Origin of the sequence: Paenibacillus sp. Root444D2, assembly GCF_001426375.1 — a bacterium.
Classification (GTDB): domain Bacteria; phylum Bacillota; class Bacilli; order Paenibacillales; family NBRC-103111; genus Paenibacillus_E.
In genome coordinates, this window is sequence record NZ_LMEO01000050.1 from 340,100 (window position 1) to 397,770 (window position 57,671).

The window sequence follows — 57,671 nt, forward strand, 5'->3', positions numbered from 1 at the left end:
CGGAGAATAACATGATATCTTGGCACCTAATGGATGCCTTGGGTAGGTGACTGTTTTTGAATGCGCTATAAGTCCTTATGTAGCAAGAGGTTTGAATTATGAAATTGACTCATTTCTGCAACAATTCACATGCCAAAAGGCTATTTTGTAAGCTCAAGTTGTAGATTGCGGCTAGGCCCCCGAATTCTGGAGTCTTCCCGTTAAAAAAGCCAATTTTCGTAAGATTGCTTCTTTGTGCTAACAGTTACATTGCTTTATAGAATATCGATCGGTCTTCCAGTGTCATCACCCATTGGGAGAATTGAATTGGCGCCATCTTTTTTAAACTACCGTGCATTTTACGGTTATTGTAGAAGTCCATGTAATGATCAAGGGCTTCATAGGCTTCATCGAATGTCATGAAATCCCTTCTACCGAACACATCACGCTCAAGCAGGCTATGGAAAGATTCAATGTAGGCATTAGCATTAGGTGAGCGCGGCGGTATCCGTTCATGAACCATACTGAGGCTCTCGCACGTGTCGCCAAATAGTTGGCTGATGAACTGAGGACCATTATCTGTACGAATAGCAGGGAGCTCTTCCCCAGGCTTTACCCGGCTTTCTAACGCCCGCCATAGCGTCTGTACGGCGTGCTTGGCTTCACAAACCGGTCCTCTGTACTGCTGAACGACGACACGATCAAACACATCAATAATACTAAGCATAAAAAAGAAACGTCTGCATCCCGTCACGTAACCATATTTGATATCCATCTGCCAAAGTTCGTTGGGCCCCGTCACGATTCGGTTTTTCGGTAATCTGCATGGATGTTTCGTCTTACGTTCACGTTGTTTCTGAAGAATTCCTTGTTCTTTACAAAGGCGATAGGATTTCTTTTTGTTCAATATTAAACCTCGTTCATTACGGAGACATTGAGCAAGAAGCTTGTATCCATAGACATGTTCTTCACCTTCAAGAAGCTCTAGCAGCCACTCTGTTATTTGTTCGTCACTTACTTTTTCACCTGTTACCGTTCGAGAAAAGCCAGGCAGAGGGCGTCCTTTTTGGTTATCTGCCTTAGGCGCTGTAGTGTTTGAAATGCGTTTTCTCCGGTCGTAATAAGTGGACATAGAAAGCCCTGTGATGCGCAGAACCAGCGCTGCTACTTCTCCCCGCTTAATGAACTGGTCAGCTACTTCGTACTTTTCGGATAAGCGGGGTTCCTCTTTTTTATAAGTTCTCTTAGAATCTCATTCTCAAGTTCTTTTTCACCAAGTATCTTCATTGCTTTCTCGTACTTCGCTTCAATTTCTTGAAGCCGCTGAAGCTCTTGCAGGTGCTCATCTGTCATTGGAATCTCTTCCGGAGCCACCTCATCTCGATGATCTCTAATCCATCCGCGAATCGTTTCTGGGTGCACATCATACATGCGGGCCAATGCCCCCACCTTAATCCCAGCTAACGCTTCTCGCACAGCTTTCAAACGTATTTCTTCTCCTAATCTTTTTCCCATTCCGGATCATCCCCTTTGTAAATAAGTTTAATTTATTTGAAAGGAGGACTCCAGTTTATTTAGGGGGCCTAGGAGATTGTACAACATTTCAAGCCCATTTTTGTTGCGAAATGGCCTATATGGGGCCCAATTGTTGTACATTATGCAACAACGAAGGGAAATAAGCAGGATCTAGGTAGAATTGTTGCACTAAATACAACATCATTCAACCGAGAAGATCGATTCATTCAAACCCCCTACTCCAACTACTTCCCCCGCGTAATCCTCAACCTTTCTTATTCATTGATTATTAACGTAAAAAGACCCGAGAGAGGTCACTTCTTTCAAAGTGTCCATCATTCGGGTCACTGTTCAAAAACCTCTTGGGAGAGCCCCATTTATTTGGTATTCCCTTCACTTTCAATCGACAAAATGGACATGGCTTGTTGGATCGTTTCAGCCACGATATGCCCCGCTTTTTGTCCGGATGTTAGCATTCTTGTACCTTGTCCTGCCCACAAGGACATATAGTCAGCATTGCTTTGACTAGCTGCAGCATTCCTAATATCGCGTGTAGCGGTATTTTGCGTAGGAAAAGGAAGTGGCTCTACGCCGTTCGCATCCCATTGTCTAATAAATTGGTTGAGAACCCCTCTTGCTGGTCGACCTGAGAACACCTTGGTAATGACTGTACTCTCTTCGGTACTTTTTAATAGTGCCTCCTGGTAGGAGACGTGAGCGCCGGATTCAATCACAGTCAAAAAACGCGTTCCCATCTGTACACCTTGCGCTCCAAGAACGAGAGCGGCGACAAGTCCACGACCATCCATGATGCCTCCAGCGGCAACGACTGGGATTTGAACACAATCAACAATTTGCGGAACCAGCGCTAACGTGCCGATGTTTGCACCCATTGGATGATTCGAAATGTCGAATGTTCCCCGATGACCGCCCGCTTCGCTTCCTTGTGCAACTATGGCATCGCAACCGGACTGCTCAGCCAAAATAGCTTCATTAACCGTAGTCACCATGGTGACTATACGCATGCCAGCCGATTTGGCTTGTCGCATCAGGATTTCAGGAAGGACACCAAATGCCGTACTAATGACAGGCACTTTTTCTTCTAACACTACTGCAAACTGTTCCTCAAAATAGTCCGGAGTTACCACGAGCTCCTCCGCTGCTTGCATTATTCCAAGATCATTTCTTACCTGGTTAAGCTCTCGCTGAACTTCCTTCATTCTTTCATTATTGTCCGTCATTTGAATTGAAAATAAATTCACCCCAAACGGCGCATCCGTTAGCTGTCGGATCTCCCGAATTGCCTTGCGGATTGCACTAGGCGTCATGTAGGCTGCCCCCAGCGTCCCAAGTCCGCCTGCGTTAGAGACAGCTGCCACCAACTCAACGGTTCCAGGGCCTCCCGCCATTCCCGCGAGAAAGATCGGATAACGAATATTAAAAATTTTACAAAGGTCTGTTTCAAGTTGAATTCTCATCGTATCCCCCAGAGAGATCTGATTTAAATGCGCTGAAAGCGTTGCGGCCATTCCATCTTCGGATGGAAATTGTACAGCAGCCCCTCTGTATATATAATAGCATTTACCCATAGTGATTTGAAAAGCAGTGGCTTTTGATTAAGAAATTGCAGCGGGTCGACCGGAACCGAGAAGTTGGTAAAATCTTCAAAGCCACCTTCGAATCCTTTCGGCCAATGCCGCTTCAAGGGATGATCGGGAACACGCCCGCCAGCTTTCACCTGCTCAAAAGTCTCCTGCAACCACTCCATGGCAGTGACTTCCTTCATCGGGATCACTAAGTTCTTCCAACCTTTGAGAAGCGAACCGTGTTTCCCCCACTCAATGCGCACGATTGGGCGCCCGTCATTTTCATGCGCCTCCTGTACGGCGGCCTGTGATTCGATGACACTACTATGAAAAAAGGTCAGCACATTCGTAACGGCTTCCGTGTGTGGATCGTACTCTACCCAAATCTCTTCATGATCACATGGCTCATAATCGTCCGGGAAATCGTAATCGTCTTCCCAAAACAAATGGTAGCCAATAAGCGGAAGTGTCGGATGATGAACAGCCGCCACATCCTTTAGAGGAAAACACTCAAGCGGCGTTGTAAGTAACATCGGGCAAAATTTGCGGATAAAACGAATTTCGCGCTCTTCCAGCGGCTCAGGTGGCGCCAGCTCCAGTGTTCGCTTATACTGCTCGCCCGCGCGCCGTAAATTTCCATCCAGATGGAAATATTCCGCCCGCCAGGCCGAATATTCGGATTGCTCAGGGCAAACCTGCTGGAGCAGCTCCAATAAAGGAAGGATGGCTTGATAATAGGCGCTTCCCGCTTTAACTTCACCGCTCAGCATTTTGGCCGCAAGTGTCTCACTAGCAAGTTTGAATTCATGGGCGTAGATTTCAATCATAAACGCTCACCACGCATCTTTTGCTTCATTTGCACCAGAGCTGCAACATTTCGTGTGGTTATAGATGCAACACCCAAATCTGCATACTGCATCATTAAGTCTTCTTCATTCACAGTCCATACATAAACCGGAAGCCCTAGGGATGTTGCATAATCCATTAACTCTTGGCTCACGATGCTGTAATGGATGTTGATGCCAAAACAGGAGGCTGCAAGCGCATCCTCGCAGGTTTGTACCATAGCATCTCTATACGGAAGTGTTCTAAACAAGTCGTGGTCGGTATTGAGCAGTTTGCGTATTTCTGGGTTCAATCGCTCTGCTAGCATCGCGCGATCCATCCCACAACCGGATAGAAAAGCCTGCTCTGACATCCCATATTGCTTCACCAATGAAGCAACAGGTTCGATACTCTCGTCCACTTTCAAATCCAAATTCACAACTTTACCCGAAGCTTGGATAAGCGGAAGCATATCTTCCAGTCTGCAGATTTGAATCGTTTCACGGTGTTCCCCATGAGTGACCTCAAACTGAAGCTCTCTTAATTCTTCAAAAAGCATTTGCGAAATGGACATTTTCAAGCCATCAACGGTAACCCATTCATCATCATGAGCCAAAATCGGGATGCCGTCCTTCGTCACTCTAACGTCTTCCTCAACCACGTCTGCACCGAGCCTAATTCCCATTTGCACGGAATCGAGCGTATGATCAATCGTGTTCATGCTGCCGCAGTGAGCGGTTATGAGTGGAAATCGATAACCCATGCCACAAAACACTCCCTTTCATCGATCTACATATATAGCATTCGTAAAGGCAATCAATGTGCGAACTCCACGAACGTTACCTTTGAGCTCAGCCCGAATCCATAGAAGTTCATCACCAGGAATTTCGATCTCGTAATTCGGCTGATCCATAGTAACGAATTGCTCGCTTAGAACACCGGTATTCCCAATCAAGTTTAGCGTATAATGGGGTTCCTGAAAATCCCAAATCTCTTTCCGTACATGAAAATCTATGTTTACTTGGAGCTTATAACTGTGGGAGTGATCCTGCGAAAAAACGACGGCGCCGATACCGTAGCACGCAGTATCTGTCCCAATTTCTAGCGTTACCAAAGGTCCCATGGTTACCGATACTTTACCAGCCGCGAGTGCACGCACCGCTCGGTTCGTCACAGTCCCTTCCCCGTTATCGATGTCGAGATATGTCACCGATACCGGTTCATCCGTTTGCTCTTGGGCGTGCCAATCACGCCCTGACGTGGCCGCAATCCGGTAGCCTTCATTCAGCTTGTCGGTCCATAATCGGTAAGCGCGGTCATTGTCTGTTTTAATCGAAGGGAACGTGCCAGACCAAACCTCGATATAATCAATATCGTTCCAATCCTCGATGTTGAATTCCCAGAAACAACCCGTACAAATTGGACTTCCTATGCGATAAGGATGTGCCATACCGACAATTCCCCCGCTCCTATGAACATCGGCAATCCCTTTATGGATATCGTCTGGACCTGCCGGACGCCAGTCAACAAAATTGGTCAGTCCGATTGTCACCATATGCCCGTAAAAGGTCGTCCATTCCATCCCGGAAATGATCGAAATTCCGGTTTCTTGCTCCACGGCATCTTTATCATGCAAACCCGTCATGGTATTGTGGTCGGTCAACGCAATACACTCGAAACCAAGCGCCTTTGCACCATTAGCCAACTCCATGAGCGTTTGTCTTCCGTCGCTGTGGAAAGTATGACTGTGTAATTCGCAAGCAATCCAGGGCATGCCGCTATTCCTCCTCTTGATGAATTTGTAAGGTGTAACGGCAGCTTTCTGTAACAATCGCATGCAAACTTAACGTAACGTGCCACATACCTGCAAGCATTTTACCACTGACAAAGCCTGGCGAAGCTTCCAGCTCACTAATAACCAACAGCTGCTCAGGATCATGCCGATGCCCCGAACCGCGGTGCCGTTCAGGGTCGTCAACGGACACCGTTATTAAGTTTTTCAGCGGCAGGAAGGATTCCCATTTCGCCTGAACCCGCTCACGCTGATTGGGTTCCGTGTACTTGTCGATACTCTCGTAAATCATCGTTTTTGATTGTTCCCAATCATCCAAGTTTTTAGGTTCATAAGCAAAATGGATCCTTAGCTTGCCACCTTGAGTTCCTAAGTGAAACCGATACGAAATATGTGTTTTGGAGGAATTGGGATGTACAATTCCTTGTACATCCAGAATAAGTTGATTCATCGTGACCTCGCGCTCTCTTCCGTGATCATACTGCGGATATAAAAGTATCCCATTACTGAACATAGCAGGAACGTAAAGAAAGCGATAGCCGCTGCTAGTTGTTTTTCTTGGAAAACACCGAAAACTTGTTCCATGGATACCCCTAGCATTTGTGGAGCATTGGGTCCAATCAGAAATGGAGCCGTAAACGAACCGATCACGCCCATGAATACAAAAGTAATCGCAACGAGCAAAGTTTTATACGTAAGCGGCAAAATGAAACGGACGAAGATTTGCAATCTCCGTGCCCCTACATCCTTCGCGCTTTCAATGACAGAATTGGGGACAGCGGATAAGGCTGATCCAAGCAGCATCGTTGTGAACGGAATGTTAAACCACAAATTGGCGATAATAATCCCCTTCATGTCGAAAATAATACGCGGCATTTCCCCACCGGTAACCAGAAGTAACATGCGGGACACCCAACCGTGGTTGCCAAGCAATTGAATTAAACCGTACGTAGCGATAACAGATGGGATAAAGATTGGAATCATATACATATTGCGAATCCATTTCACCATCGTACCGTTATTAAACCTCATATAAGCTGCCAGCGCGTAGCTGATAATTAACACGAGAATGACCGAAATAATCGTCACTTCCAGTGTAAAAATGATGTTGGAGCGCATCAGCTTATCCGTAAATAAATACGTATAATTGGACAAATCGTAACCGCCAGACTTATTGGTAAAGCTTTCTTTAAAGGAAATGATGATCGGAATGACGACAGTGACGAAGAGCAATAAAAAAGAGGGGATGACCAGAAGTAATCCCAGTATCCCCATTTTCATTTGTTTACTCATTGGGCAGCAACTTCACTTTGCCAGCGTTTGGTCATATCTTTATCTAGTTCGCCGATATTGAAGGAGCGGAATCCTTCGGATGCACCTTTGAATGAATCTTGAATTTCTTTCGACATATTGGAAAGCTTGATCCCAGGGAAACCATGCATTTTGTCTACAACCACAGCTTGTGCCTCAGAAGAAAGAACGAAGTCCAGGAATTTGTAAACCGCATCCTTCTTTTCAGAAAGCTTAGGAACCATTAAGTAGGTTGGTCCGCCGTTAAAGCCTGGCTTGATTTGCGCCATTTTTGTTGTTTTTGGAAGCTGACCTTTCGCCAATTGCTCCAGAACCATATCCGACCATGCCGGTATCATATCAACTTCACCGCTCGTCAGTAAATCTAAAGTTCCTTGGTTTTTCTTTGGATAAATACCTTTGCCGTATACGGATTTCCCTACATCCTTGAGCAGCGAAAAGCCTTGATCCCACCCTTTTTCAACACTTGGATCGGAATTATGGATGGCTTCTTCTGGCAGGAATTTATATAGAGTTGTCGCTACAAAAGAATTACCAGAACCCCCTGTGGATGGATCATTGTAAGCGAATTTGGCTGGATTTTTCTTGATCCAATCGTACAATTCATCCAAAGTAGTTGGAGGTGTCTTTACTTTGTCACTGTTATAAGCTAATACAACCGCTGATGAACGATAAGGAATAGCGAGATTGGAGATATCTTTTAACGTTTTCTCATCAACATTTGCCAAGTTTTTAATTTTGTCGCCTGGTAACGTGTCCCATAAACCATCTTTTTGCCCCCGAGTTACATAAGACAAGCCATCTTCATATAAATCGATATCGCCTGAGCCTTTGTTAGCTTGCTTGGCAGCCGTAATGCGGTCATAGGTTGGTTGTGCGCCTGTTCCTGAAGGAATGTAGACCGGCTTCACTTTAACATCCGCATTTTGCTTCTCAAACATGGGAATCAACGTATCCCACAGATCTTTAACATTTTGCGAGCCGGTAAAATAGAAGTTAAACTCGACAGGCTGTTGTTTAGTACCAGCTGCTTCTTTGGCCGGACTGGAGCTTTCAGCTGCAGAACCTGCATTCGTTGAAGAGCTGCCGCACCCAGATACAAAAGCAGCGGTAGCAGTCATTAATGTCACTAACATAACAGCGGATTTCTTGCGAAACATAGATAATTCCTCCTTGGGATATAGGTCTAATTTTCCGGATACGCTAAAACTTTTGCAAAGCTTGCTTTTACTTGTTGCCCTGTATGAAGATCCTTGACGAAATCCCTTGGTTGAAATGCCCGGATTGTGCCGTACTCTTGCAAATCGATAGACACTTCGGCATAATGCCCAAGTACCATAACCTGTTTGATCACGCCGGAAAGGCCTTCTCCCTCTTCACCTTCTATTATCACGTCTTCAGGTCGAACGGCCAGATTTACTTGCCCGGACAGATTTTTTATATTTGGAAAACTTAGATGCCCTACGGTCAACCCGCCGGCCGTGATCACCCCTTTCAAAAAGTTCATTTTACCGATAAATTGGGAAACAAACAGCGTATTCGGTTCATCGTAAATTTCTTGCGGTGTAGCAATTTGCTCAATATTGCCTTGGTTCATAACGACAATGCGATCTGAAATCGATAACGCTTCTTCTTGATCATGCGTGACAAATACCATCGTAAGGCCAGTCTTGGCTTGAATTTCCCGCAGCTCTTCTCTCATCTCGTGCCGAAGCTTCGCATCAAGTGCGGAAAAGGGTTCATCCAGCAAAAGAACAGCAGGCTTAAGGAGCAAGGATCTCGCAACTGCTATGCGCTGCTGCTGACCGCCGGAGAGTTCACCGGGATATTTGAACTCTGCTCCAGGCAAGCGAACCAGCTGAAGCACTTCGTTCACAGCCTTATCGATGTCAGTCTTTTTCATCTTGCGTATTTTGAGACCGAATGCCAGGTTGTCAAACACCGTCATATGCGGCCATAAATTGTAACCTTGAAACACCATGGAAGTCGGACGTTTTTCCGGAGGTGATTTTAGCACGCTTTTGCCCTCAATGAGAATGTCGCCTGAATCTGGGTCGAGAAACCCGCCGATGCTGCGAAGCACCGTTGTTTTACCACAGCCTGAAGGGCCCAGCAGTGTGATTAGCTCGCCTTTGCGAACATCGAGGGAGATCCCTGTTACGCCTTCTCCTGTTTTATAACGCTTCGTCAATTGTTGAACGGAAAGCTGAATGTCCATAGGTGCCCCCTAAAAGTTTTGTTGAGCATTGCTTCTAAGCGATTACTTCGAAACAAAACTCGCATCGGAAGCATTGCTTTGCTAATTGGTCTATCGTCATTTGAGTTGGAAGCCGCTGGACATAATATCTGCGCTCACAAAGCGCTGCGCGGCCAGCAGTAGGATAATCGTCGGCGCTGTCAAAATAATGGAAAATACAGCACCCGCGTAGGCCGGATAATCGCTGATGATAGAATACATGACGATCGGCATCGTTTTGTAATTGGGGATACCCACCAGAAAAGTACCCTGAGCCTCATCAAGCGAGTTAAGGAACGTAAAGATCGAAGCCACGATAATACCCGGCATCGCCATCGGCAGCGTAATACTGCGGAATACGCGGAATGGGCTCGCCCCCACATCCCTGGCTGACTCCTCTTGAGCTGTATGCACATTGCGGAAAGCTGCCGTGGGAATCCAAGTCATGAACATGAGCACATTGATCATATGGATCAAGACAACGCCTATCAAAGTGTTCATTAGTCCGAGTTTGTAAAAGAGCACGGCTATCGATACATAAAGTCCCATTTTCGGAAAAGCATGAGTCAGTAGAAATGAGAACAAGAAGAACCGACTAAGCGGAAAACGTATGCGAGCAAACGCATAGGCTGCAGGGATACAAAGCACAATGGATAGAGCGGTCACGATGAATGCGATCATAAACGACAAACCGATCGACTTCGCGATATCCTCCTGCTGTAACACAAATGTCCACCATTTCAGTGACCACTCATGCGGCAAGATATCTGGGTAGGTCCATTTTCCAGTAAAAGCAAGTATGGCTAGGTTGAGCAGCGGGCCCAAGAAAAAGATGACGAACACAATAAGTATGATAAATTCCACGATTTTACGTGGACCTATCGCTTTTAGATACCAGCGCATGCGGACTAACCACTCCTCTCCTATAAAAATTATTTGGTCGATTGCCGGACAATTAATTTGGGTACAAGCTGCTTGGGATTCTCAATGTTAGCTTCCTGACGGATGAGCTTGTCTAACAAGCTCAAGGCCTGAGTCCCCATCTCCTCTGTATTGACCCTGACGGTTGTTAAAGAGGGTGAGAACATTGCGGCAAAATCGATATCATCAAAGCCTACAACCGCTACCTGTTCAGGTATGCGTACCGATTGCTCCAACATAAACTTCATGGCGCCCAGCGCTATCATATCGTTGGTGGCAAAAAGCGATGTAAACCCGCCTGCACGAAACTGCTCCCAATGGCTGCGCATTAACTCATACCCTTCCCCGAAGGTGGAGGTCGATGCCTGTAAGATCGATGATGCTGAGATCGGAACACCAATTCCTGCCATGTACTTCTTAAAACCTTTCAGCCTCAAATTATGGCTGCGATGCGTCTGCGGTCCGGCAATCACGAAAATCTGACGATGCCCTAAATCCGTTAGATACTCAGCGACCTTCCGTCCGCCTTCCTCGTCTTGATTGACAATATGCATGACCCCGTCGACATCCGTGGAGCCATTGACCATCACGTATGGAACTCCGAAGTTAGCAATGTAATCAATGACGTTCTGTTGCAATCGGCTGATTAGGATCAATCCGTCCACCCTTTTCTCCATCATAAAATCAGCAGAACGCAGCGACATATCATGATCTGTCGTAACGAAAACGGAATAATTCAAGCTTGCGGCTGTCATCAAAATAGCATCAAGAATTTTGCCGTAAAACGGATGAGACGCAATAGGATGATGCTGGCGATAAATGAGTACGCCAATGTTGTGCGTTCTCTGTGAAACCATAGCCCTTGCCACTGCGTTGGGCTTGTATTGCAGTTCTTCAATCAGCTGGAGTACCCTATCGCGTACCTCCATGCTTGTATAGCCCTTGCCAGAAATCACCCGCGACACAGTTGATTTGGATACACCGGCACGCAGGGCAATTTCCTTAATCGTAAGCTCCATGCTGCAACCCCATTTCTTCGTGTGAGACCGTTCCCACATAACAAAAATAACGTATTTTTGTTTTTCCTGTGTCAACCACAAGATAATAAATTGTAAATCTTCAAAACAATCAAATACCTTGATTCTTTCTTATGCTTCTTTTCATAAAAAAAGACCGCCTATAAGCGAGCTATATATGCTCCCTAGGCGATCCTCTGCTTGTCAAGAAAAATAATTAGTTTACAACAAATTCGATCACAATTGGAGTCGCAGGATCGAGTGCATCACCGCCTGGAATGGTAATAGCCGTAGTGGTAACTGTTGAAGTGTCAGCTGTTTGAATCTGTGCATTAATATAAAGATTATAATACGCAGGTGCAGTTGGAAAAGCTGTGGCAGCAGCACCGGCGTCATTGGTGGTGGCTGTAGCAAGAATATTAAATGCAGCACCTACACCTGTCCCGTCCGCTATAGTAGCACTAAATCTTCTGGAAGCCATGAAGGGTTTTGTAATTGGCATTTATATCACCTCCCTTCTCTCAAGTAGATTATGCTAGTGATAGAAAAAGGGAAGGGCTGATCAATTGCGAACAATCGAACATTTCAAGAAATGATTTGAATCGATAATCGAACGATCTCAAGTATGATTGGGGTTCCTGCAAAAATGGTGTCATTGCCGGTTATAATGGTCAAGGCATTTGTACTCACATTATAAGAGGCACCAACTTGCATGATCCCGTTAATGTAGAGATTAGCGTAACTATTTTGATTGAGATCAGTAAATTCAGCTACTGATTCATTTTCATCGTTTGTGAATTGATTTGCAGGAATAACTGTTGGGAGAGTAACATCTGTGTTCGCAATAAATAAATATCTGTCAGCAGTTAGCAAAGAGTTGACAATAGGGATGATGATTGGTCCCGAGGGCCCCGGAGCACCCTGTGTGCCTTGTGGTCCCTGAGGTCCTTGTGTGCCTTGTGGCCCTTGTGATCCCTGTGTGCCTTGTGGCCCTTGAGGTCCCGGCGTACCTTGTGGTCCTTGAGGTCCCGGCGTACCTTGTGGTCCTTGCGGAACAGTTATATTAATTTCTGGTCGAGGACAAGCTGCAGGTTTCCGTTTTTTCCTTCTATGAGGGCTACCTATCATTATTTTCTTTTTACAATCTTTTTTCCGGCCAGTACTAGAGTCTCTCAATTTTATCTCGGATGTTACACAGCTGTTCTTTTTTTTGATGATACATTTCTTTTTACGTATATGTTTTCTTGTAGTTGGATTCATTTGATTTTTTTTATGGGTATTGAACACCACAAGCTAGACACCTCCATTTAAACCAATTGTATATCTTATGTTTTTATTCTATTAGAGGTATGGACCTTGAACTTATAACGGATAGACAATGATCTATTTCTATTAAAATAGGTGTTGGACCACTCCATTTTTGCCTTTTATTATAAGTAACTAATTTTTTGTTTGATATTTACTGAAAATAAGTTATAATAACAACTGTAATTATTTTAAGTATAGAAGGGAAGTAATTAATTATGGCAACAGTACTTTATATCACAGCACACCCGCATGATCACCAAACATCATTCAGCCTAGCGGTAGGTAAAGAATTTATCGAGGCATACCGTGAAGCGAATCCATCCGATGAGGTTATTCATGTGGATCTTTTCAAACAAGATATTCCTCAAATTGATGCTGATGTATTCAGCGGTTGGGGGAAACTTCAATCAGGAACAGCTTTTGACCAGCTGTCTGATGCAGAAAAAGCAAAAGTTGCACGTTTAGGCGCACTCGTTGACCAATTCGTGGCTGCCGATAAATATGTTTTTGTTTCTCCAATGTGGAACTTCTCATTCCCTCCAGTATTGAAAGCTTACATTGATGCAATTTCCGTTGCAGGTAAAACTTTCAAATATACGGAAAGTGGTCCAGTTGGTTTGTTGACAAACAAAAAAGGCCTTCATATTCAAGCGAGTGGCGGCATTTATTCCGAAGGTCCTGCTGCAGCATTTGAAAGTGGCTTTAGCTACCTGAAAAAAGTCTCTCAATTCTACGGTATCCCTTCCTTCGAAGCCATTTTTGTTGAAGGCATGGCTGTAACGCCGGATAAAGCTCAATCCATTAAAGAAAAAGCAATTGCACAAGCAAAAGATGTTGCAGCTAGTTTCTAAGAAAATAGTAAGAACCCGCTAAATCTAGCGGGTTCTTTTTACGTTCAATATATAATTTCTTATTTGATATGGCTTAGACATTTCCTTTACTGCGGCTCATTAACCATAGGGTTAACCAAATAAACACGAAGCCTACGAGTTGTCCTACAGTCAGCTTTTGACCAAATACAACCCAGTTTATACATACACCTACAGCTGGAAAAGCAAGCTCGGCAAGCGTTGCAAAGAATGCCTTTGTCGATGATAGCCCTTTATAATAAAGGAGCATGCTGATCAACCCCGGGAAAAAGGCTTGGAACAAAAGGTTCACTGCAATAAGTGTTAGATCACCACTAGAACCGCCTACATGCCAAGCATCGCCACTTACCAAAAGAACAATCGTTAGCAGCGGGATCGCCATCAGGAAGCGCAGCGATGTGACAACAGGGAAATCCAAATTTTTCTGCAGCAGGAATTTACCCATGACGGTCGATCCCCCCCATAAGACGGCCGCTAGAATTGAAAATAAGCAGCTTAACGTGCCTAAGTCCTTCAAGCCCATCTCCGGTGAAGCAAAACCAAACGTCAGCAGATACGTACCTAACAGCGCCATAATGATATAGGCAAAAAATTTGGAAGGCAGTGTCTCTTTAAGCAGTAAACGAGCCAATACGATGGCGAACAAGGGCTGTAATTTCTGCAACAGCAGTACGGAGTTAGCACTGCCGTGAGCGAAAGCCGAAGTGAAGAGTATGGTGGCTATGGCCGATCCACCCCAAGAAATAAATAGAAGAGCGCCAATAACAGCTAGTGTTAGTTTGCCGGCTAAGGATTTGCGGTACTTCATCAGCACCGGAAGCGCATAGCAGGCCAGCAGCAGATGCTCAATGAATACAATTTGTGCAGAGGTAAAACTTTTCAACAATAAGATTCGAAATAGAGGGTCCAACCCCCAAAGTGTAGCTCCTAGTGCCACATACCAGATACCACTGATACCCCTGATACCCCTGATACTTGATGAATACAAACTTGCGCGTTTACTTCCAAGCTTAAATACATTTTCCAATTCAAAAACCTCCTAATAAGAGAGACTTTGAGATTAGCTCAAAGATCCCTTTATGATGTTTTGAATTGAACCTCCTGAAAGAGACAATGCCCCTGTTTAGAATCAACAGGGGCATTGACAAACAGACCTATTAAAAATTGAATTTTTAACAAGTTGTCCTTCACCTTCTCTCATCCGGACTATACCGTCGGCCTTGGAGTTTCACCAAGTCAGTCCCACTCTATACAGACTGGGAGTCGCGGGCTTTAGATACTTCCGTATCCATCACCGCCGGTAGGGAATTTCACCCTGCCCCGAAGGTTCAAATCTTATTCGTTTGTTTATTTGGCTCATATAAACGTTTAACGTTGAAAGTGATATTAACACCTATAAATAAAAAAAGCAAGGAATTTCATCCCTGCTTGGCTTCAATCATATATTTTTTACTCTGATATATACCAATTTCTTCTCGTACTGATTTCACGTTGCGCTCTTAAAAGAATACGTAAGGCCTTATCAATCTCTTCCTCTGCTCGTCTAAGTTTATCTGCAGAGACACTTCGCTTTGAGGCTCCCAATGCATCTATCGCTTCGTTAATTTTTTCACTAATTTCTTCCCTTGAGACTCTCGTCATACCATTTCTCCCCTCCCTTGCACTCGTACTTTTCATCATTTTTTTATTCACTATTTCTTTTTCCGGCATTTCTATTACTTTTTTTAGAATATCTTTCTTCACTGGCTCTTTATTCACTGCTACTTTTTTCGGCATTACTTCCCCCCCCCCATTTCCCCCATACTATATCTTATGCGTACGAGAGAAATGACGATTGGGTAATATACCAACACACATGATATATAATCCTATTATTCGAATAAACCATATACGAACGCACAAGTAATAGATACAAAAAAGAAAAAGGGATCTCCAGCTGTCTTATCTATCTGACAGGGATACCCTTTAAAGTGTTGAATGACGTCGTTTTAAAAAAAGAAATAGAACAACGCCTATTGCAATACCAACAAATGAAAATAGCATAGGCAGCCAAACCGGACCTAATAGACTACCGAAAGGTTGAAACACATCCGAATAGATGATTCCTACCGTCCCCAGAAAAGCGCCTAATACAAAAGGAATATACGCATACTCTGCCGTATCTCCCCCGTCTTTATAAGCATCCCAGATACCAAACATGTAGAGACAAGGGTAAAACATTAACCAATGATAATCGGTTTTCTGGATGGCCTCTTGAATGTTTCCTTGGAAACTGTCAATAATAATTTGATTGAGATCTGACATGTAGTTCACGATAAATTCCAAGATAATTAACGTGATTCCTTTAACATATTTCCCGTTTAAAAACTGACCAAACCCAGGGAGTGCGATGGCCCATAATAGTTTCTCAATTTTATTGGATTTGTGCATAGTTGTCATCTGGCAGTCGGTGATTTGCTAAACTTGCTATGAACTCAGGTGATGGCATCTTGCTATGGGATCGTTCCTCTACAAAATGTCCTCCTCTTACTTCAGGCGTAATCCTTTTTAATAAACCCACAAACGCTCTTATTGTAAACAAAGTAAAATTAATTGATGCAAATGTATGAAGAACAGACCAGGATTTCCATCTAAACAAATCGGTTTTTCTCTCTAAAAACCATTGAAGTAAAGTCATTGGTCCACTAAAATATAAACTTCTCGTGAGGAGTTCAACTGGCTTGCTCTGATAAGTCGATCTTACCCAGATAACACTTAAAAGCGGATAGAATAACAAATCGTACAAAATATTCGTGTCAAATACTTTGGCGAAAGGACGAACGGGGTACGATATCTTCCCTTTTTTAATAAAGTAGGAATCGATCGAACTTGATAAAACACATTTCGAAAAGAATATAGTCAGATACATGAGCAGGTTTTTACGTTTCAAAATGAATGGGGCAGCTGCTAATGATGAGGCAAATAAAATCCGCAGTAATATCTTTTCCATTTTAGATCTTTCCCCCTCGCATTTTTGCTTTTTGCTTCATACCTTCTAGTGTGGATAAAAGAACATTCTATTATGCATGTAAGGAATAGTCAGCAAACCAAAGAAACTAAAAAAGCTGCCGCGGGCAGCTCTTTTTATGTTTGACTGACATTTGTATAATAGGGGGATAAATAAAACAGATCTCTAGTTAGACAGGATGGTATTAGATGAACGATAAAATTGTAATGCCGGTATGGACAATTGGCTTGTTCATTGTTGTCATGAATACGACGATGTTCAATGTATCTATTCCTAGTATTATTCAAGATCTTGGGATCACCGCCGATCTCGGATCGTGGGTGATTTCAAGTTACTCCATCGGGTATGCCTTATCGACAGTGATTTACAGCAGGCTCTCAGATGTCGTACCGATTCGCAAGCTGCTGACCGTGGGGCTCTTGGTGCTTGGATCTTCATCGGTTTTCGGATTATTTGCCCGGGAATTCCATGCTTTGCTCATGGCTCGCATTCTTCAGTCTGCAGGCGCAGGGGTAATGGCAGGCCTTGGTTTAGTATTAGCAAGTCGATATATTCCAATTGAAAGGCGCGGGTCAGCCATCGCCATGATTTCCGCAGGGAGTGCAATGGCTTTCGGACTCGGTCCGATCGTTGGCGGCTTGATTAGCGAATACTTGGGTTGGAACGGATTGTTCGCAATCACTTGCCTTGTTCTTATCATTCTTCCCATCCTTGTGCGTTTGCTTCCCAAAGAAAATACGCCAACCTTTCGGTTCGATATTCTGGGCAGTCTCTTAACGATCGTCAATGCGACTTCGCTGCTGTTAGCTGTGACGCAAGTTTCTGGGACATGGCTTGCTGTCAGTTGTATTTCATTGCTTATTCATGCTTGGCACTTGAAACATGGGAAAGAAACATTCATTAACCCTGTACTGCTGACCAATCCAGCTTATCGTAAGCTTGTTATGATCGGGTTTTGTATCTTAGTATTGAACCTTGGCAATTTATTTCTTATGCCGTTGGTGTTAGCTAAAGTGTTCGATCAATCAGCTATGATGATTGGCTTAACCATTGCGCCAGGCGCCATCTTGTCGGCATTCTTGACACGCTTCGTCGGACGATGGATAGATCGATACGGTAATCTACGCTTTATGTTTATAGGGCATTGTATTTTATCTTTCGTGATGATTGCTTTTTATTTGACTCTCGGCGCTTCGCCAATCGTTTTACTTTTTGGTTATGTTTGTTTCTCGCCTGCTTTTTCAGCAACGATTGCATCTTTGAACAACGAGACCTCACGCATTCTTCCAAAATCATTAATAGGCTCTGGCATGGGACTTATGCAGCTGATCCAATTTTTTGGAGGTTCAATTTCAGTTGCGATTTGCGGCATACTACTCGAAATTCAAAAGAATACGTCACTTCCTTATTCTTTTAAACATGTTTACGGCCTTTTATTTTTGGTAGGTCTGAGTTCTCTTGGCATGTTGGTGTGGTACAAGCTTACTGCACCTGTTCTAGTTTCAATCGGAGATAAATGATAAATCCTTTTCAAATTGGACAATCTAATTTTTAGAGGTGATACAGATATGAACACTACTCAATTAAAACTAACTTCAACGGAAATCGGAGCTTTGTGGGGGCAATATGTAAACGAATCTATGGTAAATCAAGTAAATAAATATATGCTTTCAATAATAGAGGATACGTCCATTAGAGAGGTTTTTAACGATGCAATAAAAATTTCAGAGAATCAAATGCAGCAGGTCTCTACCTTTATGCTTAATGATGGATTTCCATTACCTATAGGGTTTACAGAAGCAGATACCAATCCCAATATTGGAAGGTTATTTTCAGATATTTTCTGTTTGGATTATTTGTATCTCATGACCATACATGGTTTAAACGGTCACATCTATTCGCTTACTACATCCGTTAGAAAAGATTTAAGAGATTTTTTTGATTCCTGTTTGACGGATGGAAAAAATATGTACCAACGCACCGTTGATTTATTACTCGAAAAGGGACACTTCCAAAGAGATCCTTATTTTTTCCCGCGTACAACCCCAGAGTTTATTGATAGCAAAAAATATCTCGATGGTTTTTGGGGAGATAAACGTCCTCTTTCAGCCATAGAAATAGGCAATATTTCACTTAACTTAAAGAAAAGTATTATGGCAAAAACACTTGGAATTGCATTTAGTCAAATTGCCGGTTCCAAAGAAATAAGGAAATTTCTAACAGACGCCGTTCAAACTTCAAATGACCACATTCAATTGCTAAGCAAAAAACTAAAGGATGATAATTTACCTGTTCCGATGTCATGGGAAACGGAAATAACCGAATCTACAGACTCACCGTTTTCAGATAAACTTATCATGTTTCATACTGGTTTTTTGTTTCTGACTTCTCAATCCTATCATGGATTAGGACTAGCGGGTTCCATGAGGTCTGATCTAATTCTTGATTATGAGCGGATCATTCTCAAGGATTTGACTGTATCGAAAAATTGGTTTGATCTCATGATAAAAAATAAATGGTTAGAACAACCTCCAATTGCACCAAACAGAAAAGAACTTGCTAAAAACCAATAGTTTTTACTTATTGTTAAAGCCCTCTTTGTATGTGTTCAAAGAGGGCTTTTCGGTAACACTATCATTTTTTATATATCATTGTTTCATAGCTATCAATCCATAGACTGGATGAATTATTCTCAACGCGGCGGTCGTCCCTTCCGGTAAGATAGATCATATTTTCTCTATCAGTGATAAATTCGCCTGCCAACGCGTCATTGTCAAATTGAACAAATAAAGCATCCTTTGACAAGTTAACTATGATCAAATATTTACTATCCTCGTATTGCCTCAAGTAAGATAAAACCTGCTCTTCAGAGTTGCGAATGAACGTTAAATCTCCCATCCAAAATGCCGGATTGTTCGTTCGAAGATGAATCAGAAATTGATAATGCTCGAACATTTCCGTATCGAATTGATCCCAGTTCAGCTTGTATTCATCGAATAAGGATGTCCATGTTTCCAACGTACTCTCATTAAATTCCTGCCCCATCATCATACATGGAACACCTTCAAGCGTCAGCAAGATAGAAGCTGCAGCCTTTGCAAGTTTTTCGCCAAAAAAGTTACATGCTCTTGACCGTTCCTTTTCCTCCAGCCATCTCATTCTTAGCGCATTCCTAGGAAAGCTGTACTTATAAGAGTAATAAATCGCTATAAAATCGCTCTGAGCGATCGTTCCATCAACCATATCACGTATTAGAATTCGGGGACTGCCGTCGTAGGTCAAGTCACAAGATTCAATATGATGATACTCATCGTAGGACTGTGAGATTAGGATGAGCTCAGCTTTTACCTCTTGCAGCGCATGCTTAATTTCAGAGAGAAAATCAAAGGGAGTTATGTCCGAATCGTCCAATCGAATACCGTCAAAATCAAACTGAACGATCCAATATTTCATAGCCTCAATGACATATTTCCTCATCTCGCGGTTACTAAATTCTAGACCGGCAAAATACGCTCGATTAGGCACATCATAATAGATCTCATCTTGTTCATTACGAGTAAAATATTCCGGATGGCTTCTTGTCATAATGTGATCCACACTTGTGCGGTTCAACACCCAATCCATAATGACTTTGATCCCGTTCTCATGCGCTTTACGAATAAATGAGCGTAGATCTTCTTTGGTTCCGTAGCTGGGATCAATGGAATAGAAGTCTTTTACCGCATAGGGGTCGCCATATTTACCTAACCTTCCCTCATGTCCAACTTCGTTGAAAGGCATCAGCCAAAGTGTATTGATTCCCATTTTTTTGAAATAGTCAATCTTCTCTGAAAGTCCATTAAAACCATTGTCGGTAAACGCTCTGAGATGAAGTTCATAAATCACCGACTTTTTAATCCATTCGGGACTTTGGATAGCCGTAAAGTTTTCATACATATATCCAGGTTGCTCTTTTGAAATTTCATTTGTTCGGATCAGTACTTCTCCCTGTTCAGTAACAGTTATGGCCGAATTATTTTGCCCATCTTCCGACACACTCGGATTCAATGGGTCCAAAATCCATGCTTCCCCATTCACTACAAACTTATAAAGATGTCTTCCCTTAGGGATCGTTAACTCAATCTCCCAACCTTTTGCATCTTCCCTTTTGTTCATATAGTTTCGATCGCCATTCCAGTTATTAAAGGTCCCTGCTAAGGCAACACTATCAACTTCAATATCTGTGTAATAAACAAACCGTACGCCATTTGTTCCTTTTGTTGGAAAGTCAGGTGACATTGTATGGAGCTCCTTCGTATTATTCTCTTCTCTTATAGTAGCAGTAAAGAAATAGGCTGCCCATATCCGATTCCACTCCATTATGATGCTATTCTGTTGTGATCATTGAGCCCATGCCAGTAGTTTCATGAGTTCGTGCTATCATAGTGTCTTTAAAGCTTTTAGGGGAACATTGATGGAGTCTTTTAAATAGTTTGTAGAAGTGGGATATGTTCGGTAAGCCGACAAGTTCGGCAATCTCAGCAATGCTAAGATCTTCGGTCAAAAGCAGTCGTTCAGCATATTTGATTCTACGGTGAATCACATAGTCTGTGAAGGAAATACCCATGATCTGTTTGAAATATTTAAGGAAATAGGTATAGCTGAAATTGACGAGATGGCATGCTTGCTGGGCGCTTATTTTATTAGATAATTCGGCTTCCACGTAATCGAACACTGGCTTTAGGTTGGAGTCGTTTATCGATCGGCTTGGTCCTAACAATCCTAAGTTGTCATGACGTAACAATAAAAAAATACATTTCTTTACCAAATAGTTGATTGCGAGCTCATAGCCCCTCTGTCTCTGCTGATGTTCCAGCTGCAATTCAATGACCGTGCTGTAGAATTGCTGACGCAGTTCAGAATTCTCTTTAAACAATGTGTTTAGTTCGACTAATGGTAGCATTGATTCCTGAAACAGATACAAGTATGGAAGCATGTTGGAATCAAAGAAGGCTTCCAGCTCAAATTGAAGCGCCACATAATCAACGACCTCGTTTTGCTTTCTCAGATCGAGATGGGGTTGGCAAGAACCCAAAATCAGCACATCTCCCGCTTGCAAGTGGTATATCTCCGCAGGTGTATGAATTTCCATTCTTCCAGACCGAACAGCTATAATCTCTATTTGAGGATGAAAATGCCACCCATCTTGACATATTTTCATGCTGTTAAAGCTAAGCACTTGAATACGAAGAAGAGGATCATCATAATGAATCGGCTCTTTAAATAAGTTCATTTCGTTCCTCCAGAAAACCCTTTACTTCAAAGAATAAAGCAGGTCGCCCTAAGCGCCTGCTTTAATGGTACGTCTTTATTCTCCACAAGTCACTACTTAATCTTTGTGGGACTGCCATGAATCGTTCCGTTTCGGCTGTTGCCGGACTGATCCTGGGCCCCTACGTTGAAAGTCCAATAGCCTGCAAGGCCCGTATGGATTTCGGATCCATCTTGATCCAGTTCCTCCCCGATTCAATATAGCTTTTATTTAAGTCGATAATCACATCTTATGTATCTGGAAATAAATCTCACTGAATTATAGCATATTTTTCTTATTCGACGCCCTTATTCTCATATTCCTTGCTGTCCAGTTAGGCCCCGTTTGAAACCCGATTTACCTGCAACCCTTTTCGGTTGAAGTAAGCAATTTTAAACCCAATACATAGAAGTGCCAGCATAATAAACAATAAACCACTCCATATAGTCCCTTTCATTCCTGTAGTGCTAATAAACCACCCACCTGCTAAGGAACCGATGGACACACCCAGATTGATAAAGGAAATATACAACCCAGTGGCAAATTCAGGAGCTTCCGGAGCTTCAGAAGTTAACCATATCTGGGTTACGATGAGTCCACTGGTATGAGCGGCTCCCCACAAAACCATTATGACAATGATAGGCACAATGGATCTTTCTCCCATATAGAGCAGTAAGAAAGAGGTGGCTAATACGATTGGATGAAAAACAGTCGTTCTGACCTTGTTTTTACCAATCAGTCTCCCTGCCAATAAGTTGCCGGCCACTCCCCCAACACCGAAAATGACAAGCATGACGCTAACGATTCTCCCGCTCAACCCCATCACTTGTTCCAAGTATTCGGCAGCATAGCTATAGACCGAAAACATAGCGGCAAATATGAATGTTGCTGCTCCAATATTGATCCATAGGGGGACTTTACGCAATATACCGAGCTGTTCCCCGTAAGAGACTTTCTCAGCTTTGGAAGAGTTCGGAAGCATGATGGCGATCCCCACACTAGCAGCGGTGTTTACAACGGCACAAAATATAAAAGCAGCCTCGAATGAGAATTGATGTACGAGATAGGTTGTTATCGGAATTCCAAGTACCATACCCATACTAGTACCAACAAATGCTTTCGCAGAAGCTTGAGTGGATTTTTCCTTTGGATAGAGCGAAACTGCAGCTGCAAAAGCCAATGAAAAATATACGGGATGGAATAAGGCCGGGATAATCCGAAGCGCAAGCAGAACATAAAAATTAGGAGCATAAGCTGATAATAAACTGCTTCCAGCAAAAATGAGTAAAGACACGATCATTACACTTTTACGATTATATTTAGAAAGAATCAGCACCATAAAGGGACCACACAGTGCTATTACAAGCGCAAACACACCGACGAGCATGCCGGCCTGAGACGTGCTGACATTAAAACGCTCTGTAATAGCTGGTAATATTCCTACAACGCCAAACTCAATGGTATACACGCCGAATAAGCCCAGAGCGATAAAGAATATGGGGTTTATCTTCCGTTCATTCATTCGTTCCTGATCCCGTCATAAACGGCTTCACAAAGATCAACGGTAAACTGGCCTGACATGCCTTCCAAAGCTGTATTGGTAAACGCTACGACACTTAGTCTTTTCTCAGGATCAACGAACCAGGAATGACCATAGGTCCCCCCCATACGCCAGGTGCCCGGTGATTCCGGAGTGTTTGCGGCGATAGGATCTTTGAGCAGCGTAAATCCTAGGCCAAAGCCTCGTCCTGGCCAATAGGCCATTGGCAAATCACCGAGTTGGTTGGTCGTCATCTCGCGAACCAGACTCTCCGGCAGCAGGGGCGCTCCGCCCTTACGTAGTGCTTCCAGCAGCAGCAATAAGTCGCCGGCGCTCCCGACCATGCCGGCTCCGCCGGAGTGATAGGCCGAATCATCAAGTGCCCGGCCAGGGGCAAGCCGAAAGCCCGCCGTACCTTCAATAAAATCAATGCTATCGGGATCATGCAGAGGCCGTGGCTCTGGATTTGCATTGGCATAGGCCGTCGCTAGTCGCACTGGATCAACTGCTGTAAACCCAGTGTCGTCCATGCCAAGCGGCGCTGTCACTAGCGTACGTATGGCTTCGCCAAGCGGTGAATCTGTAACTCTCGCAATCACGGCGCCGAGAACATCAGTGGCAATTGAATATTTCCACTGGGTGCCTGGCGTGTAGAGGAGCGGAACAGAGGCGATACGACGGAGGTTCTCTTCCAACGTGATACCGGCCTGATCCATACCATCCGATACCTCGGCTCGATGATAGGGACCATTCTCTTCCTGAAAAAAGCGATAAGTCAGCCCTGCCGTGTGTGTCATCAAATGCCGAATCGTCAACGCCGCGAACTCACCGCTCTCCAAACGTGGGCGAAACGCTGGAAGCCAACGATCAACGCGGTCGTCAAGTCGTAAGCGGCCTTGCGAAACGAGTATCATCGCAGCTGTTGAAACGATAGGTTTAGTTACAGAAGCAAGCCTAAATAAAGCATTTCCCTTCATCATCTGGTTCTTTTCACGGTCTGCAAAACCGGCTGCGCGGTTATAAACCAGTCCCCCGTCTATCGCCACTTTAATGACAGCGCCAACCAACCGTTTATCCGCAAGGGTACGATCGATTACTTCATCCATGCGTGCTTGTAATCGTTCAGGATTCATTCTGTTTGCATTCAACTTATTCATTGGTTTTCATCCTCTCTGAATAGGAAAGATTTGATCACTTCACTATTGTTAGTTTATTATAATAATTAAGTGACTTGCATTACATAAGGCATTCAAGTTATGTCTGCCCTTTAACAAATAAAAACGAGTTAGTTTTTAAACAAAACCTTAAATTTAAAGGAGCCGATTTCAATGGACCATGTTGATAAACAAATCCTTTACCATCTTCAAAACCAAGCGAGAATATCAATGACGGAACTAGGCAAGTGTGTTGGGTTATCACAACCCGCAGTAACGGAGAGAGTAAGACGTATGGAGGAAAAAGGGATCATCCAAGAGTATCGCACCATGATTTCCCCGGAGAAAATCGGGAAACAAGCAGCCGCCTACATCCTGTTTCATACGAGGGATTGTCATGCATTCCTTGATTTTTGCCGCTCATCACCCGATGTCGTCGAATGCAACCGCATAAGCGGAGAACATAACTACTTATTGAAAGTTATGACTGACTCCACACGGTCTCTCGAAGAGTTCGGCAACCAATGTGATAAGTATGGGACGTATACGATTCTTATCGTGATGTCATCACCAATCGAGCCAAAATTACTTATCCCATCGCTTGAAGAGGCAAACTTGCTTGCAGAGGGAACGTAGAAGCGTTATTTAGACGAAAAACACCCGAAATCATGAGGAAGAGGAACGACGATGCGTTATTTCGTGTTTTTGTGCCTCCGGATCGTTCTTTTTGATCAAATAACGCACCCACGTTCCCCTTATTCAATTTCATAAGCAGATTTCCTGAAATAACGGATCGACGTTCCGCTTACTAGAGGTCGGGTGAGTTTCTTTTGCAATCGACAAAAACAAAAAAAAAAATGAGGAGGCAATAATAACCTTGCACCTCATTTTTTGTACCCCTATTTACTTTCGGGAAGCTCTAATCCTCAGAAATAACCTCAAAAGATATTCGTGCTAGCTCAGTATTCAATGTTTCCCCCAAATATATGATATCGTAAGATCCCGCTGGAAGATTCAAATCAGTGAATATGATCTTCCCATCCGGCTGGCTTGCTGAATTTGTTTTAATATGCGCTATTGGAGTAATCGGTTGAATCTCACTAGGTATAGTACCTCTTGGGAAAATACCGAATGCATCTTCTCCCAATGACCCCGTGTAAGTAACTTCAATCAAATCGCGAGTCCGATAAACGGCCCTGTCTATCTGCATTGTCGGGCTACCAAGCGTCAGATCGGGATCGACTTCAGGGTCCACCTTTGGAATTAACGAAGGAAGTGATACTGTGAAAGTGGCATCTTCGATCCACGTTTTAGCTTTAAAGTCTCTTCCTTTTACGACCACTTTATGATCATAAACCTCTACGAAATATCCCTGGGAGCCTGCCTTCTCCACATTCTCATCCGTCCATAAGTAGGCTGTGGAGGCTGCGTTAAACATCGTTGCATACTTGGAGTTGTACATCGTATCGGCCGAACCCAGTTCCCAATGGGTATGGCCAGTGAATACAATCGTTTGCGGATGCTTAGCTAGTATTGTCTTAAGTTCCCTATCCTGTCGAATACCATGCCACCCGAACTTGTTTTGTGACCCTGAAACTGTATGTTTCAAAGGCTGATGAACGAAAATAAAGGACGGTTTGTGAGCCTCTTCGTGCTCCGATAGCTTTAGATCTAACCACTCAAGCTGCGTCATTGATAAATACGAAGAGTCTTTTAACCCCTTCTCTGTCCCTAAGAAAATAAAATGATAGCCGTTCATCCAAAAATCGTAATACTTTTTATCCATACCCGTACTTGTTGTAAAATAAGACATTTGGGTATCAAAGTCCGCCCAACGGACATCATGGTTGCCGTAAGTAAAATAGATAGGTGGCAGACCCTCTCTATGATCCTTCAAAATTTGAGTCATCGTTTCAAACTCTGTTTGCTTGCCATTGTTAGTCATATCACCAACATGCATAATTCCTTGACTATCGGGCGAAGTTGCCCTGATATCCTGTAAGACCTGAATGAAATTCAGCGAATATACGCCTTCTATATCATCTTCAACATGTGTATCCGTAATGACGATGAATTTGGCATTCGGCTTTTGGTCTTGTTCCTCATTTATATACTCCGCCATTTATTTCCCGCCTTTGTTTTTGAAACTTTTCAATCTTATCGAAAATAACCTCGCTTTTGATAGGTTTGCTGATGTAATCATCCATACCTGCTTCAAGACATTTTTCACGATCGCCTTTTAAAGCGTTAGCTGTCACAGCAATTATGTAAGGGACTTTCTCTGGCGGCATTGTTTCTTTGATCTGTTGAGTAGTTTCCAGACCATTCAGGATAGGCATTTGGATATCCATAAAGATGATATCGTATGTTTCGTAAGCAAGAGCTCGAATAGCCTGATTGCCATTTTCGACAATACTTGTGAAATGTCCCATCTTTTCAATCATTTTTTTTAATACAATCTGATTAATTTGATTATCTTCGGCTATTAAAACTTTCAAAGGTTTTTGAACAAATGCGATTTCTTGTATAGAAGAGTCTATTGGATGCGATACCTCTTCTTTAAACCAAACTGTAAATACAAAAGTTGCCCCAGGTTCGTCCGTTTGTTCGAACCAAATATCTCCACCCATCAACCCAACAATTTTTCTGCTAATGGCTAAGCCTAATCCTGTTCCTTCCGATTGTCGCGTCATGAAACTATCCAATTGATAGAAGGGATCAAACAAATGATTGAGTTTTTCTTTGGGAATACCAATCCCCGTGTCTTTTATTGAAAATTTAAGCTGAATCTTTTGATTTTCACGCCCATTATTTTCAACCGTAATGGACACCCCGCCGCTATACGTGAACTTGATCGCATTGCTAATGAGATTCATTAATACTTGTTTCAAGCGATCATAATCACCAATTAATTTATAAGGCAATTCCGGAATCATAGAAACATGAATATCCAGCTTTTTTTCATGTGCTTTTGGCATTAGTACAGCGAGCGTATCGTCGATGCAGTCTCTGATATCAAATGGCTGCGCTTGTAATTCAGTCTTGCCTGCTTCAATTTTGGAAAAATCCAAAATATCATTAATAATCTTAATAAGCGTGCTCCCGCTTTTATTAATGATTTCTACATATTCTTTTTGCTCGTCATCCAAGTCTGTCGTAGATAATAGCAAGTCAGTCATGCCAATCACCCCATTCATAGGGGTTCGGATTTCATGGCTCATCATGGCTAAAAATTCACTTTTTGCTTTATTTGTATTTTCAGCTGCTTCCTTAGCAATAAGCAATTGTTTCTGTTCAGTCATATCTTTCGCAATAATATAGAACCCGACGTTTTCCTTATTAATGATGATAGGCGCAATCGTTGTTAATACTTCAACATTATGTCCATCTTTATGTCTGATTTTATTAATATTTCTTTCGGTTGTAACGTCTTCCATGGAATAGGAGATTAACCTCCGGAGATTTCGTTCACCAATAAGTTTGGAAATACGCTCACCTCTCATCTCCATAACCCTGTATCCAGTCAGTCGTTCTGCCATTTCATTGGTGTTAATGATCCTGCCTTTAACATCCAGGGAAATAATAGCATCGTGGTTGTATTTTTTCAGAGACGTATAGCGTTCTACGGACTCTTGCAGCTTCAACTCTACTTTTTTGCGTTCCGTAATGTCCTGTGTAGTTCCATTCATTTTGACAGGCTTTCCATTTTCGTCGAATGTTACTGAAACGCGAATTTGCATATACTTAATAGTTCCATCAAGCTGCAGATTGCGAAATTCCGAGCTAATCGTTGTACCCTGCATGGCTTGATCAATGAATTCATTAAATCGTTGTCGATCTTCTGGATGAATTATAAATGCAAGATCCGTAGGGTCGGATGGTAAATTATTTTTTAACAAGTTATAAATTTGGTAAAATTCTTCAGAGAATGTGATCTTATCATCGAGAATATCCAATTCCCAACTGCCAAGCATGGCAATATGCTGGGCCTCCGCAAGATTATCCTGGTATTTCTTTCGCTCTGTAATATCCCGCCCTATCCCTAATACCTTCTGTAGATTTCCTTGATCATTTCTAATGAGTTTAATCGCAGTCTCAAACCAAATATACGTACCATTCTTGTGGCGTGAACGATAGGTAACTACCTCATTATCCGAAAAAGGTTCAGATCTTATTTTTTCTAAATCTTCAGGATGATTTAATTCAGAACTATTTTTTCCGATCAATTCTTCTGGCTCATAACCCAATAAATCACTCACGGAGGGAGATAAATACTCGATTTTACCATCTGGATTCACTAAAGTAATAATATCCTGAGCATTTTTTGAGATAAGTTCATACAATTCTTCAATCTTTAAAAGTTTTTGTTCCGTGGCTATTTTATATGAAATATCGATGATATGAACAATAAAGTATAGGGGTGTTCCTTGTTTTTCGTCACGAACCAAAGATAATCTTACAGACGCCCAAATAAGGTTCCCGTTTTTCTGAATACAACGCTTTTCTAACTCATAGAATTGTGAATTTCCATTCAATACCTCTTCGATTAGTGCATTAATTTTATTCAAATCATTAGGATGGGTTATTTCCTTAAGCGTAAGTCCAATTGCTTCTTGCTCCGTATAACCGAGGGTTGAATAGAAGGAGGAATTGACCCTCCTAATCGTTCCATCCATGGACACCAACGCTATAGCATTTGGAGCAAAGGTATATACTTGTTGATAAACAGAGTCGTGGTCGAAGTCTACCTTAGGCATTTGAAATCCTCCAGTCGTCAATGTACCTTTCTTAGAAATTCACAATTTGCCTTCACGAATTGTTCGCCAGTCGTGCTTACAACTAATTCGTCATCATGTGATTGAATGATAACATTTTCACCTATTTGTTCACCGTGTAAAAAGATCGAGATGGGCTGTCGAAATACCCTCATCCTCTCAAAGTCTGAAGGTTCTGACAGTTTTCGTTGTTTTGGCATGTTGATCTCCTTTTAAGATATATGTTCTTACATTATTGCATAAATAAGGATCAAAATCAGGGTCCTATGAAAAGGACCTTCTCCATTAAAACGTAGCCCACGATTGCTTGGTCGTTTGGACGGTTTCACCCGATTTAACCGCTTGAGTGATCATCATACCCAGGTAGTGATCTTGTGCCGCTTCCGCAAGGCTATAAAAGCTGGGTCCCCCCTGCACGTATTCACTCATCTTTTGCAGACAAGTAGCAATCGCTATTTCGTCGTCCGGCAGACGGCCTGGCTGGAAGGGATTTCGATAAACCCATTTATCGCCTGCCAAAATGCCCTTGTGATAATACCCTTCAAGGTTGCCATTCTCCCCGGCATTCAGCCGTCTTAGCTCCAGTTGTATGGGAGTGCGAAAATCTTGCAAATAGGCAATCCTCGTATTATTTATTTCCCCTTTATTCCCTCGTACAAGTACTCGCTCTGAACGAATCCATGAGAAATACTGATCACCGGTAAAATCAAACATACCTAACTTGTCCCCGAACTCAAGATGTGCGATCACTTGATTAGAGCTCGACGTCTTCTCACTAGTTGGATCACCCTCTCGGTTAGGTCCGCTAATAATCGGAGAAGAGAATCCGAAACCTCGAATCATTGCATCTTCAAATCGTATGCCTAGGAGACTGCGCATGATGCTGATCCCATGGTAGCCATGGGCAACAGAGACTTGTGCTTGGCTAACAGAGCCCAGCAAGCCGGATTGTACGACAGCAATTCGTGCTGCATGCAGCGGCTGGAAGGCATATTGTTCCGCCACCTGTACCTTGGCGTCCGGTCCAATGTCTTGATAGAGCTGATTCAATTGCTCCAGATCGGCCGCAGGCGGTGTTTCGGACAGAACGGGAATTCCTTCACATACGAGTTGTTTAACCAATTCCGGAGTCTGTGAAACAGGAACCGAAAGGACAACAAACGAAGGTGTTGTTTGCTTCAATAAATCCTCGGTTGAGCGGAACGTCCGCACTCCCCATTGTTCCTCGAACGCACGCCCTTTCGCTTCGTTACGTACCACAACACCGCTAACTTTAAAACGATCTGGAAGGGCTCGCACGATACGCATAAAAAACTCTGCACGCCAGCCGCTTCCAACTATACCGAATGTGATCGCCACACTAATTCCTCCTCATTTAAATGAAACATTTCACTACTATTGTATGACACAAATACTGGTAAAGGGATGTAATTATATATGCTGTCTTGTTATTTACACGACTTTCTGCAGTGTCTTGAAATATAAAGAATAGACTGCCGAAAGATTCGGCAGTCCTAGTATCGTAGCCTTATGGCAAACAGCTATATTAGTTGTTTGCCCCGCTAAGTCTAGATAAAAACAATCTTGTTCTATCGTGGTTAGGATGATTAAACAAAGAATCGGGAGCACCCTGCTCAACAATACTGCCATCGTTCATAAAGACAACAGTATCCGCTACTTCCTTAGCGAATTGCATTTCATGCGTAACAATTATCATAGTCATACCTTCCACGGCCAAGTCCTTCATGACTTTAAGCACTTCCCCCACAAGCTCAGGGTCTAAGGCAGAAGTTGGCTCATCAAATAAGAGTACTTCAGGATCTACGGCCAATGCTCGGGCTATACCAACCCGCTGCTGTTGTCCTCCGGACAGCTGATGGGGATAAGAGCTAGCCTTGTCCGCTAAACCGACCTTCCTAAGCAGTTCGACTGCTTTACTTTTAGCCTCTTGCCTGCTTCTTTTCTTCACAATGACCTGAGCTGCCGTAACATTCTGTAATACCGTTAAATGAGGAAATAAATGATAGGACTGAAAAACCATCCCTGTCTTTTTCCTTAAAGCGAGGATCTCACTCTGTTTTGGCTTAACTATTTCAGTAAAAGTAAGATGAGCGTTCCCTACCTCAATCGTGCCTTTATCAGGAATTTCTAGAGCGTTAATGGAACGAAGCAAGGTAGATTTCCCGGAGCCGGAGGGACCGATGACAACCATCACTTTGCCTCTCTCTAAGGTAATATTGATACCCTTTAACACCTGCTGAGAACCGAAGGTTTTGAATAGATTGTTGATTGTAATCATACATCCACCACTATCTAGCCGTATGAAGGTCAAACTTTTTCTCCAAACGACCTTGAATATTTGAAAGAATTGTACTAAGCACCAGATAAATGAGTGCAGCTTCACAATAAAGCAATAAGGGTTCATAAACGGTAGCCGTAATTTGCTGAGCTTTTTGAAACATTTCCGTCACCGTGACAGTAGCTGCGAGTGAGGTGTCTTTCACCAAGCTTATGAACGAGTTAAAAAGTGATGGAATCGAAATACGAATTGCTTGGGGCAATATGATGTTCCGCAGTGCTTGAAGCTTTGTCATTCCGAGCGAATAAGATGCTTCCCATTGTCCTTTTGGCGTTGAGAGCAGAGCTCCACGAATAATCTCAGATCCATAGGCGCCAACACTTAAGGTAAATCCTATAACAGCTGATGGGAAAGCATCCAATGTAATCCCGATGCTTGGCAGTCCATAAAAAATAATAAACAACTGCACCAGCAAAGGAGTCCCCCGAATAATCCACACGTAAAAACGTGCTGCCTGAACAAGAGGTTTAATATCAGAAATTCGAATTAATGCGGTTACCAAGGCAAGACAAAGCCCTAGTGTAAATGAAATTAAAGTCAAAGGTACTGTAAAAGCAACCCCTGCCTTAAGCAGGGGAAGGAATGAGTCTATGAAGATTTGCCATTTTCTATCGTCCATGTTAGATAACCCTACTTCGATACGTCTTGGCCAAAGTATTTTTCAGAGATTTTGAGATAGGTTCCATCTTTCTTCAAATCAGCCAATGCTATATTAATCGCATCAACGAGCTCTTTATTGCCCTTGTTTATCAAAACTGCACTTTGAGATGCTTCCTTGGTCTCATCGACGACTTGAATAGCTACATCCGGCTTTTGTTTTTTCAAATCTAGGTAAGACAAGCCATCATTAATGGTGGCGTCAATACGTTTGGAAAGCAGCAGATCAATGGCTTGATTAAATCCGTCTGTTTGTACAATCTCTGCACCATTGGATTTAGCAATTTCGGTTAAGTTGCTTGTTAATGATTGCCCTGCTTTTTTACCTTTCAAATCAGTTATTTTTTTAATATCTTTATTGTCTTTGTGTACAATCAAAACAGCTTTAGACACGATATAAGGATCTGAGAAATCGTATTTCACTTTACGGTCTTCTTTAATGCTAACTTCGTTCACGACAATATCAAATCGTTTGGAATCCAGCCCAGCAAACATGCCATCCCATTTGGTTTCGATGAATTCGGCTTGAACACCCATTTTCTTAGCGATTTCTTGAGCAATCTCTACATCGAATCCTGTTAATTTCCCATCCTTGTCATGGTACGTGAAAGGTGCATAAGTCCCTTCCGTTCCTATACGAATTTTCCCATTTGTTTTGATCGTACCCAACAAGGTTTGAGTTGCTTGTCCAGGTGTTTCTTTCGCTGCAGCTTCTTTGGTTGCTGCCGCAGTTGAAGATGGTTTATTAGCCGTTTCTTTTGTTCCGCATGCAGTAAAAATAAGAGAGCCCGCTAGAAGTATCATGCCCGCCGATAGATATTGTTTTTTCATTTGAAGACCTCCGTGTTGTTATTTGAACTTTTGTCATCTTATCACTACTAACTTTATTCAGTCAAGAAATATTCCTACTATTTCAGTTGGATTAAATTCCTTGCTGATGTCTCTGGAGTTTCGCCGTATCAGGAATTATTGAGCAATTTGACGGATTCGCATAAAGCTAAAAAATAAGCATAATCAGAGAGCTTTACGCTGCTCCGATTATGCTTATTTCACTAATACTTACAAAAGTTTCACAGCTTCAATCGACTCACCGCTTCAAAACCTCGTTCCAAAATCTGCTCACTTCTCGTCGCATCCTTTGACTCATAATGACTTTCTACCTACCCTACTCTTTGACGCCGCCGGCAGTCATCCCTTGAACAAGGAATTTTTGAAAAACGATCGCAATAAAGAGTGGAGGCAGGGAAGCTAATACACCGCCTGTTGCTACCATACCGAAATCCACAGCGTTCTTACCGCTAAATTCAGAGATGGCCACCGAAATGGTTTTCGCATGAAGGGTTGACGTAAACAAAAGTGAGAAGAAAAACTCATCCCAAGACAACAAAAATACGAAAATCATGGTCGCCAGAATGCCTGGACGCACAATAGGCACTACGACCAAACGGAGTATTTGCATGCGGCTGCAACCATCGAGCGACGCCGCCTCATAGAAATCGTGGGAAACCTGTTTGAAATAACTCTGCATGATCCATATCACAAATGGAATGGCAAAGGTCAAATCAAGTATGATCAGGGTCAGTTTGGAATCCAACATCCCCATTTTTTGGAACAAAAGATACAACGGAATGACGATAACGACAGAAGGGATCATATATGTGAATAGAAACAGGTAAATGAGCTGACGCCGGAAGTTAAATTGATACTTGGCAAAAGCATATGCAGCCAGACCTCCGATGATTAGCGCGATGATTGTAACGGAAACAGCAACCATGAGACTATTGCCCATCGAGATACGAAAAGCGTAGGCGATATCATTGTGCGTATTCGTAAATATGTCGATATAACGTTCAAAGGTAATTCGTTTGGGAACCCATTTAAGCGGCACTTCTTGTAAATCAATTTGATAAGAAATACTGGAAATGAATAGCCACGCAAATGGTCCTAATGTACATAGCGTGATCATAATGCCAAACGCATACTGGAAAGCCGACAAGGTTTTACTTTTCATTTAGATTCCCCCCTCTGCCTTTAGCACTTTCACATAAACAAAGGTAAGAGCAGCTATAAAGAAGGCAATCAAATAGGAAAGTGTAGCGCCTTGTGAAAATTGCAAGTTCGTAAACGCCTCAATATAGGCCTTATAAATAATAACCATTGTCCCATTGGAAGGTCCGCCTTTCGTTAAGGCATAGATGAGATCAAAGACCTTAAATGATTCCATCGTTCTCATGACGATCAGGACTAACACCGTGGGTTTTAAATAGGGAAGCGTTAGTACAAACAATCTGCGGAAAATCCCTGCTCCATCTATGCTTGCCGCTTCATATACACTCCTATTGGTCATCTGCAAGGAAGCAAGAAAGAAGATGCAAACGAATGGTGTCATTTTCCACACATCTGCCATGATGACCATATTCATAGCCGTCCATGGACTGCTGAGCCAAGGCCGATAAGAAGATATCAGATGCAGCTGAGTTAGAAGTCCATTAAGTGCACCAAATTCCGGGTGATAAATCCATTTCCACATCGCCGCGTTTACAATTGTGGGGACTGCCCAGGGCAATATAATTATCGAACGCAGGAACCCGATCCCGCGAATGTTTTCATTTAGCAAAAGAGCAATTAACAAACCTAGCACAAGCTCAAGAATAATCGAAATGGATGAAAAATAAGCTGTTCTCCCAAGGGATTCCCATACGGAAGGATCGGTTAAAGCCTCCATATAATTATGAATACCTACAAACTGACCCTTGTTGGATGAGGTTAATTCCATATTCTTAAGACTGTATAGGAAGGTTTGAATCAACGGATATAAAACTATACCGAATACCAGGATAAAAGCGGGCAGTATCGTGATGACTGCAAAGCGCCGATCACTCCATCTATTTCTCATATGATGTCTTCCTCTCCACAAGCTAAAGGGGGGTAAGCCCCCCCTCCGACAGCCACTCTTATTTGCTTGCTATTTCCTTAGCCTTATCCTGTAGTTTGTTCAAAGCAACTTCCGGAGTTTCCTTTTCAAATAAAGCTTTCTGAACGGTTGTCTGCAGCTCAGTAGAAAGTTGTCCATACCAAGGAACTACCGGGCGATTCACGATATGCTCATATTGCTTTTTGGAAACGTTAATTAATTCCGGACTAGTAGCAACAACCTCAGCGTCGCTGAACAACGATTTCCAGATCGGCAAAGCGTCTTTGGCATGTTTTTTCTGGAAGTCTTTAGACGCTAGGAACTGAATATATTTCCAGGTCTCTTCCGGATTCTTACTGTCTTTGGCGATTGAGAGTCCCATTCCGCCATTCGTAGTTGCTCCAGGAGCCTTGGAGGTCCCAGGAACCGTGGCTATTCCTACTTTACCCACAACTTTAGATTCTTTGGGATCATTGGCCATACCGAACATATAGGTCCAATTCAAGGCAAACGCAGCTTTACCGCTTGAGAACACGGCTCTAACGTCTTCTTCCAAATACTCAGGGGAGCTCGGATTCGTAAGTCCTGTCTTCATCGATTGCTGCATGAAACTTAGAGCGTCAATATTTGCCTTTTCGTTTAGGGTCGGCTTGCCGTCCTTCACCATTTGACCACCGAAAGATGCTGCAATCATGGTGTAATCTACAGATAGAGCCTCAGCTTGCTTCCAAGACCAGACAATCGGGAATTCAACGATTTTCTTATCTTTTAATATCTTAGAATCAGCTATCAATTCATCCCATGTCTGAGGTGGCGCGCTAATTCCGGCTTGTGTCAGCATCTCTTTGTTATAAAATAAATATTTCACATCATTGAGCCATGGCATCCCGTACAGCTTATTTTCGTACTGCATAGCGCTTAGCGCTCCATCAAAAATGTCTTTCCGATCCGCGTCCTTTACTTTATCCGTAACTTCCTTCAATACGCCGGCTTTTACAAATTTGGCAGTCCAAGGCGCATCAATTAATACGGCATCGTAGCTTCCATTGGATACAAGAATTTTCTGTTCCAGCGCCTCGTAAGGTACAAATGTCGTTTCAACCTTAATATTAGGGTTCTCTTTAATAAAAGCATCGGTTGCTTCTTTAATAGCGTCTTCGCTATAACCAGCTTGCTTCATGAAAAGTGCATTAAGCGTAATGCTTTTCGGCTTTGCAGGTTCTTCCGTCTTGCTTGTGCATCCAGCTAGAAAACTTGTTAGCAATACCGATGACACGATCATTACCGTCAGCTTCTTCATACAATTGCCCCCTATAATATTCATATTTTATGAATGAATCCTTTGCTGACATCATCATATAATGATCGATCACTCCTGCACATTTATAATCTCGACTGATTTATGGACGATCTGTACTTTTAAGATGATTCTTCTTGAACTCAGTAGGATTTAGGCCATATGTTCGGTTAAAGATACGGTTGAAATAAAAGGGATCCGGAATGCCCACCAGCTCAGCAACCTCTTTTATGCTTAGATCAGGATTTTTTAATAGCTCGCAGGCTTTTTCCAACCTCAGTTCATTGAGGAAATTCACAATCGTTTTGCCAGTTTCCTTTTTGAAAAGCCGCGTTAAATAGCTCTCATTCATGTTCACTTCGCACGCTATCATATGAAGCGTAATCCTCTGCTCGATATGCTTTACCATAAATGCAATAACGGCACGAATTTCCCTACGATATTTAGGTGATACAGGAATGACATTTTGGCTAAAATAATTTACTGCTTGTACGAAAGCCTCTTTGAATTCCGATATCGTATCGGACCTATTCAGCTGTTTCCGTACCTTTTCAGACAGGACATGGTACTCGTGCTGTGCACTCAGCGCCTCCCAATTATCAATCACGGTAATGATGACCTTCTTGAAATGCGAAGGATGAACAAGCCATTGTTTTGCTTTCTCATACAGAGCGTCAAAGCTGCAAAGCAGCTCTTCCTCATTGCCCGTTCGGATATGTGAAAGAATGTCATTCAGCTCATGAATCAAGCTTTTCTTGCCATCAAATACAGCATCCCGGGCATGAGTCACGATCGCATGATTCTTATAAAACCTCAGTTCAGCTGCTTCTTTACATGTCCAGTAAGCTTCTTTTACCTGTTGTAAGCTAACAAACGACGGGCTGATAACTACGCTAACGTCAAGACTCAAATAGAGCTTTAGCAGTTCGGCAATCCTTTTGGCCAATTGTAATTTTACAGACTCCCTCTCATACTTATTGCGATCCGGTAGGACAAAAATATAATCACGTTCACTAATTTCAGAGAATTCTATAAAGAAAGAGTCATCGACCATTTCCGAAATGATATTACTGATGGAGAACGCCAACAAATGCTTCTGCGCCCATTTGCCTGATCTCATCGTTTTCATATAGTCGTCGATCGTTACAAAAAACAGAAAGTTTCGTTTCGTATCGATCTGAACGTTTAGCTTTTGTGCCTGTAGCTCTATTTCCGACTCCGACATGTTGCCGAAATAAACCAAATCTTTGAAAAAGTTTTTCCGAGCTAACATTAAATTTTCGATCTGTGCTACTTCCTTTTTCCTCTCTATTTCTTTCTTCTGTTTCTCGTTTGACAGCTGGCTGGAAGCATTGTTCAAGATATCAAGCAGATTCTCTGGCTTTAAAGTCACCTTCAGCAGATAATCAAGCGCTCCAAGCTTCATCGCTTCTCGAACCAAGTCGTATTCACCGTAATTACTTATAGCGATTATTTTCCCGTTGAACATAGGCATATCCTTTAGCTTCTGTATAAGCTCTAGACCATTGATTCGCGGCATCTTCAGATCCGTGATCACAATATCGGGCTTGTACTGCTCTACTAATGCCATCGCCGCTTCCCCATCCTCTGCTGCGCCAATGAGTTCAAAGCCGTGCTGCTCCCACGGGATCATCATCTTGAGCCCAATTCGAATGATTTTCTCGTCATCAACAATCAATACTTTTATCATCTACATGGTCCCCTATCTCTACCAAAGGCATAATTAAGCTTACCGTAGTACCTACGCCGACCTCGCTTTGTATTGTAATTCCATATTCGTCACCGAAATGAAGCTTGATTCGCTCATTAACATTTGAAATCCCAATATTGGAAAGCCGCTGTTTGGCTTTATTCGCGGAATCCAATAGATGATGCGCCTTCTGCGGCTCCATCCCTTTGCCATTATCCATAATGCTAATTTGAATATGACCTTCAAGCCGAATGGCCGTAATGACAATCTTATTATTGTCAGCACTTTCTTCCAAGCCATGGATGATCGCGTTTTCAACGATCGGCTGCAGAATAAATTTAAGAATGCCGATTTCCAATAACCCCTCATCAATCCGGTGCTCGACCTCAAACGTAGCCCCATAACGCAACCTCTGTATCACAATATAATTATCGATATTAGTTAGCTCCGAGCGCAGAGAAATCATTTCTTTCGTATCGACAATTGTATTTCGCAGCAATTCAGCCAAGGCGCCAAGACCATCGCTGACACTAGTCGCTTGATTAAGCATCGCAGTCCATTTGAGCGAATTCAGTGTATTAAACAAAAAGTGAGGATTAATTTGCGCTTGCAGCATCTGCAGCTCAAATTCCCTTTTCTTGATCTGCTCATTCTTTGTCTGTTCCACCAGATCGCTTATTTGCAGCACCATCGTGTTGAATCTATTTGACAAAAAACCAATCTCGTCATGACTGCTGTCTTCATTGGAAGCTTGTAAATTCCCCGACGCCAACTGCTTCATCGATAGCGTTAATCGCTGCAGCGGATTTGAAATACTGCCTGAGATCACAAAGGTCAATAAAAGTGAAAATAAGAGACAAATCGCAGTGACAATCAGCATATACGGAACAATAGCTCTGGTTTCTTTGTTCAAATAAGAAGAAGGAATCGTACTCACCAGATACCATCTGGCTGAAGAATCGTACGAATAGGCAATCAATGTACCATTGTGATTCCATGTAGAACTGAAAGCTCGTTTGCCTTTCTTCTCATTTTCGACTATGGTTTCCAACAGCTCATCACTTTGATCCATTCTATGTCCAATAGGCATCTGACTATTTCTAGACGAGAGCACACTGCCTTGAGGATCGATCATAAATAAGTCCGCTCCTTCTCCCATATTGACATCCTCATAAATGTCGCGGGAATAGAAGCTTTCTTTAATAGCTATGAATACATAGCCTATTGATTCTAGCCAATTGGAACCGGAATGAATTTCACGTGCGAGTACGATGCAATCAACGCCGTTCTGTGTAACCACATGCGTCCAAATATCGTTACCCTTGTGCGCCTCAATCATCCTCGTTAATGGTTCAATATCTTCCGAGCGAAGCTTGTCGTAGCCCAAATCATAGACGAGTTCTTTGGACGAATTATAAATTTGCATCGACTTGATATGATCCAACAGCTTACGACCGTTAAAGGACTGATTTACCTCATAATAGGTATCCATAACGGATTGTGGGTCTAGTTTCGTCGCATGCTGTAAATTCGCTTGAACGAGACTATTCATCATCACTTGGTCACTCAAATATTCTAGCTTTCGATTCTCTCTTTTAATTTCATCGCGAACTTGGTCCAGAATTTGCAAGGAATACGTGCCTATCTTGGTGTTAATGGCTTTACTGGATTGGGTGTAGGCAATAAGAGTAGTTGTAAAGAGGGGAATAATCGATAGTAGGATGAACGATATAATCAATCGATTCTTAATTTTTGAATTGCGCAACAGATTGCTTAGCCGAATGTTTTTTAATAACAATTCTGAGGTCATCTCCTCTTTTACCTTGTTGCATCTACGTAAAGTGGGTTCATTATAACACACCGAATGCGTGAGGATTCTGCAATTTCTGACTTTTCTGCAATTTTACCATTCTCTATTCCTAATTCCGCATCGCTGCGCTATTCTATAAATAATGCCTAACAATGAAAGGACGTAGCTCATGCAATTGAAATCAGATATCAAATTATTTCTGCGTATTAAGGGAGCCGGATATCTTCTGTTGGCTATCGTTATTTATGGAATCGGAACTGGCATACTAGCCCCTATGAATGCGGTATATTTGAAGGATCATCTTGGTTTGTCTAAAGGCGAAATCGCGTCCATTTTCTCTATTTCATTATTTCTGAATATGGTCATTACTTTATCCGTCGGCATTGTCAGTGACAGGCTTAAGAGGAAAAAACCAATTCCGATGATTGCTGCTGTAATTTGCGCAAGCGGGCTCATCCTCTATATGCATGCTGACAGCTATATGGAAGCCCTGGCTGGTATGTCTATTGCCGTGGGCCCATCTGGATTGATCATGGGGCAACTCTTTGCTATGGCCCGTAATCATTTCAAGAAACAAGCCGAATCCATTATGGAAATAGCGATGCTTTGGCTTCGTGCCGGGTACAGCGTTGGTTTTTTTATGGGCTTGCTGTTCGGAGCTAATCTGTATCTGATTACAGGATTCCGAGGAGTTCTTTGGGGCAATGTCGCAGGATTTACTGGTCTCTTCTTACTGCTGTTGTTTTATAACGAAGTTAAAGGAGCGGCCGAAACAGCAGCTATCAAGGCCGGTGAACCGTTCTCTTTGGCCATGCTAATAGCACTATTGATGCTTTTATGTGCAGACGCCATCCGTGGATTGTACTTACCATTAGTTTTTAATGAAAGGTTCGGAAGGCCAGATCTTATGTCGTATTTGTGGAGCGGTCAGGCTGTTTTTGAACTGTTATTCATGACCTTGACAGGTTATTGGGCAGCCAAGTTCGGGAGCAAATCCATCATGGTATTAGGCGGCATATGTGCGCTCGTCACTTATATCGTGTATACACTGTCTTCTCCTTTAGCGCTGTTTTTTACGGTCCAGCCTGTTTATTCTTTATCCATTTCCATTTTATATGGCGTAGCAATGGGTTATGTTCAGCGCATGTTTATCAACCACACAGGCTTTGGGGCTAGTTTGTACCTTTTTATTTCCCAAACAGCATCACTTATCGGCTACTTACTGCCCGTATTGATTCAAGGTATATCGCCAACTATTTTTATCATACCAATCACATTGGTGATGGTTGCGCTATTCATTATTATGAATGTGCTTTATAAGGAGAAGAGAATTTTGAAATCTGGATCTTTAGGGAGATAGCAAACAGCGCATCCCACCGTTCATCACGGTAAAATGCGCTATTTGCTATCCTCGACATTCTTACTTCGCTAGTTCTGTATATTTCTGTTAACTTGCTAAGATCCACGTATGCATTGATTTGCGTCGTAATCCGGTTATAATCATCCAAATCAGCTTCGGAATATTTCAATGTTGGAATCGCATCTCTAAAATTTTAGTTGAGGGGTTAAGTCTGCTCTCCCCGTACTGTTCTCTTATTGAACTTTCCTTCACCGAAAATTTGCGCAGAAAGGATCCCTACCAACAAAGACCATACAGGCGCGGATACCCCAATAAATGAGACGTTGGATATAGCGATTAGAAAAGCAAACAAGGTCGAGTATCGATAAGACGACTCCGAGAATGCTGTTTGCATGCTATTTAACAATACAGCCAGGAGAGCAAATCCTGATAACATCGTAATAAAAGCGGAAGGGAGCATTTCAATAATCACAATGACCTTCCATGCAAATAAACCGAATAAAGTGACAAGTCCTCCGGAAACTAGTGCCGCACCTATCCGATTTTCTTTCGGACCTGCTTCCTTACTGCTGCATAGCGCTGTCATCATCCCCCCAATGTTCACCGCATGGCCTCCAAAAAAACCGGCAATAAGCGTGCCAATCCCTGAAAGCACAAGAGTCTGGTTAACGGGAGGCTGATAATCGTTTTTCTTCAAAGCAGCTAAAGCCACTGCAATATCATTGGTCAAAATCAATACGGCAATCGGAATTGCAATCGATAAGAAACTGTGAACGGTGAAGGAAGGAATAATGATTTGAGGTAAGGCAAACTCAGCAGCCTCCGATACTACCGGAAAATCATACCCCATGAAAAGCCCCAAGACACCAAAGAGTATCACCCCTAGTAACGGAGGGATTGATTTCGAAATTTGGGGTGCGATAAAAAAACCTAAAATGGCCATTCCGCCTATAAGGGGTGATTCCTTTAATGCGGGAATGATATTCACCACATATTGAAGAACCAGACCGGCTAGCATTGCATCAATAAAAGGCTTTGGGATGAAATCCAACGCTTTACTGAATAATCCCGTAAAGCCGAATACAGCGATAAGTCCCCCCGCCATAATGAAACCGGCTGCCAATTCATTCAAAGTAAATTGATCGACAACGGTGCTTAGAAAAGCAACAGCCGTGATCGAGTGTGCCCCAGCAAAAGGGATCTTGTATTTCCACGTCAATACCAAATTTAGAATACCGCCTAAGCAGTAGACACAGAACAACCAGGATATCAGCTGCGAGCGGCTGAACCCCGCTGTTTGAGCACAATTTATGATCATGATGGCGCCACTCGTGCAGGCCATCAACGCAGACATAACGCCAGTCGATAGGTTTTGTGTATTCAGAGCTGACATATACTCCCCATTCTATCATCTTGTATTTTTTATGAGAAGCTGACTACTCATTTACATAATAGTAGCTTAGCCTCGAAGGGAAGTAACCAACCATTTATGAGATTTCTTTCCCAACCAATCCCGCCATTCTTTCTCGACTCATCCGTCTACTTCATTTCTTAAATGATTCAAGAAATACCAAACACTATTTGACAAACGCTCGGCAGGCCTTGTAATAACACTCGCTACAACAGGTATTGGTGTGAACGTTGTCCAAGGCAGCAGCTTCCCGCAAGATAGCTCTAAACTAGCTGCAGATTCTAGGATCACTCCGTACCCCATCCCTTGCATGACAAATTGTTTAACGGTTTCGGTGGAATCGAGATGCATGATCTCCATATCCCATGTATCGTTTATAGGTAAGGATGCAACATCTCGAGGAACGATCAACATTCGGCTATGACATGACAACGAAGGTTGAATACCCATCAGTCGCTCCTGAGCGAATGGCGTGACTCGAAATGAAAAATGGTCGTCTGGCGGCTGCAGCGTCAATCCGATATCAATGCTGCCCATTCTGACTAATCTCTCAATTTCCTCATCTGTTCTTGTTTGCAGTTCAACTATGATATCGGAATAGGTTTGAGTAAACGAAAACATGATTTTCGGTAACAAATAAGCGGCGACTACATGGGAGGCAGCTACAATGATTTTGCCTCGATTCCCTAGCCGATATTCCTCCATGGCCCGATAAATCTGCCCTTCCAAGGACAGCATGGTCTCTGCATACTCCATCAGAGTAAGTCCTGCATCCGTCACCGCGATATCCCGGCCAACCAGCGTAAACAGGGGAACTCCTACTTCCTGCTCCAAACGCTTAAGCTGCATGGAAATCGCAGGTTGGCTCACATAGGTCTCCTTTGCAACTTGAGTAATACTCCCCTTCTTAATAACTTGCATGAACAAGGACAAGTGTTTAGTATTCATAAGCGCCCCCAAATATATAACTAAATTATTATGATTATATAATATTAATAGTATTTGTATTATAGATCAAATCATGTCATTCTATAGTCATTCTTTTGAAAGGACGTGTTTTCTCCATGAATATCCAAGAAATAAGAGATCAATTTCCGATTTTGAAGCAGCAAGTTAATGGACATCCTCTAGTCTATTTAGATAGTTCAGCCACATCCCAGAAGCCCTATGCTGTCATTGAAGCATTACGAGATTATTATACGCATTACAATTCCAACGTTCATCGCGGTGCACATACATTAGGTTCATTAGCTACGGATGCATTTGAGAACGCCAGAGATAAAGTCAAATCGTTTATCCATGCCAAGGAGTCGGCAGAGATCGTGTTCACTCGCGGAACTACAGCATCATTAAATCTAGTCGCGCAATGTTATGTGAGAGAGTTTCTACAAGAAGGCGATGAAATCTTGACCACCTTAATGGAGCATCACAGCAATCTCATCCCTTGGCAGCAGGCAGCTAAAAAAACAGGCGCAACGCTTCGCTATATTCCCATCCAACCTGATGGCACCATTCGGTTAGAGGATGTAGAGGAAACTATCACTTCGAAAACCAAGTTCGTATCCATAACCCATGTTTCCAACGTCATGGGAACTATTCATCCGGTGAAACAGATTGCGGCAATTGCCCACCGACACGGGGCCGTAATATGTGTTGATGCGGCTCAAAGCGCTCCACATCTTCAGTTGGATGTTCAAGATTTGGATTGTGACTTTATAGCCTTTTCCGGTCATAAGATGGCTGGCCCAACCGGCATAGGTGTTCTGTATGGCAAAAGAGCCCTCTTGGAAAAAATGACGCCTTATGAATATGGCGGAGAAATGATTGATCACGTGGATTTATACGAATCTACTTGGAAGGAGCTTCCCTGGAAGTTTGAAGGAGGAACGCCGAATATTGCAGGCGCTATAGGGCTTGGAGCCGCAATCGATTTCCTGCAGCAAATCGGGTTAACTAACATTCGTCATCATGAGAATCAACTGGTTAACTATGCATTAGAGCAGCTTTCATTGATTGAAGAAATTTCGATCTATGGCCCAAGGCAGCCAGAACTAAGAAGCGGCTTAGTCACCTTTAATGTGTCGGACGTGCATCCTCATGATCTCGCAACCGTTCTGGATTCCGAAGGAATTGCTATTCGAGCGGGCCATCACTGCTGTCAGCCTTTGATGAGATGGCTTAACGTTTCATCCACAGCGCGTGCGAGTTTTTATATTTACAATACAGAAGATGATATTGATGCTCTCGTAAAAGGTTTAAAGAGGGCCATATCTTATTTCAGTTATGTATCTCAATGACAATGATATAGTTCCTTAAAGAGGGTTACACGTATCCATAAGGACTTCAGCCAATAAGGGGAAGTCCTTAGTTGTTCTTAACGGAACGATAAGCTGCTAAAGTGGATGAAACTAAACATTGAATTAGCGGAACGTGAGGGCATTATCTTTAAATTGTTTCAAAAATTATGACCTAGTCAAGATTATTACCTATTTCATTCTTAGCCCGTTCAGCAACCCATGTCAAAATTGACTTGTCTGCACCTCCCAACTCAACAACGTTGTCCTTATACATCATTACTCCAAATCCATGTTCCTCATCCCAGGTACAATCGAATTCTAAACCGAAATATGCCATTCCATTTTTATACACATTCATTACATGTACATTTATTAAACCAATTAACTTTTTAAAGTCACCCATTTCATTTACATCCGGCATATATTGCTCTGCCTCTTCATCTTCATAGCCGTAATGTTCCTGCAAATCTTTATAATTTTTCAACAGCGCTTCAAGAACTGCATCTCTAATTGCATATTGGTTATCGACAATATAACGATATGCTGCGATGTGTTCATCTTCAATTGTAGGATTGTCTATTACCATATCTCCACCGAAATCTAGGCCGAATGCCCCGTTCTTTTTTGTAAGAAAGCCACTCCAAGCGTCTAGAGTAATAGTGCCCTCATATCCATATTCTCCAAGTGAGATGTTAGGTATTTTAATCGTCATTTTCCACTTCATTCCTTTACTCTTTATTTATTTCCAAAACGCATACCATTTCGACAATAATGTCCAATCTCCTGTGACTTTGTTGAAACTTAATGAAAAAGAGGTTGTTGGCATATTTTTCAATTATTACGTGAATAATAACCAAACCTTTTATTCATTCTTGCAAATTTTATTACCGCCATTCTTAAAAGATTAGCGAGTTTGTCAAATATTCTACGCGAGAGTTCAACAACGAATTCGTGAACTGTATTATACTATGGAATAAATGGATATTTCTCAAAGATGGTGGTATACATGCGCAAACCTGACCGAACAAGTAAAAAACCTCTCTATCAACAGATCTCAGATGAGATGGAGAGGAGTATCCTACATGGCGAATATCCGCCCGGAAGTTTCTTGCCTTCTGAACGTAAGCTTGCTGAACGACTGGAAGTAAACCGAAGCACCGTCGTACAAGCCTATGAGGAATTACGTGCAAGAGGAATAGTCGAAAGTATAAGCGGAAGCGGTACCATGGTCAGCAACCATATTTGGGGTATTCGGCCTAATTTAACACCCAATTGGCGTCAATATGTAGAAGGAGGCACATTTGCCCCCAATCTTCCATATATCCGCCGGGTACGCGAGGTTCTACGTGAGCGAGAATCAATCATTGACTTTGCTAGTGGCGAGTTATCTGCCGACTTATTCCCCAATGATGCGATTAAGCAAATAATGAAGGACATTCCTTTCGAAGCCTACTTAGGATATGACGATCCGAGTGGGTATTTGCCGCTTAGAGAGACTCTTGTAGGATTTCTGGAAGAAAGATCACGGATTCGAGCGACAGAAGCTTCCATCCTTATAACGTCCGGCTCACAACAATCTCTTCATTTGATTATGCAATGTTTGTTAGCTCCTGGGGATGCGGTTGCCATTGAAGATCCGTCTTATTACTATTCTTTATCCATGTTCCAATCTGCCGGGCTCCGTATTTTTCGCTTACCCGTAAAAGAAGATGGCATCGAACCCGAAGACATTATGAGCTTGTACCGCCAACATCGCATTCGTATGATTTTTTTGAATCCGAACTATCAGAACCCGACAGGGACGATCCTTCATGCATCTAAAAGAGAGGCTTTGCTGAAGATAGCTGCTGAACTCGGTATACCCATCGTAGAAGATGATCCTTTCAGCCTTACTTCCTTTGATCATTGTCCTCCTGATACGTTGAAATCCATCGATACTCACGGTTCCGTACTCTATGTCGGTTCCTTATCCAAGGTTGCAGCTTCAGGATTACGGATCGGCTGGTTGGTAGCTCCCCAGGCTGTCGTACAACGATTAGCCGATGCTCGCCAGCAAATGGACTTTGGCCTAAGCATTGTCCCACAATGGCTTGCTAATAAATTTCTGGGATCTGAGTTGTTTGATCAACATACGCTCTTCCTAAGAGACTCCCTTTCTCTGAAGCAGCATCTTATGATTCGATCCCTTCAGCAAGAGTTACCCGACCAAATCAGCTTTACCCCAGCTAGAGGAGGTCTCAATATATGGTGCACGATCAAGGAAAAGCTTGACGATCAGAAGTTATTGGAGGAAGCGATCAAACGAGGGGTTGTATTTATGCCAGGAACGGTATTTGGCTCTGAGCCTGGACATCTGAGATTAAGCTTTGCTCGTCCCTCTATGGATGAGATCGCTCCTGGTATATCCAAACTAGCTCAGGCTTTTCATGCATTAACACAGAAATGTTAATAGGATTGTGAGAGCTGCCCTTCTCTATTTACATAGAAAGGGCAGCTTATTATTATACCGACTTAAAAATGTGTTCTTCCAGTCCTTGACATTGCAGCATAACTCTCATACAATGAATAATGTAAGTAAGTACTTGCATTAAAGAAGGGTAGATCAATGAGCAATAATCTAAGCACCAGTGATAAACTTCTGTTAGCAACAATCGATCTCATGGCAGAAAAAGGGTATGACGGTACGACAACTAAGGAAATCGCTGCTGCTGCCGGAGTGAACGAAGTCACGTTATTTCGCCATTTCGGAACGAAAGAGAAATTGTTAGCGGCTGCCTTCAACCGTTATCACTATGCCTTAGAGATGACAAAGCTTTTTAACGAATCTTTGACAGGCGAGCTGCATGAGGACCTTCTTATTATCAGCCGAAAGTATCATTATCTCATGAATCGGAATAGAAAACTGTTTCAGATCATTCAAAAAGGAAGCAGCAGTCTCCCTCCAGAAGTATATCAGGAGGCCCACCGTCATCCTCAGGAGCTTAGGAAGCTTTTAACGAATTATTTGATTTCCATGTCTGAGCAAGGTAAAGTGATCACTTCAAAACCTGACATACAGGCATATGCTTTCATGTTGATGAATCATGGTGCGTTCAATAGCAATTTTTCCCCCATAGATTTGGACGAATTTATTGAAGAAGGTGTGCGGTTATTCGCTAGGGCATTAACTCCCTAGCTTTTTTATAAACCATAATGCAAGCATGTACTTGCATTCATAACCAAAAAGGAGCGATGAACCATGAATTCTGAAACCATGCTGCAAAAAGGTCCTATCTTGATGCGATTATTGATGTTTACCGTTATGATGTCATCGATGAGCGCCCTAATGTTTAACGTTGTGCTTCCGCAAATTAGCGAGGAGTTTCATCTTACCCTTGCTCAGGTGAGCTGGCTGTCCTCCGCCTATACGCTGATCTACGCCTTTGGAACCGTAACGTATGGGAAGCTGGCGGACAGATTCCAACTGAAGAGCCTATTGACGTTCGGTTTGACGTTGTTTGCCGCAGGTTCTCTCATGGGGCTCGTTTCCCAAACATTCTGGTTCGCATTACTCGGAAGGTGTCTGCAATCTGCGGGGGCTGCAGCTATTCCCGCCATTGCGCTGATTATCCCTGTACGGTATTTTGCGCCTGAGAAAAGAGGCTCCGCATTAAGCATGACAGCCGTCGGGCTTGCGCTCGGTAGCGCTCTTGCGCCTGTTATTTCCGCTACTATCGTCAGCTTTGCGAATTGGAGATGGCTGTTTCTGCCTTCCCTATTGATTTTATTATTGCTGCCGCTGTATCGAAAATATTTTGAGCATGAAGTGAAACAAGCTCCGCGCAAATTCGATTGGCTTGGCGGAAGCTTGCTCGCCGCGTCCATTGCGCTGCTTCTGCTAGGGGTCACGAATCGAACCTGGTGGTATTTGGTGATCGGATTAGCGACCTTACTCCTCTTCATTGTACGAATTCGAACCGCAGAAGAACCTTTTATCCAACCTCAATTGTTTCGTAACAAGAAGTATACTATCGCAATAACACTGGCGTTTCTCATCAGCGGCATAGGCATCTCCTTGTATTTTTTGACTCCGATCCTGTTTTCGCAAGTTTATCATCTTGGTTCCAATTGGATCGGTTTCGCCATGGTCCCTGCGGCTGCAGCCTCAGCACTTCTGGGGAGAAAAGGCGGGAAGCTGGCGGACTTGAAAGGCAATTCCTATCTGTTCTCAGTTGCTTCCGGTTCTTTAATTACCTGTTTTGTCTTGTTGTCCAACTTTGCAGGAATCTCGCCGCTGTGGATTTCATTCATTTTGATTTTCGGTAACGTAGGCCAATCTTTCTTGCAGATCGCAATGTCCAATTCCATTTCAAGGTCATTGCCCAAAGATCAGGTTGGAGTGGGCATGGGTCTATTCTCGATGGTCAGTTTTATAGCTCAAGGAATAGCCGCTGGCGTTTACGGTATTGTGGTTGCACAGGGTCCCTCCGTTCATTGGAATCCATTAAATGTCGATCCGAACAGCTACCTATTCAGCAATTTTTATCTCGTTCTTGCCGCAATGCATGTGGGGATCTTGTTCTTCTATCATTTACAATTCCGTACTAAGAAACCAAGCGTTGCAATAGAACACTGAACAAATCAGTGATTAGGGAGGGAACATAAAGATGAATGGTAATGTGAGGCAAATTATTATCGATCAATTGCTATCATGGCCAGAAGTAACTCAGCAACCACACCGTTTCGGAGGGATTGAATTTCTGTTTATCGGAAAAGAAATTGGTCATCTACATGGAGATCATCTAGTCGACTTGCTCATGCCAAAATCGTTTCGCGATCAGCTTATAGTTTCAGGGCGTGCGCACCCCCACCATATGTATCCTGATTCCGGTTGGGTATCCGTTTATTTAACGTCAAATGGGGATGTTACTAACGCCATTGAACTTCTACGATTCAAGTATGATTATCTAGTGGCAAAACGAAATGAGTGATAATAAGAACACTCCATATTAGTTTGGTATTCGATGGAGAACCCTCAGGCATTATGCCAGAGGGTTTTCCTGTATGCATGAATATCGGGAAGGTTTACTGTTCACAAAAATGTCGGATTGGCAATCAAGTACGTAGAGTAAAATTTCATAATATTGGCATTCTAATAAGGCCATTCATTCTGACCACTACAGTAGGTGATCATATAGATAAGTACAAAAAGCAAGAGAAATGGTTAATATGGCTCTGTATCATTGTCGCTTCTCTCATGCTTCTTTCCTGGCTCCGGCAGATGATCGCGTATTCGTAATAACTGCATTCCCAAGCAATTTCCAAGCTGAAAAGGAGTACATCACCTATGACTTATGATTCCGTGCTTTACAGCCGAATGCTCACTGAGCTCACATTCGCCTTCCATATTATCTTCGCTACCGTAGGTGTCGGAATTCCAATCATGATCTCATTCGCCGAGTGGTCTGGCATTAAGCGAAATGATCCTTACTACCTGCTTCTTGCGCGGCGCTGGGCCCGCGGTTTCGTCATAACCGTTGCTGTTGGTGTTGTCACAGGAACCGCAATAGGTCTCCAGCTCAGCTTGCTTTGGCCGAGCTTTATGCGCGTTGCCGGCCAAGCGATTGCTTTACCTTTGTTTATGGAGACCTTCGCCTTTTTCTTTGAAGCTATCTTCTTAGGCATCTATCTATACACTTGGGATCGATTCCGCAAGCCCATCACTCATTTCTTGCTATGTATTCCCGTTATGCTCGGATCTTCAGCGTCTGCTTTTTTTATCACAACCGTTAACGCATTTATGAATACCCCGCAGGGCTTTAAGCTGAACAACGGTTCCATTACAGACATTGAGCCGCTTATAGCTATGTTCAATCCCGCTACGCCAACGAAGGTAGCACATGTGCTTTCTTCTGCCTATATGACTAGCGCCTTCGTCCTTGCGGCTATAGCCGGCGCTGCTTTGCTTAAGAAGCGCAATTCGCTCTATCATCGTAAAGCGCTCAAGCTAACGATGGTCGCTGCTCTTTTTTTTTCGATTACAACTGCACTGATCGGAGATCTTTCCGGGAAATTTTTAGCCAAATACCAACCCGAGAAGCTGGCTGCCGCTGAATGGCATTTCGAGACAGCTAGACAGGTGCCGCTTGTTATAGGCGGAATTTTAACAGAAGATCATCAGATTAAATACGGGTTGAAAATCCCATTCGCTCTTAGCATTCTAGCTCACGATAACCCGAATTCCGAAGTTCAGGGCTTAAATGAAACACCTGTTGCTGAGCGTCCCCCCCTTATTGTTCATTATTACTTTGATTCGATGGTCACGATAGGCATCTTACTTACGGTACTTGCAATGGTATCTGTTTGGATGGTTTACAAGTTAAAAAGTGTCCAATATCCAAGTTGGCTGTTGAGGTTGGTCGTCCTTTCAGGTCCACTTGCCATTTTGGGGATAGAATTGGGTTGGATATATGCAGAGGTAGGCAGACAGCCTTGGATACTTCGAGGTTATATGAAGACCGCTCATGGAGCGACTACTTCTACACATGTGGATTTAATGCTTCTTTTGTTCTGCATTCTATATGTAGCTATTGGGTTCACTTTGATCAAAGTACTTAGGAGAATGTTCATGAACAGCGATGTACAAGAAGAACTCAAGAGCAGAGGTATTGAGGGGGGACCTACACAATGAAATACGAGTTAATCGGCATTACAGTACTATGGATATTTCTGTATGGGTATTTGATCGTAGCTTCCATTGATTTCGGGGCAGGCTTCTTTAGTTATTACTCCTACGCTACCGGAAAAAAACATCTCGTTGAAAACATCATCAAACGTTATCTATCCCCCGTATGGGAAGTAACGAATGTTTTCCTCGTTTTCTTCTTTGTCGGCATAGTCGGCTTCTTTCCGGATAGCTCGTATTACTTTGGAACAGCCCTTTTGGTGCCTGGCAGCATCGCGATTGTTCTACTTGCGATACGCGGCTCTTACTATGCTTTTAGTATTTATGGACAAATGCAAAAACAAAGCCACTTGTATACATTTTTGTACGGAGCAACCGGCCTCCTCATTCCCGCTTCCTTATCAACCGTCCTGACAATATCAGAGGGAGGTTATATGACAGAGGAGAATGGCAAGGTTATTTTACACTTTAGCAAGCTCTTCACAAGCTCCTATTCCTGGTCGGTTGTGCTGCTTGCACTTGTTAGCGTTCTGTACATTTCTGCGATGTTTCTTTCCTACTATGCCAACAAAGCCCAGGACTACGAAGCACTTGAAATCGTCCGAAGCTACGCACTAGGCTGGAGTCCGCCAACAATCGTGTGCAGTATATTTGTTTTTTTCGCTATCCGTTGGCACAATCCGGAGCATTTTAAGGCTATGCTTGATCTGTCTTGGATGTTCGTTGCTTCGTTACTATGCTTCATAGCAGCCGTTTATCTGATTTTTAAACGAAAAAACTTTGGCTGGGCATTTATTCTTGTCATGCTGCAATTCGCTTTTGCCTTCTTCGGATATGGAGCTTCACACTTGCCGTATATCCTTTACCCATTTATTACCATACATCAAAATTTCACGAACGATGCTATGGCTATCTCCCTAATTGTCGTTTTCCTTGCTGGATTATGTCTGCTTATTCCATCCCTTGTACTACTGATGCGACTGTTCCTGTTCGACGCTGAATATGTGCGAGGGAATCCCTCCAAGAAAGGGTGATGAGTTTGGATTTCTTTTTGCTTATGATTGCACCTTTATTGCTTGTAGCTTTTTCAATCGGGATTTTGTTCATGATGTTCTCAAAAGGGCAGGATAAGTTTCCTGAATAACAGAAATTTATGCCCTGCCCCGGACACAAGCTAATTGATCTCAAATAGCAAAAAGAGGATTTCAGTTGCATATCCTCTGGTCCATTCTCTATGAAGGTAATATCATTTTAACTCTTGAAAGTTAACAATATATTGATCTAATTTTTGACTAAGATCTACTACTTTCTCATGCGTGAAACTTCCGCGTAAATACGCCTCTTCTACCATTTCAATGCGTAAAGCTTCGATTTTTTCTAATAATAGTAGTTCCATATCAATTATTCACACCAATTCTGTTCAATGATGGTTTGTATACCTATTATAAAACAGGAGGCAGAAAAAGGTAATGATGGGGTCGATAAACTTTATGACAAATTTGTGAAATATTATTTCAGTGTCGAATAATGATTTTGTTTTTTTACGCCATCATATCGGTTAGAACGACAAAGTTGTACTTAATGCAACAATAGACAAGCTTTATTTTGCTTTATCCGCGCGAAAGTTGTAAAAAGCACAACAATCCAGCCTAAAGTAGCTCTACACCTATAAAAAGACCAAACTGTTGTCAAACAGATAATCAAAAAAAATAAGCCGCCAGCTATATGCCGGACGGCTTCGTGATACGAGATTATTGAATGGATTGCAGATGCTCGGAGAGACGATCCCAAGTTTCAGTAATACCTTGCTCCATGCCCATTTCCATGACGGTTTTGAGCGCTTCAGGTGAAGCGTATTTTGAGCGGCTGATAAGCTTCGTCTTGCCTTCATGCTCTACAAAAGTCATCGTTGTTTGAGATGACGGCATCCCCTCCGTTTCATTCCCTTCGGCATCCGAGAAGTAATCAACGTAAACAATTTTCTCAGCTTCAACGATTTCATCATAGACTGCTTTGCCCCAAGATTCGTATCCGTAAAAATCTCCTTGGTTCTGATCGATACACTTCATGCAATAATGCCAGATACCGCCCGGACGAAAATCGACGTTACAAACTGTAAGCGTCCAGCCGCGAGGTCCCCACCAATGCTTTAGATGCTCGGCCTCGGAGAATGCTTTGAATACAAGCTCGCGTGGCGCGTTAAAAACACGCTCCAAAATTAGTTCCTGACCCTCTACCTTGGTAATCATTTGGTTTGACATTGAAATTCCTCCTACAATTTAGTTTTGTTTGTTTTCTTTGTTTCGCAGCTTCTGAAGGTAATTCTCCAGTACGTCAAGTCGTTCATCCCAGACACTCCGGTAGGTTTTAAGCCAGGTGTCCAGTTCTTGAAATGGTTCCAAACGAAGTTTGTAGTTCCGGCGATTGGCGACAGCCTGCACCTCCACAAGTCCGGCCTCGAGAAGAACACGAAGATGCTTCGAGGCTTGAGGCTGGCGAAGCCCAAGGCCATCGGCGATATCCCCTACAGTTAAGGGACCATCTAACAGAAGCTCAACAATGCGTAAACGGTTGGGTTCGGCCAGTGCGTTAAATGTTGTGTTATCCATGATGATGATTTCCAGTTCCAGTTCTAGTCAAGTCCGGCCACCTCATTTCGTTAGGAAGTTTCCTTATTTCTATTTACAATATACCCCATAGGGAATATTCCTGTCAAGGAATATTATAATATTAATTTGTAAGTGTTCTCGAGCAAGATTTGGTGGCGTAAAATCAACCATAAAACAGAGAAAAAAAGAAGTGCGTCTAAGTGAACGCACTTCTTTCTATTTCCGATAATTTCCGGAAAGCTATTGAATTAGCTTAACCATCTTTTTACGAATGAAAATCTTGTCCGGAACGAACTTCTTTGACATAACCGGCGCGAATGACAAAATCGCCAAAATGCTCGTTTTCTTGTCGTTCCTTCGCGTATTGATTAACAATCGGCCGCAGTGACTCGAGAATCTCCACTTCGCCGATGTTTTCCTTATAAAGCTTGTTCAGTCGGTTTCCGGAATGTCCGCCGCCCAAATACATGTTGTATTTGCCTGGTGCCTTACCAATGAACGCGATTTCCGCTAACATTGGACGGGCGCATCCATTCGGACAACCGGTCATGCGAATGACGATCTCTTTATCACTCAAACCGGCTTCTTCCAACATCGGCTCGATTTTATCCATTAAGTCAGGAAGGTAACGCTCAGCCTCAGCCATCGCCATACCGCAAGTTGGCAGAGACACGCAGGCCATAGAGCTTCTGCGCAATGCGGAGTACTGAAGCCCGTCCGTAAGACCGTATTCTTTGATCAGCTCTTCGATCTTTTTCTTCTTCTGAGTGCTCACATTACCGATCACCAGATTCTGGTTCGCCGTAAGTCTGAAGTCCCCGGTGTGCACTTTGGCAATTTCACGAAGTCCAGTCATCAGCAGGTAGTTATCTTCGTCTTTAACACGACCGTTTTGAATAAACAGGTTGAAATGCCATTTCCCGTTAGTTCCCTTAACCCAGCCATAGCGATCTCCATTATGATCAAAATGGTATGGACGCGCCGCTTCGAGCTTCCAACCTAAACGAGCGGTTAGTTCACCTACGAACCAATCAATGCCGCGGTCATCAATCGTATATTTAAAACGTGCATGTTTCCGCACAGAACGATCACCATAATCCCGTTGAATCGTAACTGTCTTCTCTGCCAAATCAACCATTTGATCCGGCGTGATGAATCCGATCACTTGAGCTACTTGCGGGTAAGTTAACGGATCGCCATGGCTCATCCCCATACCGCCACCGACGGATACATTGAAGCCTATCAGACGTCCATCTTCAACAATAGCAATGAAACCCAGATCTTGCGAGAAGACATCCACATCATTGGAAGGCGGTACTGCAATACCGATTTTGAACTTACGCGGCAAATACACCTTTCCATAGATCGGCTCTTGCTCTACGCCATCCTGGCTATCCACTACCTTTTCGCCGTCAAGCCAGATCTCGTGATAGGCTTTGGTCTGTGGATCAAGATGGTTGCTAACGCGGCAGGCCCATTCGTATACTTCGGCATGAACATCCGACTGGTAAGGATTCGGATTACACATGACGTTTCGGTTAACGTCACCGCACGCAGCTAGCGTACTTAACAATGAATCATTGACTTCACGGATCGTCTTCTTCAAATTCCACTTCAACACGCCGTGAAGCTGAAAAGATTGACGAGTCGTCAAACGGATCGTTCCGTTAGCATACTTTTGTGCGACCTGATCCATCATCAACCATTGCTCTGGTGTAACGACTCCGCCAGCGGCACGCACACGCAGCATGAACTGATAGGCTGGCTCCAGCTTCTGCTTTTGCCGCTCGTTGCGCAGATCCCTGTCATCCTGCATATAGCTTCCGTGAAACTTCATCAGACGGTTATCATCCTCGGGGATGGACCCCGTAATTGCGTCTATCAGCGTCTCTTCGAGACTCCCCCGCAAGTAATTGGTTCTCATTTTAATATGTTCTACTTCGCTGTGCGGCGCACTGTTCTTTGAAAGTAAATTGTTTTCTGACATATTGGCCTTTCTCCTCTCGCGATCTTTGGGATCTGAACTTAGTAAACATCCCTCTGATAACGTTTTTGCTGTTGCATACGGGTCAAATACTCCGCTGCTTCCTCCGAACTGAAACCGCCCTCTTGTTCAATAATTGTTGCTAGGGTCGCATGAACGTCGTGTGCCATTTTCTTTTCGTCACCACATACGTACACGATTGCCCCTTCTTGAAGCCATTTATAAAGCTCCGCGCTCTTCTCAAGCATCCGATGCTGCACATATACTTTCTGGTCGGTATCGCGGGAGAACGCAACATCCATGCGCGTCAACACGCCATCCTTAAGCCACTTCTGCCATTCAATCTGATAAAGGAAATCTGTGGAGAAGTGCTGATCACCGTAGAAGAGCCATGATTTGCCTTCGGCCCCTGTCTCTTCTCTTTCTCCGAGAAAGGCTCTGAACGGAGCGACGCCCGTGCCAGGTCCAATCATAATGATAGGAGTTTCCGGGTTCTCGGGAAGCTTGAAATTCGGGTTGTTTTGAATGTAAACCGGCAGCGTTTCGCCAGACTTGATTCGCTCAGCGAGCTGAACAGAGCACACGCCATAACGTTCTCTACCTTGAGTCTCGTAACGCACCGTACGGACGGTAACATGAACCTCATCCGGGAAAGCTTTGGAACTGCTCGCAATTGAGTACAGTCGAGCAGGCATTTTCCGAAGGATCGCTACGAATTCGCCTGCAGGTACGCCCTTAAGGGAATAATCCTGTACCAAATCTAATAAATCCCGCCCATTGATATATGATTTAAAATCTTGCTCGCGTCCTGCAGCCAACAGCTCTTGCAGTCCATTGCTTGAAGTAAGCTTTGCCACTTGCTCCAATAACGGTTTTGTCAGTACAGTAATTTCATAATTATGAAGCAGCGCTTCGCGTAATGAGCGCTTCTCGCCGTTCTTATTGATAGTAACGAGTTCCTCAGCTTTCCAACCCATGGCTTCGATCAATTCATCTACAAGGCGCGGGTGGTTCTCCGGATAGATACCTAAGCAATCACCCGGTTCATACTGAAGATTGGATCCCTCCAAGGAGATCTCAATGTGGCGGGTTTCGCGGTCCGATCCACGGCCATTCAGATTCAAATTCTCAAGAACCTCGGCTTGGAATGGATTTGTTCTGGAATATTCCGATTCATTACCGCTTTCAACTGCTGCTCCAACGCCACTCACAACAGTCGAGCCCATTGAAGCTTCACTTAAAGAGCTCATAACGGAGCTCATCCACTCTGCAGCTGGCTCATCGAAATCCACGTCACAATCGACACGCGGCGCAAGGCGTTTGCCGCCAAGCTCTTCCAGACGTTTGTCGAAATCCTTGCCTGTTTGGCAGAAAAGCTCGTAAGATGTATCTCCAAGTGAAAGCACGGAAAACCGCAGTTCCTCCAATTTAGGAGCTCTCTTGCTATGAAGGAATTCATGGAAGGATATAGCGT

The 57,671-nt window shown here is 43.1% G+C and carries 55 protein-coding genes and 1 riboswitch (1 of these 56 cut by a window edge); of the genes, 13 read left to right on the top strand and 42 right to left on the bottom strand.

The window, feature by feature from the left end; genetic code table 11:
- Positions 1 to 244 precede the first annotated feature (244 nt).
- From ASD40_RS29010 to ASD40_RS36740, 14 genes are all read right to left on the bottom strand, one after another.
- The gene (locus tag ASD40_RS29010; protein ID WP_063870862.1) at positions 245 to 1,162 is read right to left on the bottom strand and encodes an IS3 family transposase; all 918 of its coding nucleotides are present in this window, start codon (positions 1,160 to 1,162) and stop codon (positions 245 to 247) included.
- Positions 1,163 to 1,173: 11 nt separating this feature from the next.
- On the bottom strand, positions 1,174 to 1,494 hold the full coding sequence (locus tag ASD40_RS29015; protein ID WP_057306613.1) for a transposase: 321 nt from the start codon (positions 1,492 to 1,494) through the stop codon (positions 1,174 to 1,176).
- A gap of 377 nt (positions 1,495 to 1,871) precedes the next feature.
- On the bottom strand, positions 1,872 to 2,972 hold the full coding sequence (locus tag ASD40_RS29020; protein WP_057306614.1) for an NAD(P)H-dependent flavin oxidoreductase: 1,101 nt from the start codon (positions 2,970 to 2,972) through the stop codon (positions 1,872 to 1,874).
- 23 nt (positions 2,973 to 2,995) lie between these two features.
- Positions 2,996 to 3,907, bottom strand: coding sequence for a hypothetical protein (locus tag ASD40_RS29025; protein ID WP_057306615.1), 912 nt, complete (start codon positions 3,905 to 3,907; stop codon positions 2,996 to 2,998).
- Positions 3,904 to 4,668, bottom strand: a complete 765-nt coding sequence (locus ASD40_RS29030; RefSeq protein ID WP_057306616.1) for a glycerophosphodiester phosphodiesterase — start codon at positions 4,666 to 4,668, stop codon at positions 3,904 to 3,906. Before ASD40_RS29030 ends, ASD40_RS29025 begins: the two co-directional genes overlap by 4 nt.
- Positions 4,669 to 4,686: 18 nt before the next feature.
- Positions 4,687 to 5,679 (bottom strand): CehA/McbA family metallohydrolase, encoded by a 993-nt coding sequence (locus ASD40_RS29035; protein ID WP_057306617.1) that lies wholly within the window; start codon positions 5,677 to 5,679, stop codon positions 4,687 to 4,689.
- Between the two features lie 4 nt (positions 5,680 to 5,683).
- On the bottom strand, positions 5,684 to 6,148 hold the full coding sequence (locus ASD40_RS29040; RefSeq protein WP_057306618.1) for a hypothetical protein: 465 nt from the start codon (positions 6,146 to 6,148) through the stop codon (positions 5,684 to 5,686).
- Entirely contained in the window at positions 6,145 to 6,990 is an 846-nt protein-coding gene (locus tag ASD40_RS29045) for an ABC transporter permease (protein WP_057306619.1), read from the bottom strand. Before ASD40_RS29045 ends, ASD40_RS29040 begins: the two co-directional genes overlap by 4 nt.
- Positions 6,987 to 8,168 (bottom strand): extracellular solute-binding protein, encoded by a 1,182-nt coding sequence (locus tag ASD40_RS29050; RefSeq protein WP_057306620.1) that lies wholly within the window; start codon positions 8,166 to 8,168, stop codon positions 6,987 to 6,989. Before ASD40_RS29050 ends, ASD40_RS29045 begins: the two co-directional genes overlap by 4 nt.
- 26 nt (positions 8,169 to 8,194) lie before the next feature.
- A complete protein-coding gene (locus ASD40_RS29055; protein WP_057306621.1) occupies positions 8,195 to 9,226 on the bottom strand; it encodes an ABC transporter ATP-binding protein in 1,032 nt (343 codons plus the stop codon).
- Between the two features lie 96 nt (positions 9,227 to 9,322).
- Positions 9,323 to 10,147, bottom strand: a complete 825-nt coding sequence (locus ASD40_RS29060; RefSeq protein ID WP_057306622.1) for an ABC transporter permease — start codon at positions 10,145 to 10,147, stop codon at positions 9,323 to 9,325.
- Between the two features lie 29 nt (positions 10,148 to 10,176).
- Positions 10,177 to 11,184: a LacI family DNA-binding transcriptional regulator gene (locus tag ASD40_RS29065; RefSeq protein ID WP_057306623.1), complete on the bottom strand. Its 1,008-nt coding sequence runs from the start codon at positions 11,182 to 11,184 to the stop codon at positions 10,177 to 10,179.
- A gap of 214 nt (positions 11,185 to 11,398) precedes the next feature.
- Positions 11,399 to 11,683, bottom strand: coding sequence for a DUF4183 domain-containing protein (locus tag ASD40_RS29070; protein WP_057306624.1), 285 nt, complete (start codon positions 11,681 to 11,683; stop codon positions 11,399 to 11,401).
- Positions 11,684 to 11,766: 83 nt separating this feature from the next.
- Positions 11,767 to 12,471 carry a DUF4183 domain-containing protein gene (locus tag ASD40_RS36740; RefSeq protein ID WP_057306625.1) on the bottom strand — a complete coding sequence of 235 codons (705 nt, stop codon included), beginning with the start codon at positions 12,469 to 12,471 and terminating at the stop codon, positions 11,767 to 11,769.
- Between the two features lie 233 nt (positions 12,472 to 12,704).
- Between ASD40_RS36740 and ASD40_RS29080 the strand changes: the two genes are divergently transcribed.
- Positions 12,705 to 13,340 (top strand): FMN-dependent NADH-azoreductase, encoded by a 636-nt coding sequence (locus tag ASD40_RS29080; RefSeq protein ID WP_057306626.1) that lies wholly within the window; start codon positions 12,705 to 12,707, stop codon positions 13,338 to 13,340.
- A 73-nt stretch (positions 13,341 to 13,413) separates the two neighbouring features.
- Here ASD40_RS29080 and ASD40_RS29085 read toward each other — a convergent pair whose 3' ends face one another.
- From ASD40_RS29085 to ASD40_RS29100, 4 genes are all read right to left on the bottom strand, one after another.
- Entirely contained in the window at positions 13,414 to 14,346 is a 933-nt protein-coding gene (locus ASD40_RS29085; protein WP_156390250.1) for a DMT family transporter, read from the bottom strand.
- 197 nt (positions 14,347 to 14,543) lie between these two features.
- A riboswitch (FMN riboswitch) is annotated at positions 14,544 to 14,690 on the bottom strand.
- A 117-nt stretch (positions 14,691 to 14,807) separates the two neighbouring features.
- Positions 14,808 to 15,134, bottom strand: coding sequence for a hypothetical protein (locus tag ASD40_RS29090; protein WP_057306628.1), 327 nt, complete (start codon positions 15,132 to 15,134; stop codon positions 14,808 to 14,810).
- A 189-nt stretch (positions 15,135 to 15,323) separates the two neighbouring features.
- Positions 15,324 to 15,788 (bottom strand): hypothetical protein, encoded by a 465-nt coding sequence (locus tag ASD40_RS29095; RefSeq protein ID WP_057306629.1) that lies wholly within the window; start codon positions 15,786 to 15,788, stop codon positions 15,324 to 15,326.
- A complete protein-coding gene (locus tag ASD40_RS29100; protein WP_063860440.1) occupies positions 15,772 to 16,347 on the bottom strand; it encodes a CBO0543 family protein in 576 nt (191 codons plus the stop codon). Before ASD40_RS29100 ends, ASD40_RS29095 begins: the two co-directional genes overlap by 17 nt.
- Before the next feature lie 206 nt (positions 16,348 to 16,553).
- Here ASD40_RS29100 and ASD40_RS29105 point away from each other — a divergent pair, with 206 nt between their 5' ends.
- Positions 16,554 to 17,885: an MFS transporter gene (locus ASD40_RS29105; protein WP_057306630.1), complete on the top strand. Its 1,332-nt coding sequence runs from the start codon at positions 16,554 to 16,556 to the stop codon at positions 17,883 to 17,885.
- 48 nt (positions 17,886 to 17,933) lie between these two features.
- Positions 17,934 to 18,938, top strand: a complete 1,005-nt coding sequence (locus tag ASD40_RS29110; protein WP_057306631.1) for a DUF3231 family protein — start codon at positions 17,934 to 17,936, stop codon at positions 18,936 to 18,938.
- A gap of 61 nt (positions 18,939 to 18,999) precedes the next feature.
- Here ASD40_RS29110 and ASD40_RS29115 read toward each other — a convergent pair whose 3' ends face one another.
- The 4 genes from ASD40_RS29115 to ASD40_RS29130 form a co-directional block, all read right to left on the bottom strand.
- Entirely contained in the window at positions 19,000 to 20,643 is a 1,644-nt protein-coding gene (locus ASD40_RS29115; protein WP_057306632.1) for an alpha-amylase family glycosyl hydrolase, read from the bottom strand.
- 88 nt (positions 20,644 to 20,731) lie between these two features.
- Positions 20,732 to 21,637: an AraC family transcriptional regulator gene (locus tag ASD40_RS29120; protein WP_057306633.1), complete on the bottom strand. Its 906-nt coding sequence runs from the start codon at positions 21,635 to 21,637 to the stop codon at positions 20,732 to 20,734.
- A 352-nt stretch (positions 21,638 to 21,989) separates the two neighbouring features.
- On the bottom strand, positions 21,990 to 23,177 hold the full coding sequence (locus tag ASD40_RS29125) for an MFS transporter (RefSeq protein ID WP_057306634.1): 1,188 nt from the start codon (positions 23,175 to 23,177) through the stop codon (positions 21,990 to 21,992).
- Positions 23,174 to 24,352: a serine hydrolase domain-containing protein gene (locus ASD40_RS29130; RefSeq protein ID WP_200957482.1), complete on the bottom strand. Its 1,179-nt coding sequence runs from the start codon at positions 24,350 to 24,352 to the stop codon at positions 23,174 to 23,176. Before ASD40_RS29130 ends, ASD40_RS29125 begins: the two co-directional genes overlap by 4 nt.
- A gap of 171 nt (positions 24,353 to 24,523) precedes the next feature.
- On the opposite strand from ASD40_RS29130, the gene ASD40_RS29135 reads away from it, so the two are divergent.
- Positions 24,524 to 24,985 (top strand): Lrp/AsnC family transcriptional regulator, encoded by a 462-nt coding sequence (locus tag ASD40_RS29135; RefSeq protein WP_057306635.1) that lies wholly within the window; start codon positions 24,524 to 24,526, stop codon positions 24,983 to 24,985.
- 283 nt (positions 24,986 to 25,268) lie between these two features.
- Here ASD40_RS29135 and ASD40_RS29140 read toward each other — a convergent pair whose 3' ends face one another.
- From ASD40_RS29140 to ASD40_RS29195, 12 genes are all read right to left on the bottom strand, one after another.
- A complete protein-coding gene (locus ASD40_RS29140; protein WP_057306636.1) occupies positions 25,269 to 26,471 on the bottom strand; it encodes a metallophosphoesterase family protein in 1,203 nt (400 codons plus the stop codon).
- Positions 26,452 to 29,106: a PAS domain S-box protein gene (locus tag ASD40_RS29145; protein ID WP_057306637.1), complete on the bottom strand. Its 2,655-nt coding sequence runs from the start codon at positions 29,104 to 29,106 to the stop codon at positions 26,452 to 26,454. Before ASD40_RS29145 ends, ASD40_RS29140 begins: the two co-directional genes overlap by 20 nt.
- 17 nt (positions 29,107 to 29,123) lie before the next feature.
- Positions 29,124 to 29,324: a hypothetical protein gene (locus ASD40_RS29150; protein ID WP_057306638.1), complete on the bottom strand. Its 201-nt coding sequence runs from the start codon at positions 29,322 to 29,324 to the stop codon at positions 29,124 to 29,126.
- Positions 29,325 to 29,409: 85 nt separating this feature from the next.
- A complete protein-coding gene (locus ASD40_RS29155; RefSeq protein WP_327205313.1) occupies positions 29,410 to 30,483 on the bottom strand; it encodes a Gfo/Idh/MocA family protein in 1,074 nt (357 codons plus the stop codon).
- Positions 30,484 to 30,670: 187 nt separating this feature from the next.
- Complete coding sequence (locus ASD40_RS29160; protein WP_057306639.1) at positions 30,671 to 31,423, bottom strand: amino acid ABC transporter ATP-binding protein; 753 nt, start codon at positions 31,421 to 31,423, stop codon at positions 30,671 to 30,673.
- Between the two features lie 10 nt (positions 31,424 to 31,433).
- The gene (locus ASD40_RS29165) at positions 31,434 to 32,102 is read right to left on the bottom strand and encodes an amino acid ABC transporter permease (RefSeq protein ID WP_057306640.1); all 669 of its coding nucleotides are present in this window, start codon (positions 32,100 to 32,102) and stop codon (positions 31,434 to 31,436) included.
- A gap of 11 nt (positions 32,103 to 32,113) precedes the next feature.
- Positions 32,114 to 32,971: an amino acid ABC transporter substrate-binding protein gene (locus ASD40_RS29170; RefSeq protein WP_057306641.1), complete on the bottom strand. Its 858-nt coding sequence runs from the start codon at positions 32,969 to 32,971 to the stop codon at positions 32,114 to 32,116.
- Between the two features lie 334 nt (positions 32,972 to 33,305).
- Entirely contained in the window at positions 33,306 to 34,151 is an 846-nt protein-coding gene (locus ASD40_RS29175) for a carbohydrate ABC transporter permease (protein WP_057306642.1), read from the bottom strand.
- Positions 34,152 to 35,036 (bottom strand): carbohydrate ABC transporter permease, encoded by an 885-nt coding sequence (locus ASD40_RS29180; RefSeq protein ID WP_057306643.1) that lies wholly within the window; start codon positions 35,034 to 35,036, stop codon positions 34,152 to 34,154.
- Between the two features lie 58 nt (positions 35,037 to 35,094).
- A complete protein-coding gene (locus tag ASD40_RS29185) occupies positions 35,095 to 36,354 on the bottom strand; it encodes an extracellular solute-binding protein (RefSeq protein WP_057306644.1) in 1,260 nt (419 codons plus the stop codon).
- 100 nt (positions 36,355 to 36,454) lie between these two features.
- Positions 36,455 to 38,062, bottom strand: a complete 1,608-nt coding sequence (locus ASD40_RS29190; protein WP_057306645.1) for a response regulator transcription factor — start codon at positions 38,060 to 38,062, stop codon at positions 36,455 to 36,457.
- Positions 38,040 to 39,860, bottom strand: a complete 1,821-nt coding sequence (locus tag ASD40_RS29195) for a cache domain-containing sensor histidine kinase (RefSeq protein WP_057306646.1) — start codon at positions 39,858 to 39,860, stop codon at positions 38,040 to 38,042. The genes ASD40_RS29190 and ASD40_RS29195 overlap by 23 nt, the downstream gene beginning before the upstream one ends.
- A gap of 181 nt (positions 39,861 to 40,041) precedes the next feature.
- Here ASD40_RS29195 and ASD40_RS29200 point away from each other — a divergent pair, with 181 nt between their 5' ends.
- Positions 40,042 to 41,232 (top strand): MFS transporter, encoded by a 1,191-nt coding sequence (locus ASD40_RS29200; protein ID WP_057306647.1) that lies wholly within the window; start codon positions 40,042 to 40,044, stop codon positions 41,230 to 41,232.
- 205 nt (positions 41,233 to 41,437) lie between these two features.
- Here ASD40_RS29200 and ASD40_RS29205 read toward each other — a convergent pair whose 3' ends face one another.
- Positions 41,438 to 42,625, bottom strand: coding sequence for a benzoate/H(+) symporter BenE family transporter (locus ASD40_RS29205; protein WP_082562531.1), 1,188 nt, complete (start codon positions 42,623 to 42,625; stop codon positions 41,438 to 41,440).
- Positions 42,626 to 42,763: 138 nt separating this feature from the next.
- Entirely contained in the window at positions 42,764 to 43,591 is an 828-nt protein-coding gene (locus tag ASD40_RS29210; RefSeq protein WP_057306648.1) for a LysR family transcriptional regulator, read from the bottom strand.
- Positions 43,592 to 43,707: 116 nt separating this feature from the next.
- On the opposite strand from ASD40_RS29210, the gene ASD40_RS29215 reads away from it, so the two are divergent.
- On the top strand, positions 43,708 to 44,940 hold the full coding sequence (locus tag ASD40_RS29215) for a cysteine desulfurase (protein WP_057306649.1): 1,233 nt from the start codon (positions 43,708 to 43,710) through the stop codon (positions 44,938 to 44,940).
- Positions 44,941 to 45,112: 172 nt separating this feature from the next.
- On the opposite strand, the gene ASD40_RS38315 is transcribed toward ASD40_RS29215, so the two are convergent.
- Complete coding sequence (locus tag ASD40_RS38315) at positions 45,113 to 45,664, bottom strand: DUF6985 domain-containing protein (protein WP_200957483.1); 552 nt, start codon at positions 45,662 to 45,664, stop codon at positions 45,113 to 45,115.
- Between the two features lie 282 nt (positions 45,665 to 45,946).
- On the opposite strand from ASD40_RS38315, the gene pdxR reads away from it, so the two are divergent.
- From pdxR to cydS, 7 genes are all read left to right on the top strand, one after another.
- The gene (pdxR, locus tag ASD40_RS29225) at positions 45,947 to 47,389 is read left to right on the top strand and encodes a MocR-like pyridoxine biosynthesis transcription factor PdxR (RefSeq protein ID WP_057306650.1); all 1,443 of its coding nucleotides are present in this window, start codon (positions 45,947 to 45,949) and stop codon (positions 47,387 to 47,389) included.
- A 156-nt stretch (positions 47,390 to 47,545) separates the two neighbouring features.
- On the top strand, positions 47,546 to 48,115 hold the full coding sequence (locus ASD40_RS29230) for a TetR/AcrR family transcriptional regulator (RefSeq protein WP_057306651.1): 570 nt from the start codon (positions 47,546 to 47,548) through the stop codon (positions 48,113 to 48,115).
- Between the two features lie 63 nt (positions 48,116 to 48,178).
- On the top strand, positions 48,179 to 49,555 hold the full coding sequence (locus ASD40_RS29235; protein WP_057306652.1) for an MFS transporter: 1,377 nt from the start codon (positions 48,179 to 48,181) through the stop codon (positions 49,553 to 49,555).
- A gap of 31 nt (positions 49,556 to 49,586) precedes the next feature.
- Positions 49,587 to 49,910, top strand: coding sequence for a luciferase domain-containing protein (locus ASD40_RS29240; protein ID WP_057306653.1), 324 nt, complete (start codon positions 49,587 to 49,589; stop codon positions 49,908 to 49,910).
- 356 nt (positions 49,911 to 50,266) lie between these two features.
- Positions 50,267 to 51,610, top strand: coding sequence for a cytochrome ubiquinol oxidase subunit I (locus ASD40_RS29250; protein ID WP_057306655.1), 1,344 nt, complete (start codon positions 50,267 to 50,269; stop codon positions 51,608 to 51,610).
- Entirely contained in the window at positions 51,607 to 52,638 is a 1,032-nt protein-coding gene (locus tag ASD40_RS29255; RefSeq protein ID WP_057306656.1) for a cytochrome d ubiquinol oxidase subunit II, read from the top strand. Before ASD40_RS29250 ends, ASD40_RS29255 begins: the two co-directional genes overlap by 4 nt.
- 5 nt (positions 52,639 to 52,643) lie before the next feature.
- Positions 52,644 to 52,748 carry a cytochrome bd oxidase small subunit CydS gene (gene cydS, locus ASD40_RS39535; protein ID WP_442952733.1) on the top strand — a complete coding sequence of 35 codons (105 nt, stop codon included), beginning with the start codon at positions 52,644 to 52,646 and terminating at the stop codon, positions 52,746 to 52,748.
- Positions 52,749 to 52,850: 102 nt separating this feature from the next.
- Here cydS and ASD40_RS36745 read toward each other — a convergent pair whose 3' ends face one another.
- The 5 genes from ASD40_RS36745 to ASD40_RS29275 all read right to left on the bottom strand — a co-directional run.
- On the bottom strand, positions 52,851 to 53,000 hold the full coding sequence (locus ASD40_RS36745) for an aspartyl-phosphate phosphatase Spo0E family protein (RefSeq protein WP_082562532.1): 150 nt from the start codon (positions 52,998 to 53,000) through the stop codon (positions 52,851 to 52,853).
- Between the two features lie 355 nt (positions 53,001 to 53,355).
- On the bottom strand, positions 53,356 to 53,865 hold the full coding sequence (locus ASD40_RS29260; RefSeq protein WP_057306657.1) for an SRPBCC domain-containing protein: 510 nt from the start codon (positions 53,863 to 53,865) through the stop codon (positions 53,356 to 53,358).
- An 18-nt stretch (positions 53,866 to 53,883) separates the two neighbouring features.
- Positions 53,884 to 54,213 (bottom strand): ArsR/SmtB family transcription factor, encoded by a 330-nt coding sequence (locus ASD40_RS29265; protein WP_057306658.1) that lies wholly within the window; start codon positions 54,211 to 54,213, stop codon positions 53,884 to 53,886.
- A gap of 265 nt (positions 54,214 to 54,478) precedes the next feature.
- Positions 54,479 to 56,200, bottom strand: coding sequence for an assimilatory sulfite reductase (NADPH) hemoprotein subunit (cysI, locus tag ASD40_RS29270; protein ID WP_057306659.1), 1,722 nt, complete (start codon positions 56,198 to 56,200; stop codon positions 54,479 to 54,481).
- A 38-nt stretch (positions 56,201 to 56,238) separates the two neighbouring features.
- On the bottom strand, positions 56,239 to 57,671 hold the 3' portion of the coding sequence (locus ASD40_RS29275) for an assimilatory sulfite reductase (NADPH) flavoprotein subunit (protein ID WP_057306660.1). The gene runs 400 nt beyond the window's last position; only the last 1,433 of its 1,833 coding nucleotides appear in the window; the start codon falls outside the window, past its right edge — the gene reads right to left on this strand; the stop codon is at positions 56,239 to 56,241.

Bases quoted from the DNA above. Each gene is read 5' to 3' on its own strand.
- ASD40_RS29015 (WP_057306613.1), bottom strand. From the start codon at position 1,494: ATGGGAAAAAGATTAGGAGAAGAAATACGTTTGAAAGCTGTGCGAGAA.
- ASD40_RS29020 (WP_057306614.1), bottom strand. From the start codon at position 2,972: ATGAGAATTCAACTTGAAACAGACCTTTGTAAAATTTTTAATATTCGT.
- ASD40_RS29025 (WP_057306615.1), bottom strand. From the start codon at position 3,907: ATGATTGAAATCTACGCCCATGAATTCAAACTTGCTAGTGAGACACTT.
- ASD40_RS29030 (WP_057306616.1), bottom strand. From the start codon at position 4,668: ATGGGTTATCGATTTCCACTCATAACCGCTCACTGCGGCAGCATGAAC.
- ASD40_RS29035 (WP_057306617.1), bottom strand. From the start codon at position 5,679: ATGCCCTGGATTGCTTGCGAATTACACAGTCATACTTTCCACAGCGAC.
- ASD40_RS29040 (WP_057306618.1), bottom strand. From the start codon at position 6,148: ATGAATCAACTTATTCTGGATGTACAAGGAATTGTACATCCCAATTCC.
- ASD40_RS29045 (WP_057306619.1), bottom strand. From the start codon at position 6,990: ATGAGTAAACAAATGAAAATGGGGATACTGGGATTACTTCTGGTCATC.
- ASD40_RS29050 (WP_057306620.1), bottom strand. From the start codon at position 8,168: ATGTTTCGCAAGAAATCCGCTGTTATGTTAGTGACATTAATGACTGCT.
- ASD40_RS29055 (WP_057306621.1), bottom strand. From the start codon at position 9,226: ATGGACATTCAGCTTTCCGTTCAACAATTGACGAAGCGTTATAAAACA.
- ASD40_RS29060 (WP_057306622.1), bottom strand. From the start codon at position 10,147: ATGCGCTGGTATCTAAAAGCGATAGGTCCACGTAAAATCGTGGAATTT.
- ASD40_RS29065 (WP_057306623.1), bottom strand. From the start codon at position 11,184: ATGGAGCTTACGATTAAGGAAATTGCCCTGCGTGCCGGTGTATCCAAA.
- ASD40_RS29070 (WP_057306624.1), bottom strand. From the start codon at position 11,683: ATGCCAATTACAAAACCCTTCATGGCTTCCAGAAGATTTAGTGCTACT.
- ASD40_RS29080 (WP_057306626.1), top strand. From the start codon at position 12,705: ATGGCAACAGTACTTTATATCACAGCACACCCGCATGATCACCAAACA.
- ASD40_RS29090 (WP_057306628.1), bottom strand. From the start codon at position 15,134: ATGCCGAAAAAAGTAGCAGTGAATAAAGAGCCAGTGAAGAAAGATATT.
- ASD40_RS29095 (WP_057306629.1), bottom strand. From the start codon at position 15,788: ATGCACAAATCCAATAAAATTGAGAAACTATTATGGGCCATCGCACTC.
- ASD40_RS29100 (WP_063860440.1), bottom strand. From the start codon at position 16,347: ATGGAAAAGATATTACTGCGGATTTTATTTGCCTCATCATTAGCAGCT.
- ASD40_RS29105 (WP_057306630.1), top strand. From the start codon at position 16,554: ATGAACGATAAAATTGTAATGCCGGTATGGACAATTGGCTTGTTCATT.
- ASD40_RS29110 (WP_057306631.1), top strand. From the start codon at position 17,934: ATGAACACTACTCAATTAAAACTAACTTCAACGGAAATCGGAGCTTTG.
- ASD40_RS29115 (WP_057306632.1), bottom strand. From the start codon at position 20,643: ATGTCACCTGACTTTCCAACAAAAGGAACAAATGGCGTACGGTTTGTT.
- ASD40_RS29120 (WP_057306633.1), bottom strand. From the start codon at position 21,637: ATGAACTTATTTAAAGAGCCGATTCATTATGATGATCCTCTTCTTCGT.
- ASD40_RS29125 (WP_057306634.1), bottom strand. From the start codon at position 23,177: ATGAATGAACGGAAGATAAACCCCATATTCTTTATCGCTCTGGGCTTA.
- ASD40_RS29130 (WP_200957482.1), bottom strand. From the start codon at position 24,352: ATGAATAAGTTGAATGCAAACAGAATGAATCCTGAACGATTACAAGCA.
- ASD40_RS29135 (WP_057306635.1), top strand. From the start codon at position 24,524: ATGGACCATGTTGATAAACAAATCCTTTACCATCTTCAAAACCAAGCG.
- ASD40_RS29140 (WP_057306636.1), bottom strand. From the start codon at position 26,471: ATGGCGGAGTATATAAATGAGGAACAAGACCAAAAGCCGAATGCCAAA.
- ASD40_RS29145 (WP_057306637.1), bottom strand. From the start codon at position 29,106: ATGCCTAAGGTAGACTTCGACCACGACTCTGTTTATCAACAAGTATAT.
- ASD40_RS29150 (WP_057306638.1), bottom strand. From the start codon at position 29,324: ATGCCAAAACAACGAAAACTGTCAGAACCTTCAGACTTTGAGAGGATG.
- ASD40_RS29160 (WP_057306639.1), bottom strand. From the start codon at position 31,423: ATGATTACAATCAACAATCTATTCAAAACCTTCGGTTCTCAGCAGGTG.
- ASD40_RS29165 (WP_057306640.1), bottom strand. From the start codon at position 32,102: ATGGACGATAGAAAATGGCAAATCTTCATAGACTCATTCCTTCCCCTG.
- ASD40_RS29170 (WP_057306641.1), bottom strand. From the start codon at position 32,971: ATGAAAAAACAATATCTATCGGCGGGCATGATACTTCTAGCGGGCTCT.
- ASD40_RS29175 (WP_057306642.1), bottom strand. From the start codon at position 34,151: ATGAAAAGTAAAACCTTGTCGGCTTTCCAGTATGCGTTTGGCATTATG.
- ASD40_RS29180 (WP_057306643.1), bottom strand. From the start codon at position 35,036: ATGAGAAATAGATGGAGTGATCGGCGCTTTGCAGTCATCACGATACTG.
- ASD40_RS29185 (WP_057306644.1), bottom strand. From the start codon at position 36,354: ATGAAGAAGCTGACGGTAATGATCGTGTCATCGGTATTGCTAACAAGT.
- ASD40_RS29190 (WP_057306645.1), bottom strand. From the start codon at position 38,062: ATGATAAAAGTATTGATTGTTGATGACGAGAAAATCATTCGAATTGGG.
- ASD40_RS29200 (WP_057306647.1), top strand. From the start codon at position 40,042: ATGCAATTGAAATCAGATATCAAATTATTTCTGCGTATTAAGGGAGCC.
- ASD40_RS29205 (WP_082562531.1), bottom strand. From the start codon at position 42,625: ATGTCAGCTCTGAATACACAAAACCTATCGACTGGCGTTATGTCTGCG.
- ASD40_RS29210 (WP_057306648.1), bottom strand. From the start codon at position 43,591: ATGAATACTAAACACTTGTCCTTGTTCATGCAAGTTATTAAGAAGGGG.
- ASD40_RS29215 (WP_057306649.1), top strand. From the start codon at position 43,708: ATGAATATCCAAGAAATAAGAGATCAATTTCCGATTTTGAAGCAGCAA.
- ASD40_RS38315 (WP_200957483.1), bottom strand. From the start codon at position 45,664: ATGAAGTGGAAAATGACGATTAAAATACCTAACATCTCACTTGGAGAA.
- pdxR (WP_057306650.1), top strand. From the start codon at position 45,947: ATGCGCAAACCTGACCGAACAAGTAAAAAACCTCTCTATCAACAGATC.
- ASD40_RS29230 (WP_057306651.1), top strand. From the start codon at position 47,546: ATGAGCAATAATCTAAGCACCAGTGATAAACTTCTGTTAGCAACAATC.
- ASD40_RS29235 (WP_057306652.1), top strand. From the start codon at position 48,179: ATGAATTCTGAAACCATGCTGCAAAAAGGTCCTATCTTGATGCGATTA.
- ASD40_RS29240 (WP_057306653.1), top strand. From the start codon at position 49,587: ATGAATGGTAATGTGAGGCAAATTATTATCGATCAATTGCTATCATGG.
- ASD40_RS29250 (WP_057306655.1), top strand. From the start codon at position 50,267: ATGACTTATGATTCCGTGCTTTACAGCCGAATGCTCACTGAGCTCACA.
- ASD40_RS29255 (WP_057306656.1), top strand. From the start codon at position 51,607: ATGAAATACGAGTTAATCGGCATTACAGTACTATGGATATTTCTGTAT.
- ASD40_RS36745 (WP_082562532.1), bottom strand. From the start codon at position 53,000: ATGGAACTACTATTATTAGAAAAAATCGAAGCTTTACGCATTGAAATG.
- ASD40_RS29260 (WP_057306657.1), bottom strand. From the start codon at position 53,865: ATGTCAAACCAAATGATTACCAAGGTAGAGGGTCAGGAACTAATTTTG.
- ASD40_RS29265 (WP_057306658.1), bottom strand. From the start codon at position 54,213: ATGGATAACACAACATTTAACGCACTGGCCGAACCCAACCGTTTACGC.
- cysI (WP_057306659.1), bottom strand. From the start codon at position 56,200: ATGTCAGAAAACAATTTACTTTCAAAGAACAGTGCGCCGCACAGCGAA.